This is a genomic window from Caulobacter sp. Root1455, from assembly GCF_001426905.1.
GTDB lineage: Bacteria > Pseudomonadota > Alphaproteobacteria > Caulobacterales > Caulobacteraceae > Caulobacter.
Map to the genome: position 1 here is coordinate 225,767 of NZ_LMFQ01000022.1, position 45,912 is coordinate 271,678.

The 45,912-nt window shown below is 69.3% G+C and carries 44 protein-coding genes and 2 pseudogenes (1 of these 46 running past the window's edge); 25 read left to right on the top strand and 21 right to left on the bottom strand.

The features are described 5' to 3' along the window. On the top strand, positions 1-184 hold the end of the coding sequence (locus ASD21_RS15565) for a cob(I)yrinic acid a,c-diamide adenosyltransferase (protein ID WP_056443050.1). It extends 395 nt beyond the left edge of the window; only the last 184 of its 579 coding nucleotides appear in the window; its start codon lies off the left edge, out of view; it ends in the stop codon at positions 182-184. 49 nt (positions 185-233) lie between these two features. Here the strand turns inward: ASD21_RS15565 and ASD21_RS15570 are convergent, their stop codons facing one another. After that, on the bottom strand, positions 234-3,212 hold the full coding sequence (locus ASD21_RS15570) for a VIT domain-containing protein (RefSeq protein ID WP_056443054.1): 2,979 nt from the start codon (positions 3,210-3,212) through the stop codon (positions 234-236). Positions 3,213-3,285: 73 nt separating this feature from the next. Continuing rightward, positions 3,286-3,549 (bottom strand): hypothetical protein, encoded by a 264-nt coding sequence (locus tag ASD21_RS15575; protein WP_056443056.1) that lies wholly within the window; start codon positions 3,547-3,549, stop codon positions 3,286-3,288. Between the two features lie 245 nt (positions 3,550-3,794). On the opposite strand from ASD21_RS15575, the gene ASD21_RS15580 reads away from it, so the two are divergent. Further along, positions 3,795-4,541: an electron transfer flavoprotein subunit beta/FixA family protein gene (locus ASD21_RS15580; RefSeq protein ID WP_056443059.1), complete on the top strand. Its 747-nt coding sequence runs from the start codon at positions 3,795-3,797 to the stop codon at positions 4,539-4,541. Then, positions 4,541-5,482 carry an electron transfer flavoprotein subunit alpha/FixB family protein gene (locus ASD21_RS15585; RefSeq protein WP_056443063.1) on the top strand — a complete coding sequence of 314 codons (942 nt, stop codon included), beginning with the start codon at positions 4,541-4,543 and terminating at the stop codon, positions 5,480-5,482. Before ASD21_RS15580 ends, ASD21_RS15585 begins: the two co-directional genes overlap by 1 nt. 200 nt (positions 5,483-5,682) lie before the next feature. On the opposite strand, the gene ASD21_RS25070 is transcribed toward ASD21_RS15585, so the two are convergent. Then, positions 5,683-5,814, bottom strand: coding sequence for a hypothetical protein (locus ASD21_RS25070; RefSeq protein ID WP_268761030.1), 132 nt, complete (start codon positions 5,812-5,814; stop codon positions 5,683-5,685). Between the two features lie 128 nt (positions 5,815-5,942). On the opposite strand from ASD21_RS25070, the gene ASD21_RS15590 reads away from it, so the two are divergent. Further along, positions 5,943-6,824, top strand: a complete 882-nt coding sequence (locus tag ASD21_RS15590; RefSeq protein WP_056443066.1) for a LysR substrate-binding domain-containing protein — start codon at positions 5,943-5,945, stop codon at positions 6,822-6,824. Positions 6,825-6,990: 166 nt separating this feature from the next. Here the strand turns inward: ASD21_RS15590 and ASD21_RS15595 are convergent, their stop codons facing one another. Together ASD21_RS15595 and ASD21_RS15600 are read right to left on the bottom strand one after the other, a co-directional pair. Further along, positions 6,991-9,963 carry a hypothetical protein gene (locus tag ASD21_RS15595; RefSeq protein WP_056443069.1) on the bottom strand — a complete coding sequence of 991 codons (2,973 nt, stop codon included), beginning with the start codon at positions 9,961-9,963 and terminating at the stop codon, positions 6,991-6,993. A gap of 134 nt (positions 9,964-10,097) precedes the next feature. Next, positions 10,098-11,486, bottom strand: coding sequence for a glycoside hydrolase family 47 protein (locus ASD21_RS15600; RefSeq protein WP_056443071.1), 1,389 nt, complete (start codon positions 11,484-11,486; stop codon positions 10,098-10,100). A gap of 294 nt (positions 11,487-11,780) precedes the next feature. On the opposite strand from ASD21_RS15600, the gene ASD21_RS15605 reads away from it, so the two are divergent. After that, on the top strand, positions 11,781-12,659 hold the full coding sequence (locus ASD21_RS15605) for a 3-hydroxybutyryl-CoA dehydrogenase (RefSeq protein WP_056443075.1): 879 nt from the start codon (positions 11,781-11,783) through the stop codon (positions 12,657-12,659). A gap of 6 nt (positions 12,660-12,665) precedes the next feature. Here the strand turns inward: ASD21_RS15605 and ASD21_RS15610 are convergent, their stop codons facing one another. The 4 genes from ASD21_RS15610 to ASD21_RS15625 are packed head-to-tail and all read right to left on the bottom strand — an operon-like array spanning position 12,666 to position 15,627. Then, positions 12,666-13,058, bottom strand: coding sequence for a type II toxin-antitoxin system VapC family toxin (locus tag ASD21_RS15610; RefSeq protein WP_056443078.1), 393 nt, complete (start codon positions 13,056-13,058; stop codon positions 12,666-12,668). Further along, positions 13,055-13,342 carry a hypothetical protein gene (locus tag ASD21_RS15615; RefSeq protein WP_056443081.1) on the bottom strand — a complete coding sequence of 96 codons (288 nt, stop codon included), beginning with the start codon at positions 13,340-13,342 and terminating at the stop codon, positions 13,055-13,057. The genes ASD21_RS15610 and ASD21_RS15615 overlap by 4 nt, the downstream gene beginning before the upstream one ends. A 37-nt stretch (positions 13,343-13,379) precedes the next feature. Beyond that, complete coding sequence (feoB, locus tag ASD21_RS15620) at positions 13,380-15,287, bottom strand: ferrous iron transport protein B (protein WP_056443083.1); 1,908 nt, start codon at positions 15,285-15,287, stop codon at positions 13,380-13,382. 4 nt (positions 15,288-15,291) lie between these two features. Next, the gene (locus ASD21_RS15625; RefSeq protein WP_082554799.1) at positions 15,292-15,627 is read right to left on the bottom strand and encodes a FeoA family protein; all 336 of its coding nucleotides are present in this window, start codon (positions 15,625-15,627) and stop codon (positions 15,292-15,294) included. A 417-nt stretch (positions 15,628-16,044) separates the two neighbouring features. Between ASD21_RS15625 and tipF the strand changes: the two genes are divergently transcribed. Beyond that, positions 16,045-17,304 (top strand): flagella assembly cyclic-di-GMP phosphodiesterase TipF, encoded by a 1,260-nt coding sequence (tipF, locus tag ASD21_RS15630; RefSeq protein ID WP_056443086.1) that lies wholly within the window; start codon positions 16,045-16,047, stop codon positions 17,302-17,304. A 12-nt stretch (positions 17,305-17,316) separates the two neighbouring features. Here tipF and ASD21_RS15635 read toward each other — a convergent pair whose 3' ends face one another. Continuing rightward, positions 17,317-17,712, bottom strand: a complete 396-nt coding sequence (locus ASD21_RS15635; RefSeq protein ID WP_156398397.1) for a hypothetical protein — start codon at positions 17,710-17,712, stop codon at positions 17,317-17,319. 65 nt (positions 17,713-17,777) lie between these two features. Next, positions 17,778-19,409, bottom strand: coding sequence for a hypothetical protein (locus tag ASD21_RS15640; protein ID WP_156398398.1), 1,632 nt, complete (start codon positions 19,407-19,409; stop codon positions 17,778-17,780). A 303-nt stretch (positions 19,410-19,712) separates the two neighbouring features. On the opposite strand from ASD21_RS15640, the gene ASD21_RS15645 reads away from it, so the two are divergent. Both ASD21_RS15645 and ASD21_RS15650 read left to right on the top strand, forming a co-directional pair. Next, on the top strand, positions 19,713-20,111 hold the full coding sequence (locus ASD21_RS15645) for a hypothetical protein (protein WP_056443094.1): 399 nt from the start codon (positions 19,713-19,715) through the stop codon (positions 20,109-20,111). 49 nt (positions 20,112-20,160) lie between these two features. Continuing rightward, on the top strand, positions 20,161-20,628 hold the full coding sequence (locus ASD21_RS15650; protein ID WP_056443097.1) for a GNAT family N-acetyltransferase: 468 nt from the start codon (positions 20,161-20,163) through the stop codon (positions 20,626-20,628). Positions 20,629-20,868: 240 nt separating this feature from the next. Here ASD21_RS15650 and ASD21_RS15655 read toward each other — a convergent pair whose 3' ends face one another. Continuing rightward, entirely contained in the window at positions 20,869-21,210 is a 342-nt protein-coding gene (locus ASD21_RS15655) for a CC_3452 family protein (protein ID WP_056443099.1), read from the bottom strand. A 119-nt stretch (positions 21,211-21,329) separates the two neighbouring features. After that, positions 21,330-21,953 (bottom strand): glutathione S-transferase C-terminal domain-containing protein, encoded by a 624-nt coding sequence (locus ASD21_RS15660; RefSeq protein ID WP_056443216.1) that lies wholly within the window; start codon positions 21,951-21,953, stop codon positions 21,330-21,332. Between the two features lie 118 nt (positions 21,954-22,071). Here ASD21_RS15660 and ASD21_RS15665 point away from each other — a divergent pair, with 118 nt between their 5' ends. The 3 genes from ASD21_RS15665 (at position 22,072) to ASD21_RS15675 (ending at position 24,343) form a co-directional block, all read left to right on the top strand. After that, positions 22,072-22,689, top strand: coding sequence for a TetR/AcrR family transcriptional regulator (locus ASD21_RS15665; protein WP_056443102.1), 618 nt, complete (start codon positions 22,072-22,074; stop codon positions 22,687-22,689). Between the two features lie 245 nt (positions 22,690-22,934). Further along, positions 22,935-23,660: a methylated-DNA--[protein]-cysteine S-methyltransferase gene (locus ASD21_RS15670; protein ID WP_056443106.1), complete on the top strand. Its 726-nt coding sequence runs from the start codon at positions 22,935-22,937 to the stop codon at positions 23,658-23,660. Beyond that, the gene (locus ASD21_RS15675) at positions 23,657-24,343 is read left to right on the top strand and encodes a 2OG-Fe(II) oxygenase (RefSeq protein ID WP_056443111.1); all 687 of its coding nucleotides are present in this window, start codon (positions 23,657-23,659) and stop codon (positions 24,341-24,343) included. The genes ASD21_RS15670 and ASD21_RS15675 overlap by 4 nt, the downstream gene beginning before the upstream one ends. 147 nt (positions 24,344-24,490) lie before the next feature. Here ASD21_RS15675 and ASD21_RS15680 read toward each other — a convergent pair whose 3' ends face one another. Beyond that, positions 24,491-24,961, bottom strand: a complete 471-nt coding sequence (locus ASD21_RS15680) for a hypothetical protein (RefSeq protein WP_056443114.1) — start codon at positions 24,959-24,961, stop codon at positions 24,491-24,493. 213 nt (positions 24,962-25,174) lie between these two features. Between ASD21_RS15680 and ASD21_RS15685 the strand changes: the two genes are divergently transcribed. Together ASD21_RS15685 and ASD21_RS15690 are read left to right on the top strand one after the other, a co-directional pair. Beyond that, positions 25,175-26,029, top strand: a complete 855-nt coding sequence (locus ASD21_RS15685; protein ID WP_056443117.1) for a trypsin-like serine peptidase — start codon at positions 25,175-25,177, stop codon at positions 26,027-26,029. A 25-nt stretch (positions 26,030-26,054) separates the two neighbouring features. After that, positions 26,055-27,569, top strand: coding sequence for a hypothetical protein (locus ASD21_RS15690; RefSeq protein ID WP_056443122.1), 1,515 nt, complete (start codon positions 26,055-26,057; stop codon positions 27,567-27,569). Between the two features lie 63 nt (positions 27,570-27,632). Here the strand turns inward: ASD21_RS15690 and ASD21_RS15695 are convergent, their stop codons facing one another. Then, on the bottom strand, positions 27,633-28,205 hold the full coding sequence (locus ASD21_RS15695; protein ID WP_056443124.1) for a TetR/AcrR family transcriptional regulator: 573 nt from the start codon (positions 28,203-28,205) through the stop codon (positions 27,633-27,635). A gap of 143 nt (positions 28,206-28,348) precedes the next feature. On the opposite strand from ASD21_RS15695, the gene ASD21_RS15700 reads away from it, so the two are divergent. From ASD21_RS15700 to ASD21_RS15730, 7 genes are all read left to right on the top strand, one after another. Further along, positions 28,349-29,272, top strand: coding sequence for a class I SAM-dependent methyltransferase (locus ASD21_RS15700; protein WP_056443126.1), 924 nt, complete (start codon positions 28,349-28,351; stop codon positions 29,270-29,272). A gap of 154 nt (positions 29,273-29,426) precedes the next feature. After that, entirely contained in the window at positions 29,427-30,287 is an 861-nt protein-coding gene (locus ASD21_RS15705) for a TIGR01459 family HAD-type hydrolase (RefSeq protein WP_056443129.1), read from the top strand. A 53-nt stretch (positions 30,288-30,340) separates the two neighbouring features. Further along, a complete protein-coding gene (locus ASD21_RS15710; RefSeq protein ID WP_056443131.1) occupies positions 30,341-30,766 on the top strand; it encodes a MaoC family dehydratase in 426 nt (141 codons plus the stop codon). A 10-nt stretch (positions 30,767-30,776) separates the two neighbouring features. Next, positions 30,777-31,718: a bifunctional riboflavin kinase/FAD synthetase gene (locus ASD21_RS15715; RefSeq protein ID WP_056443133.1), complete on the top strand. Its 942-nt coding sequence runs from the start codon at positions 30,777-30,779 to the stop codon at positions 31,716-31,718. Positions 31,719-31,807: 89 nt separating this feature from the next. Continuing rightward, complete coding sequence (locus ASD21_RS15720; protein ID WP_235523897.1) at positions 31,808-31,972, top strand: hypothetical protein; 165 nt, start codon at positions 31,808-31,810, stop codon at positions 31,970-31,972. Positions 31,973-32,271: 299 nt separating this feature from the next. After that, positions 32,272-33,366, top strand: a complete 1,095-nt coding sequence (locus tag ASD21_RS15725; protein ID WP_056443139.1) for a S1C family serine protease — start codon at positions 32,272-32,274, stop codon at positions 33,364-33,366. 151 nt (positions 33,367-33,517) lie between these two features. Beyond that, positions 33,518-33,751, top strand: a complete 234-nt coding sequence (locus tag ASD21_RS15730) for a hypothetical protein (RefSeq protein WP_235523896.1) — start codon at positions 33,518-33,520, stop codon at positions 33,749-33,751. A 5-nt stretch (positions 33,752-33,756) separates the two neighbouring features. Here the strand turns inward: ASD21_RS15730 and ASD21_RS24815 are convergent. Further along, positions 33,757-33,843: pseudogene (locus ASD21_RS24815) on the bottom strand (hypothetical protein); the annotation flags it as partial. A 271-nt stretch (positions 33,844-34,114) separates the two neighbouring features. Between ASD21_RS24815 and ileS the strand changes: the two are divergent. The 3 genes from ileS to ASD21_RS15745 all read left to right on the top strand — a co-directional run bounded on the left by ileS (position 34,115) and on the right by ASD21_RS15745 (position 38,657). Next, complete coding sequence (gene ileS / locus ASD21_RS15735) at positions 34,115-37,102, top strand: isoleucine--tRNA ligase (protein WP_056443144.1); 2,988 nt, start codon at positions 34,115-34,117, stop codon at positions 37,100-37,102. A gap of 184 nt (positions 37,103-37,286) precedes the next feature. Continuing rightward, positions 37,287-37,796: a signal peptidase II gene (gene lspA / locus ASD21_RS15740; RefSeq protein ID WP_056443147.1), complete on the top strand. Its 510-nt coding sequence runs from the start codon at positions 37,287-37,289 to the stop codon at positions 37,794-37,796. Between the two features lie 294 nt (positions 37,797-38,090). After that, entirely contained in the window at positions 38,091-38,657 is a 567-nt protein-coding gene (locus ASD21_RS15745) for a DUF3035 domain-containing protein (RefSeq protein WP_056443152.1), read from the top strand. Between the two features lie 202 nt (positions 38,658-38,859). Here ASD21_RS15745 and ASD21_RS15750 read toward each other — a convergent pair whose 3' ends face one another. Then, on the bottom strand, positions 38,860-39,807 hold the full coding sequence (locus tag ASD21_RS15750) for a TraB/GumN family protein (RefSeq protein ID WP_056443154.1): 948 nt from the start codon (positions 39,805-39,807) through the stop codon (positions 38,860-38,862). A 189-nt stretch (positions 39,808-39,996) separates the two neighbouring features. Then, entirely contained in the window at positions 39,997-40,968 is a 972-nt protein-coding gene (locus ASD21_RS15755) for a TraB/GumN family protein (RefSeq protein WP_082554803.1), read from the bottom strand. 293 nt (positions 40,969-41,261) lie between these two features. Here ASD21_RS15755 and mutL point away from each other — a divergent pair, with 293 nt between their 5' ends. Beyond that, on the top strand, positions 41,262-43,178 hold the full coding sequence (gene mutL, locus ASD21_RS15760) for a DNA mismatch repair endonuclease MutL (protein WP_056443221.1): 1,917 nt from the start codon (positions 41,262-41,264) through the stop codon (positions 43,176-43,178). Positions 43,179-43,315: 137 nt separating this feature from the next. On the opposite strand, the gene ASD21_RS15765 is transcribed toward mutL, so the two are convergent. Then, the gene (locus ASD21_RS15765) at positions 43,316-43,594 is read right to left on the bottom strand and encodes a type II toxin-antitoxin system RelE/ParE family toxin (protein ID WP_056443158.1); all 279 of its coding nucleotides are present in this window, start codon (positions 43,592-43,594) and stop codon (positions 43,316-43,318) included. Beyond that, positions 43,594-44,241 (bottom strand): hypothetical protein, encoded by a 648-nt coding sequence (locus ASD21_RS15770; RefSeq protein ID WP_200941446.1) that lies wholly within the window; start codon positions 44,239-44,241, stop codon positions 43,594-43,596. The genes ASD21_RS15765 and ASD21_RS15770 overlap by 1 nt, the downstream gene beginning before the upstream one ends. Positions 44,242-44,656: 415 nt before the next feature. Here ASD21_RS15770 and ASD21_RS15775 point away from each other — a divergent pair, with 415 nt between their 5' ends. Continuing rightward, positions 44,657-44,914 carry a type II toxin-antitoxin system RelB/DinJ family antitoxin gene (locus tag ASD21_RS15775; protein WP_056443161.1) on the top strand — a complete coding sequence of 86 codons (258 nt, stop codon included), beginning with the start codon at positions 44,657-44,659 and terminating at the stop codon, positions 44,912-44,914. Between the two features lie 670 nt (positions 44,915-45,584). On the opposite strand, the pseudogene ASD21_RS24820 reads toward ASD21_RS15775, so the two are convergent. After that, positions 45,585-45,698 (bottom strand): annotated as a pseudogene (locus ASD21_RS24820) (hypothetical protein); the annotation flags it as partial. Positions 45,699-45,912 lie beyond the last annotated feature (214 nt).

The following is a 45,912-nucleotide window of genomic DNA, read 5'->3' on the forward strand; positions in this document are numbered from 1 at the left end:
CCGCACGGTCTGCCGCCGCGCCGAGCGCAAGGTCGTCGAGCTGATGGCCGTCGACGGCGAGATCGTCGGCGAACCGGCCCTGCGCTACCTCAACCGCCTGTCGGACCTGCTGTTCGTCGCCGCCCGCCGGGCCAATGACGACGGCGCGGCGGACGTGCTGTGGAAGCCGGGGGCGACGCGGTAGTTCCGAAAACCCTCTCCCAGAGGGAGAGGGTTTCAAGTGTCTAAGAGCCCTACTTCCCCTTCCCGATCACGAACCGGCCGACCTTGATCGCACCGTTGTCGCCCTTCTTCAGCTCGATGGTGAAGGACTCCTGCTTTTCGCCGGGACGGCCCCAGTCGCGGAACAGGCGCACGCGCACGGTGCTGGGGCCGTTGGGGTCCAGCACGTCCGAGGCGTAGACATTGACCCGCAGCACGTATTCGCCGTCCGGCGCGCGATGCAGCAGGTACTCCTCGGGCCCGAAGCCGGCGGTCATGTCGTTGGACAGCCGCCCGCCGGCCGTGGTGGCGGGGTGGCTGTAGATCGCCCGCTCGCCGGTGGCCTCGTCGACCCACAGGTCCATGTCGGTCTTGTCGGTGTTCCAGTCCAGCACCGCGCGGATGTCGACGTCGAGCAGGGCGACCAGGCGCGGGTCGAGCACCGACTGGTCCAGGCCCACCGCCTTCATCCGGGCGATCAGGTGGTTGACCTCCATCAGGGCGATGACCTCGACCCCGTCATAGGCGCGGTCCCAGGGGCGGACGATCACCTCGTTCAGCAGGTCCAGCGCCCGGCGGTAGTCGGCCTCGCGGGCCTTGCCCTTCGCGCCGTCGCCGCGGGCGATCAGCACCAGGGCCAGGTCGCGGCGGGGCTGGGGACGGTCGGGCTCGAGGAACAGGATCCGCTCGCGCAGCCACACCGCCCGGTCCAGGGCGCCGTAGGCCTGCAGCCGGTCGGCGACGATGATCATCGTCTTGCCGTTGGCGCCCGGCACGTCCAGGGCGCTGAGCACGACCTGGGCGGCGTCGGCCTTGCGCCCCGACCGGGCCAGCTGCTCGGCGACGTCGAAATAGAAGGCCGGGGCGGCGCCGTACTGCATTTCCAGCTCGACATAGCGGTCATGCCAGCCCTGGGGCGAGGCGGCGGCCAGGGCCTTCAGATAAGGCCGGTCGGGGTTCCATTCGGCGGCTTCCACCGTGATGCTTCTGTCCGGCGCCGCCTCGGCGGCTGGCGGCGGCGGCGGCGGCGGGGGCGGGGGCGGCGCGTTCGCGGCCGGCGCCCTTCGCATAGCCTGATCGCTGAAGCCTTGGCTTCGCGCGCCCGTGACCGCCACTTCATCGACGCTCTCCCCGGGCGCGGAGGCGTACGCCGCCGGCGGCGGGGGCGTCGGGGCCGGAATCTGAAGCGGGGGCGCGCCCGTCGGCATGGGCTGGCCTTCCTCGCGGTCCCGACGCGAAATCTCTTGCGGCTTGTGGACCGTGGTCCACCACGTCTTCTGCTTGGCCCAGGCCTCGACGATCGTGTCCAGGCGGGCCGCCCGGAGCTGGGCCTCCTGGCTCTTCTGGGCGATCACCGCCCGGCGATAGCCGTCGGCCATCGCCTCGCCGGCCGAGGGCGGCGGCGCGACGCCGGCCTCGACATAGTCGGAGACGTTTTCCAGCACCACGAAGCTGGCGTCCTCGGTGGCGACATTGTAGCGCCGCGCCAGGGCCAGGGCCTCGTCGCCGTCGGGACGGTCGGTGGCCAGCAGGGCGGCGACGGCCTCGCGGCCCCACAGCACGCCGACCCCGTCGAAGGCCTGGACCGTTCCATCGAGCGGCAGGGTCTGGGTCACGCCAGGGCTCGCGAACTTCAGGGCGCGAGCGGCCGGGGTCTTGCCGATGATCCACCAGCGGCCGCTGGGCCCGGCCACCAGGCGATGCTCGACGGCCTGGCCGTCGTCGGCGGTCAGGGTGAAGGGCGGCGGCCCGACCGAGGTCAGGCGCGCCAGGGCGGCCTCGGCGTCGATCGCCGACAGGTCGACATGCGTCCCGCCGCCGCGCTCGGCCAGGACCGACAGGAAATTGCGGTCTGCGTCCTTGGCGCTGGACAGGGCCAGGGTCCGGCAGGGCGGCGGCTTGGGATCCCAGCCGTCCACGGTCATCCGGCCGTCGGAGACCAGGATGCAGGTGTCGGCCTTACCGCTTCCCGCCTCGAACACGCCCTTCAGCGAACTGGCGCCGCCATAGAGCAGGCCGCGCAGCGCCGCCTCCAGGGCCTCGCCGGTGGGGGTCGACAGGGTGACGGCGCGGGGCGCGTCGTCGGCGAAGGTCACCACCTCGATCGACCGGGGCTTTGCCGCCTCGACATAGCGGCGCAGCACGGCGATCTCGCCCTTCAGGTCGTCGTCCGAGCGCGAGCGCGAGCGGTCCCAGTAGACGCGCAAGCGGCCCGCCGCGGCGGCGTGGACGTCGAACGGCAGGCGCAGCTCGAAGAACCGCTCGCCGTTGGCGTGGCGGCTCAGCGCCAGCGGCCCGGCCGACCGCCACGGACCGATCTTCAGCCCCTCCGACAGGGCCGCGTCCTTGGCCTCCATCGTCGCCGTCACGCCATCGCCCTGGCCATCGGGGGTCTTGGACCAGGTTTGTGGGAAACCGTTCGCCGTGACAACCGGCGGGGCGGCGGCGCCCAGCACGGTGACGGTCGCCCGGTAGTCGCTCACGGCCGCCTCGCTGGACAGCGGCAGCGCGAAGCTCCCGTCGGCGGCCAGGGGGCTGACATAGCGCAGGCGGATCGTGCGGCCCTGCCCCGGCAGGATCGGATAGACCTGGGTGTGGAAGTTGTTGTCGGCGGTCACCTCGGCCAGGCCCGGGTCGATCCCGGCCCGCACGCGACTCTCATAGACCAGCCGCGCCTGGCGCTTGCCGGTCAGCACCCCGTCGACCATGCGGCCGCCGACGTCCAGGGCGTAGCCGTTGACCACCGCTCCGGCCGGCAGGACCAGGGTGAAGTCGCCTTCCATGACCGTCTGGGTCGGGTTTTCGAAGCGGGCCTCGATCGTGGTCTGGGCCAGGCCGCCGGCCAGGGTCGTGCCGACCTCGAGTCGGGCGATCTTCAGGGCCTTGGTCTGCTTGCCTTCCGTCCCCGCGACGCCGCGAGGCTTGGCGATCAGCACCGGATTGGCGGTCTCCGCCGCCCAGGCGCCGACGCTGGACAGGGCCAGAACAGCCGCGACCAAGACAAGCTTCATGACCTACGCCTCCCTTATTAGGGAGAGCCTAGGACGAAATTACATGTGTAGACAATAGGCTTGGCCGTAGAGCCTATTTCGGCGCGTGTTCGGCCCGGGGGCCTTTCATCTTGTTCGGATCGGTGTTGATCGGCGGCACGTTCAGCGGCCGGCGGGTCAGGGTCTCGATCGGATAGATGGTGCCGCACTTCATCCAGCGGCCGGCCCACGCCCCGCCCCGCGCTTCGCAGCGCGCCTTGGGCCAGACCCACAACGAGTGATAGGCGAAAACGCCGACGCAGGACGCCAGGAAGATGGCGAAGAAGGTCCATTGCAGGCGGGTGATGTTGCTTCTCATGAGCCGCCTCATACTGGCCCGCCGCGAGGCTGGCCAGAGGCTAAAGCGCGCGGCGACGCTTCCGGCCGATCGACCGCTTAAGTGTGCAGCGCAGCAGACGCAGGCAGCGAAGTATCGTACAACTGTTTGAACGTAGCGGACGCTAACGCATTACGCTTACGTCAGGGGAAACTTGCAAACCTGCGCGGACACGCTAATCCCGTCGGCGCAGGCAGGAAAAACTAGCCAGGAGGCGGCGTAGACCGATGAAGGTTCTGGTCCCGGTCAAACGGGTTATTGATTACAACGTGAAGGTCCGGGTGAAGCCCGATCAGACCGGCGTCGACCTGGCGAACGTCAAGATGTCGATGAACCCCTTCTGCGAGATCGCGGTCGAAGAGGCCGTGCGTCTGAAGGAAAAGGGCGTCGCCACCGAGGTGGTCATCGTCTCCATCGGCCCGCAACAGGCGCAGGAAACCATCCGCACGGCCCTGGCCATGGGCGGCGACCGCGGGATCCTGATCGTCACCGACGCCGATCCCGAGCCGCTGGCCGTGGCCAAGCTGCTGGCGGCCGTCGTGGCCGAGGAAAATCCGAACCTGGTCCTGATGGGCAAGCAGGCGATCGACGGCGACAACAACGCCGTGGGCCAGATGCTGTCGGCTCTGCTGGGCTGGCCGCAGGCCACCTACGCCTCGGCTGTTGAAGTGTCGGGCTCGACCGCCAAGGTCACCCGCGAGGTCGACGGCGGCCTCCAGACCCTGGATGTCGACCTGCCGGCCATCGTCACCGCCGACCTGCGCCTGAACGAGCCGCGCTACGCGTCCCTGCCCAACATCATGAAGGCCAAGAAGAAGGAGATCGTCAGCAAGACGGTCGCCGACTACGGCGTCGACATCACGCCGCGCCTCAAGGTCGTCAAGGTCGCCGAACCCGCCAAACGCTCGGCCGGCATCAAGGTGGAAACCGCCGCCGACCTCGTCTCCAAGCTCAAAACCGCGGGGGTGCTCTAATGGCCGTTCTCGTCGTCGCCGATAACGACAACGCGCACCTGCGCGATGGCACCCACAAGACCGTCACCGCCGCCCTGAAGCTGTCGGGCGACGTGGACGTGCTGGTGCTGGGCAAGGGCGCCAAGGGCGTCGCCGACGCCGCCGCCAAGATCACCGGCGTGCGCAAGGTGCTGCTGGCCGAGAGCGACGCTCTGGGTCATGGCGTGGCCGAGGCGGAAGCCGACGCCGTGCTGGCCCTGGCCGGCAACTACGACGCGATCCTGGTTCCGGCCACCTCGGGCGGCAAGAACTTCGCCCCCCGCGTCGCCGCCAAGCTGGACGTCGCCCCGATCAGCGAGATCGTCGAGGTCGTCTCGGCCGACACCTTCGTTCGTCCGATCTATGCCGGCAACGCGCTGGAGACCGTCCAGACCTCGGACGCCAAGAAGGTGATCACCGTTCGCCCCACCGCCTTCGCGGCGGCGGCGGAAGGCGGCTCCGCTCCCGTGGAAACGGTCGGCGGCGCCGACGCGGCCAAGACCCGCTTCGTCAGCGAAGAGATGGTCAAGTCCGACCGTCCGGAACTGGCCGCGGCCAAGATCGTCGTCTCGGGCGGCCGCGCCATGGGCTCGGCCGAGGAGTTCCAGAAGGTGATCGAGCCCCTGGCCGATAAGCTGGGCGCCGCCGTCGGCGCCTCGCGCGCGGCGGTCGACGCGGGCTACGCCCCCAACGACTACCAGGTCGGCCAGACCGGCAAGGTCGTCGCCCCGGCGCTGTACATCGCCATCGGCATCTCGGGGGCCATCCAGCACCTGGCCGGCATGAAGGACTCCAAGATCATCGTCGCGATCAACAAGGACAGCGACGCCCCGATCTTCCAGATCGCCGACTACGGCCTGGTGGCCGACTACAAGTCCGCCGTGCCGGAACTGATGGACGCCCTGACGGCGGCCGGGAAGTAAGGCTTTCGCGGTTTGCGAATAGAGAAGGCCCGGGAGCGATCCCGGGCCTTTTTCTTTGGGTCTCCTCACCCGCATCGCGGGGGAGGTGGCGCGATGCGAGTACGCATCGTGACGGAGGGGGCGCGGCCGCCGCCGAACGCCCCCTCCGTCTCGTCGCTGCGCGCCGAGCCACCTCCCCCGTTTCACGGGTGAGGAGAAGATCACCGCGGGCTGTGGATCGGCGCGCTGGCGTCCCAGGGGACTTCGGCGTTGGGCACGGGCGGCCCCAGCTTGTCGACCGAGGCGAACAGGAAGGTCAACACGGCGAGGCCGGAGATCAGAAGCAGTTTCATCGGAGCACCTGTGAGCATGGGTCGCGGCCGAAGCCGCTTTGCACAGCTAAAATGCCCCCGAGAGACACGCTTTACGAACGATGGTATCTGCGCGAACTTGTCAGCCTGCCTAACAAGCCGTGAGCCCCATGCGCCTGCCGCCGTTCCTGACCCTGACCGCCCTGGAGGCCGCCGCCCGCCATCGCAGCTACAGCCGCGCGGCCCGCGAGCTCCACGTCACCCACGGCGCGGTCAGCCAGCAGATCCGCAAGCTGGAGGACGAGCTGGGGACCAAGCTGTTCGTCCGCCAGGGCAACGCCATGGTCCCCACCGCCACCGGCCAGCGCCTGGCCGACCAGGTGACCACCGCGCTGGCCGCCCTGCACGCCGGGGTCGACGAGGCCCGGCTGGCGGCGCGCGGCCCGCTGGTGATCAGCAGCAGCGCCGCCTTCGCCAGCCGCTGGCTGGTCACCCGCCTGGAACGGCTGGCGCGCGAGACCGACGAGCCCGACCTGATCGTCCGCGCCGAGGACCGGGTCGCCGACCTGACCACCGACGGCGTCGACATCGCCCTGCGCTTCGGCTGCGGCGTATGGCCCGGCGTCGAGGCCGCCACCCTGATGATCGAGCGGATCTTCCCGGTCTGCAGCCCCGACTTCCTGGTCCGCCACCCGATCCGCGAGCCGCGCGACCTGCTGGACGCGCCGCTGCTGCGCCATGTGGGCCTGCCCTGGTCGATGTGGCTGACGGCCATGGGCGTGGACGAGGCGCCGCGCCAGCAGGGCCTGGGCTTCGAGGACACCGCCCTGATGCTGGACACCGCCGCCCACGGGGTGGGCGTGGCCCTGGCCCGCAGCGGCCTGGCCGAACGCGACCTGCGCGAGGGCCGCCTGGTCCGCCCCTTCGCCGGCGAGGTCAGCGTCGAGACCGGCAACCACTTCGTCTGGCGGGCCGACAGTCCGAAACTGGCGCGGATCCTGAAGCTGCGCGACTGGTTCCTCGCCGAGACGGCGGATTTGCGGGCGAGTTGAGACTGTCATCCCGGACAAGCGCGCAGCGCGCCGATCCGGGACCGACGCCTGAGCTCAGCGCTTCCTGCGGTCCCGGATCTTCACCCCGGCTGCGCCGGGGCTCGTCCGGGATGACAAGGGCGCGGGCGGCGTGGAGCTCGCCCTTTCCGCCGTCACACGCCCGCGCCTAGCCGCCCCGTTCGCACCCCAGCACGGCCCCGACCACCAGGGCCAGCGCGCCCACGGTCAGCAGGACCCACTTGGCCAGGGTGGCGATCCGCGCCGCGCGCGCCGCGCCGTCCCGGGCGCCCTTGGCGATCATCCAGGCCTCGAGCCCGTCCTCGACCAGGTCGGCGATCGCCGCCAGCAGCACCAGGCCGGCCGCGGACCGGAAGACCGGCGTCAGATAGGCGTGGACCGGGACTCCGGCGCCGGAGACCGGCTGGTTGGCGATCAGCAGCAGGGCCAGCACCACGGCGAAGCCCGCATAGCCGGCGATCAGCAACAGGTCGAAACCGAACGCGGCCCAGACATAGGCGAAGACCTTGGATTGGTCGGCCGACGCGGCCCGCCAGCGCGCGACCGCCCGGTCGAAGGCCCCGGCCGTCCGACACCGTTGCAGGCCCAGCGTGGCCGGCAGCTTCATCTTGCGCAGCTTCCTGTCGGCCCAGCCGACGGCGAGGGCGCCGACCAGGGCCGCCAGGCCCGTCGCCGCCAACCACGCCCACAGGTCCAGGCGCTTCATCTGGCCCGGCGCGGGGCGGGTCTGGCCGCCGCCGACGACGGCGGTCGGATCGACGTCGAGCAGAATGTCCCGCACCCGGGTCTCGGCCAGGCAGGCGCTCTTCATCTTCAGGTCCTGCGCGATGAGCAGCTGGCCCCCTTTCGGCGTCGGCCGGATGCCCAGGGCCTCGTCCGCGTGCTGCATGGCGCTCTTGGACAGCGCCCAGTCCATCGGCACCTGGCCGCTGCTGGGCTTGCACAGATGCACCAGGCGGTAGGTCGGCGAGACGCCCCACTCGCCGGCCTCCTCGGGACCCGCCGTCGCCGCGGCCTCGCCCGGCGCGGGGCGGTCGTCCGGGGCGATGTCGCCGCCGTGGTTGCGCACGGTCTGGGCCAGGGCCATGGCCGCCGCCGTGTCATGGGAGCCGCGCGACGCGGCCAGGCCGAGCAGCGGCCCCAGCAGGTCGGGCGCGAAGTTCTGCGGCTTGGCCCTGAACAGCGGGTTGGGCTCGCATCCGGGCGGCGTCTCGCCGTCGGACGGGGCCTCGCAGACCTCGGCGCCCGCCCGGATCAGGTCGGCGGCCGTGTCGTCCGTGTTGGTGGCGTTGTTCAGCTCGATGAAGACCGGCTTGAGCTTGAAGTTCCCGGCGTTGGCGAGGCGCAGGGCGGCCGCGGCCACGTCGCCCATCGTCGTCACCCCGCCGCCGTCGAAATAGCCGCCGTCCAGCAGATGGCCTTGGCGTTCGCGCTTCGCGTCGATCAGGGTCCCGCCGGGGCTGACCAGCGGGAAGCGCGCGCCGTTGTGGATGGCCGTGGAGATCCGCACGTCGCGGCCGGCCAGGGCGTGGAAGTCGACCGCGTTGGGAAAGTCCTCGGGCGTGATGGCGACGTCGGCGGTGATGATGCGCCGGCCGTCCTCCTGCCGCGCGCCGTTGATCATCACGATGGGCAGCCAGGACGGGGCGGGCGAACCGGCCGCCGGGCGCCACAGCGACAGGAACGGCTTGGTCCAGAGATCGGCGTCGCGGCACCGCGCAAGGCCGGGCCCAGGGTCGATATCGGCGTCGTCCGGATGCAGGCAGTGCTGCCGCCACCCGGCTTCGAAGCCCGTCTCCAGGGTCTCGGCGCGGTCGGGCAGAAGGGGCACGGCCACGGGCAGGAAGCGCTGCGCCAGGTCGGGAAACAGCAGGCCCGACACGGCCGGGCTGAGATAGTCGATCCCGGCCACCTCGGCCAGGCTGTCGGCGAACGGCGCGCCGGACAGGTCGGGCCGGTCGGCCAGGGTCGAGACATAGGCCATCACGCCCACCGAACCGCCCGAAACGCTGCTGATGGCGAACACCCGGTCGCTGAAGGGCTTGGGGCCCTGGGTTTCGTACTGCAGCTTGCCCAGGACGTCGGCGGCCCAGTAGCCGGCGCGCGACGCCCCGCCTTGCGCGGCCACGAAGACGATCGGCGTCTCCGGGCCGTTCGGTTGACACGCCTGGGGCCCCTGGGCCGCGCACCAGGCCTTCAGCCGCATGGCGATCGTGTCCTTGCCGGTCCGCGGGTCGGGGCGCTCGGCCGCGTCCGGGGCAACCGGGCGGGCGGGCGGCAGCGGCATGGCCCGATCGGCGTCCGCCCGGCGCTGCAAGGTGCGGCGTCCGATCGCGTGGTTGTCGTTGACGAGGCTGAACGCCAGGGCCAGGAACACCAGCCCGGTCAGCACCGGCAGGCGGGTCGCGCGGCTGGCGTGCAGCATGGCGGCCAGGGCGGCGGTGATGAAGGCCAGGCCCAGGAAGACGATGCTGATGGCGCCCAGGAACTGGGACGGCCCCACCGGCCAGACGCACAGAAGCGCCATCGACCCCAGCCCCAGGACAAAGGTGGCCCAGCGGGTCAGTCGGCTGAGCTGGCGATGGTCCAGTCGAAAATAGACCGTGACGCGGCGCCGGGCCCAGAGCACGAACACAGCGACCAGGCCCAGCGCGAAGAAGATGTAAGGCAGGGCCCAGAGGTCGACCTCGGCCCGCAAGGTCGCCACCCCGGCGATGAAGAACGGCCCGCCGCCCAGGAGGCGCGGCGTCCACTCGCGCAGCCAGGCGATCAGCCTCGACTCCCGCTGCTGCCGGGCGAACGCCTGGGGCGCGCGCCGCCTGTGCTGTTCGATGATGTAGCGGGTCCAGAACCAGCACTGGAATCCGTAGAACGCGGTGGCCAGCACCATCCAGCTGGCCTTGCAGGTGTCCGACCCGGCGGTCACCGCCAGGTCCGCGCCCTGCTCCATGAACATCAGCGCCGCGCAGACGACCAGCAGGGCGGCGACCGCCGGCGCGCCGCGAATGGCCTCCAGGTCGGTGACGAGCGAGGCCCAGAGCGCCTGGATCGGCGCGAGCAGGTGCGCGACGCGGCCGCGGACGGCCGTCAGGGCCGACGCCCTCTTCGGTGGTTTGGCCATCGCCCCAGCCCCCCAGGTCGGCGACCCGTCGCGCCGCGGCGATCAACCTAGCGTGGCCCCGGAAGTTTTCAATCTATGAGAACGGTCGAGCCGACGCTCTCGCCAAGGCGGCGCCGCGCGCGCCGATCCCGGCCCTACCCTTTCCGAAACCCCCGCAGCACGTTGGCCTCGGTGCTCAGCTGCAGCTTTCCGTAGTCGATGCGCGGCGTGTCGGAGAACAGCAGGTAGTAATATTTCATCTGCTCGGACCACCAGTAGCCGGGGCAGTTGTCGCCCTGGGTCATCGGCTGGGTGGTGATGTCCTTCAGGGCCGTGTAGCCGAAGGCCGCGCGGCTGGTGGCCTTCATCTCCCGATAGTGGATCGCGGCCAGCTTGCGGTAGCGCACGTCGCGGCCCTCCAGCCACAGGTTCAGGCAGGCGTCGGGATATTCCGGGCGCAGGCCGGTGTGCTTGCGGCGCGGCTGGCGGGTGGTCACGTCGATCGATTCCGGGATCACCCCGAACGTCGCCTGCAGTTCCGTGAACGAGGCCAGGTAGTCGTCGCCCTGGGCCTTGCGGCCGACCTGGCCCAGCAGGCCGGCATAGTAGGCGGCCAGCTCGCTCTGGGCCGTGGAGGTCACCGCCCCGGTCTCGAAATCGACCATCGGGAACCACAGCCGGCCGTCATAGCGCTTGGCCTGGTGGGCCAGCTGGGCGTCGACGCACTCGACCGCCCAGCGCTTGCAGTCCTTGTCGCCGAACAGTTCCCAGGCGTCCCACAGGTACTCGTAGAAACTGTCGGCATAGACGTCGATGCTGGCGTTGCGGCTGGTGAACTCGCCGGTCGTCGCGTGGATGTTGGCGGCCATCAGGCCGATCTTCGAGCGGCGGTCCAGGGCGTGGCGCATGGCCCGCTTGGCCATGTCGAAATACTTGCGCTCGCCGGTCAGCTGGGAGAGCACCCCGAACTCGCTGATATAGGTGCCGATCTCGGCCAGGTTGGTCTCCGGGTCGCTGACCGCCCCGGTGCGCAGGTTCACATAGCGCCAGGGCAGACCGTGCGGCGAGGCCTCGAAGGCCTTGGCCAGGCGGTCGGCCAGGTCGCGGGCCTTGGCCAGCAGGACCGGATCGCCGCTGGCCAGGTGGGCCGACAGCAGGCCGCCGACCAGGCGGATGTTGGTCTCGAAGACCTGGGCGTTGCCGTCGACGTCGAAGTCGAGATGGGCCTTCACCCAGTCGACCCCGGCCTGGAACTCGGCGTCCAGCCCCATGATCCACAGGGTGTCCAGCGCCTCGACCAGCGACAGGCCCAGGTCGTGGCCCTCGACGAAGAACGACGACGACGTGCCGCTGACCGGATTGATCTCGTCCTTGCCCCAGGCCTTGGCGACATAGCCGCGCCAGGCCCACTGGAACTCGGACCGGACGTCGGCGGCCAGGACCTTCCAGTCCTCGTCGGGGGTGTCGGCGGCGAAGGCCGGGACGGCGGCGGCCGAGGCGACCAGGGCCAGGGCGTGACGGCGGGAGGGGCGAAGAGCGTTCATGGGGCGACCTTAAGCGTTCCCCTCAAAATCTGTCATCCCGGACGAACGCGCGGCGCGAAGATCCGGGACCGGGGTGTGAACACATGCGCTTCCGGCGGTCCCGGATCCGCCCGGCTTTCGCCGGTTTGTCCGGGATGACGGCACTTTTGGATCTTCGGCGCCCCGCCGCTGCGACGTTTCCGCTGCGTCGCAGCAAAGCCTTGGCGACCACGGGGTTGCTCGTGCTAGAAAAGCGCGCATGAACTCGGGCCGGGCGCGCGACGCCTTGCGCCGCCTCGAACAAGGCTAGTCTGAATGACGGATATCAAGACGGTCGGCGTGATCGGCGCGGGCCAGATGGGGTCGGGGATCGCCCATGTCGTCGCCCTTGGCGGCTATGACGTGCGCCTGCACGACGTCTCGCGCGAGCGCATCGACGCCGGCCTGGCCCTGATCGAAAAGAACATGGCCCGCCAGGTGCATCGCGGGATCATCGACGAGGCGGCCATGAGCGCGGCCCTGGCGCGGATCACCGCCGCCGAGGACCTGGCCCTGGTCGGCGCCACCGACCTGGCGATCGAAGCGGCGACCGAGAACGAGGAGCTCAAGAAGTCGATCTTCAAGAACCTCCAGCCCCACCTGGGCGCCGACACCCTGCTGGCCTCCAACACCTCGTCGATCTCGATCACCCGCCTGGCCTCGTCGACCGACCGTCCCGAGCGGTTCATCGGCCTGCACTTCATGAACCCCGTCCCAGCGATGAAGCTGGTCGAGATCATTCGCGGCATCGCCACCGACGTGCCGACCTACGAGCGGGCCGTGGCCTTCGCCAAGTCGCTGGGCAAGATCACCAGCAACGCCGAGGACTTCCCCGCCTTCATCGTCAACCGCGTGCTGGTGCCGATGATCAACGAGGCGATCTACACGCTGTACGAAGGCGTGGGCACGGTCGACGCCATCGACACCGCCATGAAGCTGGGCGCCAACCATCCGATGGGCCCGCTGGAGCTGGGCGACTTCATCGGCCTGGACACCGTGCTGAGCATCATGAACGTGCTGCACGAGGGCCTGGCCGACAGCAAGTACCGCCCCTGCCCGCTGCTGGTGAAATATGTCGAGGCCGGCTGGCTGGGCAAGAAGGCCGGCCGCGGCTTCTACGACTATCGCGGCGAGCACCCGGTCCCGACGCGGTAGGCCAAGTCACCATACCGTCTGGACCCGCCAGTTCAGACAGGCTTCGGTCAGAGGGCCGTCGGACGTGATCAGGCTTAGATTCCGGCGGGCCGCCTGCGCCGCGATAATCCGATCCCACGGATCCTTGTGAGACTTTTCGAGGCGGGCCGCCTGAAACCCGTCATCGACGTCTATGGGCAACCATTCCACCCCCAGGCGCGGGACGACACGCGGCAGCGCCGGAGGGAGCCGGTAGAGCGACAGATCTCGATCGCGTTTGTACTCAATCTCGTAGGCGCTGGCGGCGCTTACGAAGAGAGGATGATCGCGCCCCTCGACGCAAGCGCGCGCCTTGCTGGACAAGCGCCTCGGATCGATCATCCACCAAATCAAGGCGTGGGTATCAAGCAGGAAGCTCATTTCCCTGGCGGCAACGGCCGATAGAAATCGTCTTCGTCGCGTGACTCGGCGAGCTCTTCCAATTCCGGATCGGGCCGAGAGAAGATGTAGGGATCGTCCATTGGGCCGAGATGAGACCATACGCCGGGGACGCGATCACCCAACTTGACGGGCGGCTCAACCTTATTGACGACGGCGACCGTCTCACCGCCGCGCGTCAGAAACACGATATCCTCGCCGGCCTTGAGATGAGCCATGAGCTCCGCAAGCGCGTCCTCAGCAGTTATGTCGACCTGGATCGTCATTCCGCGAGCTTAACACGGAACACAACCAGAACAATCCCTACCCCGCCCCCATCGCCACGGCGACGTGGTAGGTGACGAACGAGGCCAGATAGGCCAGGCCGGCCATGTACAGGAACATCACCGTCGGCCAGGTCCAGCCGTTGGTCTCGCGCTTGACCACGCCCAGGGTCGCCGCGCACTGCGGGGCGAAAACGTACCAGGCCAGGAACGACAGGGCGGTGGCCAGCGACCACTGGTGCGACAGCAGGGCGCCCAGATTGGTGCCGGCCTCGTCGTCGCCGCCGACCGCGTAGACGGTGCCCAGGGCGGCCACCGCCACCTCGCGCGCCGCGAAGCCGGGGACCAGGGCCACGGTCATCTGCCAATTAAACCCAATGGGTTGCATGACCGGCGCGATCAGATGCCCGATCCGCCCGGCGAAGCTGTAGTCGATGGCCGGCCCCGTCGCGCCCTCGGGCGGATAGGGGAAGGTCGACAGCACCCAGACCAGCACCATCAGCGGCAGGATGATGCGGCCGGCCCGCTCGATGAAGATCCGGGCCCGGGTCCACAGGTTCATCGCCACGTTGCGCGGCTCGGGCCAGCGATAGGTCGGCAGCTCCATCATGAACGGCTCGACCGTGCCGCGCCAAAAGATCTTGCGGATCACGAACGACACCACCAGGGCGCTGACGATGCCCGAGGCGTAGAGGCCGAACATCACCAGGCCCGGCAGGCTGAACACGCCCCAGACCTTGGTGTGGGGAATGAAGGCGGCGATGATCAGGGTGTAGACCGGGATCCGCGCCGAGCAGGTCATCAGCGGGGCGACCAGGATGGTGGTCAGCCGGTCGTGCTTGTTGTCGATCACCCGCGTCGACATGATCCCGGGGATAGCGCAGGCGAAGCTGGAGAGCAGCGGGATGAACGCCCGGCCGTGCAGGCCCGCCCCGCCCATGATCTTGTCCATCAGGAAGGCCGCGCGGGTCATGTAGCCGCTGTCTTCCAGCACCAGGATGAAGAAGAACAGGATCACGATCTGCGGCAGGAAGACCAGCACGCTGCCCACCCCGGCGATCAGGCCGTCGGTGATCAGGCTCTGGAGCAGGCCGTCGGGCAGCACGGCGGCCACGCCGGTGCTCAGGCCCGCGAAGCCCGCCTCGATCAGGCCCATCAACGGCTCGGCCCAGGTGAACACCGCCTGGAACATCACGAACAGCAGCAGGGCCAGGATCAGCAGGCCGCCGACCGGGTTCAGCAGCACCGCGTCGACCTTGCCGGTCACGGTGTCGGGACGCTCGGGCGGGCGGACGCATTCCTTGACGATCCGCTGGGCCTCGCGGTGCGCGGCGCGGATCTCGGCGGCGTTCGGCTCGCGCCAGACGTTCTCGTGGGCGCCCCCTTCTTCAAGTAATTTGGCATGGGAAACCGCCAGGGCGTCGGCCTTGGCGACCAGCTCCTCCAGGCCGCGCTTGCGGGTGGCCACGGTGGTGACGATCGGCGCGCCGATCTCGGCCGACAGCCGCTCCAGGTCGATGCGCAGGCCCTGGCGCTGGGCGATGTCGAACATGTTCAGCGCCAGCACGAACGGCCGGCCGACCTGCTTGAGCTCCAGCACCAGCCGCAGCACCAGCCGCAGGTTGGTGGCGTCGGCCACGCAGATCACCACGTCGGGCGGCTGTTCGCCCGACAAGCGGCCCAGCACCGCGTCGCGGGTCACCACCTCGTCCGGGCTGCGGGCCCGCAGGGAATAGGTGCCGGGCAGGTCCAGCACATGGGCGCCGCGGCCGCCGGGCAGGGTCAGCACGCCCTCCTTCCGCTCGACGGTGACGCCGGCGTAGTTGGCGACCTTCTGGCGGCTGCCGGTCAGGGCGTTGAACAGGGCGGTCTTGCCGGAATTGGGATTGCCGACCAGCGCCAGGCGCGCGGGCCCCAATTGCGTTTTACTCAGGGCGGCGTCGGTCAAGGCCTTAGATCTCTTCGTACTGAACGGTGACGGCGGCGGCCTCGCGGCGGCGCAGGGCCACGCGCATGTCGTCGATGCGCAAGGCGATCGGATCGCGGCCGAACAGGCCCTCGTGCAGCACCTCGAACAGGGCGCCCTCGACGAAGCCCATCTCCAGCAGGCGGCGCTCCAGCTCCTCGGGATCGATCGACTCCGAGCGCCCGGTCTGGCCTCCGACCCGCACGATCACTCCGCGCTGGCCCTTGCGGGCCTTGCTCAGCAAGCTTTCGGCGCCCCGATCGGCTTGGGGATCGGCGAGGAGGTCGGTGATTTCGGGGGCAAGGCTGAGAGCGTCGGACATGGTCGCACCGGAAAAACTTGCGAACGATTATCAGTCTAAGGCCGCGCTGTCGATGCGGCGAATAGTGCGGTCGGCGGCCGCGGACCCTTACGGGTCGGCGCCGTCCATCGCCCGCCCCTCATTTCGTCATCCTCGGACTTGTTCCGAGGACCCCTAGGTCCGCCGCGATGTCAGCGGACGGCGGGCCGCGATCTCGGCGCTCCACGGATCGCCCTTCTTCGCGGTTGAAGCAGGGGTCCTCGGAACAAGTCCGAGGATGACCGGCGTGGGGGGGTGAGATGAAAGCGTGAGGCGCCCCCGTTCACGAGAACCTGATTTGTGGTTAAGGCGCGGCGTAATGGCTCACGGGCGTTAATCTGTTCGACTCACGGCCAGCGCGACTCGCATACTGAGCTTGACGATTCGTAGGGACCTCGAATGCGAAGGCTGATGCTGGCGCTGCTGACCGGCGCCTATCTCTGTCTGGCCTTGGTTGTCTCCCTCGCCCTGTGGCGGATGGGAGCGGCGCCGGCTGTCGGCCTGGCCGCCTTCATCGGCGCCATGGGCCTGTGCTTCGCCGTGCATGGCGTGATCGCCAATGTCCTGCAGGGCGCGGCCCTGCGCGTCGACATCGAGACCATCCGCGAGGCCCACGGCATCCTGCTGGAGCAGGTCGAGAAGGTCGACGCCCGCATCACCGGCCTGCTGGAGACCGTCGCCGACGACGCCCAGCGCCGTTCCGCCGAACTGACCAGCGAGGTCCACCAGCTGGAGGACCTGGTCGTGCGGATGAGCGACCGCCTCGAGCACCAGCTGCACTATCAGGTCGAGGTCGCCCGCGCCGAGCCGCGCGGCCGCTCGCCCCAGTCCAGCGCCCTGATCGACGTGGTGCAGGACGCCCTGGCCGACAACCGCGTCGACCTCTACCTGCAGCCGGTCGTCAGCCTGCCCCAGCGCCGGACCGTCTTCTACGAAAGCTTCTCGCGCCTGCGCGACGACACCGGCCGCATCATGATGCCGGCCGAGTACCTGGCCGTGGCCGAGCCCGAGGGCCTGACCGCCGCGATCGACAACCTGCTGCTGTTCCGCTGCGTGCAGATCGTCCGCCGCCTGGCCAAGCAGGACCGCAAGGTCGGGATCTTCTGCAACATCTCGCTGGCCAGCCTGGCCGACGAGGCGTTCTTCGCCCAGTTCCTGGAGTTCCTGCAGGTCAACAAGGACCTGCACGGCGCCCTGATCTTCGAACTGGGCCAGGCCGCCTTCAACGACCGCGGCCCGGTCGAGGCCCGCCACATGGCCCGTCTGGCCAGCCTGGGCTTCCGCTTCAGCCTCGACAAGATCACCGACCTGGACCTGGACTTCCAGGACCTGGCCCGCGCCGACGTCAAGTTCCTGAAGATCGGCGCCCAGATGATGCTGGACCAGCTGGAAGAGCAGGACGGCAAGCTGGTCATCGCCTCGCTGCCCGACCTGAACGCCGAGGACTTCGCGGGCCTGACCCGCCGCTACGGCATCGAGGTGATCGCCGAGAAGGTCGAGCACGAGCGCCAGGTCGCCGAGGTGCTGGAGCTCGACATCGGCTACGGCCAGGGCCACCTGTTCGGCGAGCCCCGCGCCATCCGCGACTCGATCATCGCCGAGGCCGATCCCCCCCAGGACTTCATGCGCGGCGCCCTGCGCCGGCGGGCGGGGCGGTAGGCTCGAGCCCGTCTAGACGACAGGCCCTCCGGTTCGCGCCGGAGGGCTTTTTTGTGGGTCGCCGGCGGAGCCGATCGACACGCCGCTCTGTCGCGTCGTGGAGAACTCGAAGCTGACCCCGGCCTTGGCGGCCGCCTTGCCCAGATCGAGCAGCTCGCCGGCCGGCATGCCCTTGGCCTTGTTGAAGGTGGCGCGCTCGCGGCCGTCGGGAAGCGTCTCGACGTGGCTCTGGACCGGCGCCGCCAGCAGCTTGTGCTGGGCGATCAGGGCCTCGACCTTGTCAGGCGGACCGGTCAGCACGACGCTGGTCGAACTGGAGCCCTGACCGCACGCGGCCAGCAGGGTCGCGGCGGCGAGCGCCAGGGCGGCCAGGCCGGGACGGGCGCGGTTCGTACCGGATCTGGTCATCATAGGCCCCTGAAGCTTGCGCGCCGACCTTGGTGCGTCAGCGCAATCGTCGCAACCCTCCGCGATCAATGCGCGTCGGCATGACTCTGGCGCCAGGTTTCCACGTTCCAGGCCAACGGCCGTGGTCCCAGTGGAACTTTGCAGGCCACCGTAGCGACCAACTTGCCTTGATAGGTGAAGGTCACCTCGCCCCTGGCCGCGCAAATCTCGACCACGGCGTCGCGCGCGGCCAAGACGTCGGTCAACACGTCATGTCCGGCCACCGTGTCGACCATCGGATCACCGTTCAGCGGCCCGCAACGGTCGCCGGTGTCGAGCTTCACGCCCTTTGGATAGCCGCCGTAGAAGCCGATGCTGCCATTGCAGACCAGACGCTCCAGGTGGAATAGAAGATCCGCCTGCTCCGCGTCGACCGACCGGGTTCCGACAATCCGCGCGCCCAGTCCGTTCAGCGCCGCCGTCAGCCGCCCCCAGCGATCTTCGACATCCGGCGCCATCAGCAGGCGCAACGGCTCCTCGGCCGCATCCGTCTGTCCGGCCAGGGCCAGGAAACCCTGGGCGTCATAGATCCCGTCGTGGGTGCGGCTCGCGGCGAACAGGGCGCGCCAGACATCGAAGACGTCGCGGCGGCCGGCCGAGGCCGCGCGCGCCTTCAGGTCGGCGCTCCATTGAGCGACCACGCCACAATCGTAGACTGCCTTGCCCTGCCTGGGAGGATCGCCGGCCAGGCCCTTGGAGCGGAGCGCGGCGACGCAGCTGTTCAGGCGGTCGGCCAGCTCTTGCCCCACCTCGGCCTCGCTCAGTTCGCCCTGCTCACGACCGGCCAGCAGGGCTGCGTATTCGGCCATGCCCTCGTGCAGCCAGGCCTCGTTGTCGCCGTCGCGCGAGTGGAAGACGCGGTTGTTCCAGAGATGGAAGAATTCGTGGTCGACGAACTTGGCGGTCTGGCCGCTGGCTTCCGACGCTGCCTTGTCGGGACCAAAGAACCGCAGCGAGACGACCGGGCCGCTGACGTCGCCCTGCCAGCCCGCGTTGAAGGTCGGCACGCGGGTGGCGATCACGGTGGGCGCCATCTCCAGGCGAACGTCCAACCGGCGGCCGTAGAATTCGGCGGCCCCATCCGCCGCCTTGGCGATCCGCGCCGCCAGGTCGGCCTCGATGGCGGGCGACGCGATCAGCGTCGCCGCCGCCCTCGTCGCGTAGGCGCCGGGGCCGACGAACGCCCAGCCGTCCAGGGAAATCCGGTTCCCGGCCTTCGTCTCGGAGGGCGTGACGATCCAACCTCGCGGCGGGATCACGCGCGCCACGACCGGGGGCTTGTCATCGACGGGTCGGAAGTAAGGGCCGTAGACCTGCCAGCCGGCGCCCACCCGGGTCAGGGCTGGATAGCTGCGGTCGCGCGGCGCGGTGTCTGGGACGACCTGGATCTGGAACGCCTCGAAAGGCTTGCCATCCTTGCGGCGCAGGACCCCGTGCGCCAGCATCATGTCGTCGGGCGCGCGCCAGGTGTCCTGGCGGATGACCTCGACCTTCTGGTCGAATTCGAACCGCTCGACAGGACGGGGTAGGCTGTAGGCGACGCGCAAACCGTCGGTCTCGGGCGTGATCCGGATGTCGACCCTGCCCTGGGCGAGCCCCGCCGTGGCCGATGCGAGCGCCGCGACGAACGCCAAACCCCCCAAAGCCCCGCCCGTCATTTTCGCCTCGCCGCAACCTTGAGGCGTAGGAGATACGGCCAAGGCTGAACTCCAGGTGAACGCCCAGCCTTGCCCCGGGGGCTTCGCCGACCGCCTATCAAACCGTCATGCTGATCGCCGGGGAATCTCCGGACTGCCTGGCCGTCGCCGAGGGCGGCGTCGAGACGTCGGAGGTGCTGGCCGCCTCCCTGCTGGTCGTGTCGCCCGTTCGGTGGGGGAACAGCAGACGCCCCCGGATTGAGTCGCGTCCAGATTGCCGCCTTAAGGTTGGAGCGTATGCTGCCCGGTGTACAAGGGGGGGCCATGACCATGCACGATCTGAAACGGTCGACAGCCGTGCTGCTGGGCGCGGCGCTCCTGGGCGTTGGGGTCGGCGCCGGGGCTGCGCCGACTGACGGCGGCCTGCTGGCCGGGATGGATCGGATGCGAGAGGAAGACGCCAATCGGCTGTTGCACGAGCGAATCGAGGTGCGGGCTTCCGTCGGCGCGGCTGGCGCGCCTCTTGCCGACTGGCTGGTCTCGGAAGGCTTCAAGATCAAGCGCCTGCCCATCGCCTTGCCCCCGGCGGTCGAGTACGCCGAGGCCTTCAAGACCACCGGATCGCCCGTCTGTCGCCGCCAGGCGCTGGTGAGGTGGCGCACCGCGGCCGATGGGACCATCACCTGGCTGTCTACCCACTACGGCATCAGCGCCTGTCTCTGAGCCGCGGACCCTCTGGACATAGAGACCGAAACACACCTTCGTCGCGTCCATGCTGATCGAAGCCACCGACGCTCATTTCGCCGCCCTGATCGCCGGGCAGTCTCCAGAAGGCCTGACCGTCGCCGAGGGCGGGATCGAGACGCCGGAGGTGCTGGCCATGCTGCGCGGCCTGTCGGCCGAGGTCGGCGAGAGCTTCGAGCCCAACGCCTGGCTGATCGTCGAGGGCGGCGAGGTGGTGGGCCTGACCTCGCTGGTGCGCACGCCCTATGTCGGCGACACGGTGATGATCGGCTACGGCGTGGCCGCCTCGCGCCGCCGGCGCGGGATCGCGACGCGGGCCGTGGCCGAGGTGCTGGCCTGGGCGCGGGCCGATTTCCGGGTGTCGACCGTCACCGCCGAGACCGCGGTCGACAACGCCGCCTCCCAGCGGGTGCTGGAAGCCAACGGCTTCGAGCGCGCCGGCGAGCGGACCGACGAGGAGGACGGCGCGCTGTTCTGCTGGCGGGCGGGGGTTTAGGCCTTCCGCCGCCACCCCACCGCCCGTCATCCTCAACGCCCGTCATCCTCGGACTTGTTCCGAGGACCCCTAGGTCCGCCGCGCTGTCGCCGAGCGTTGGGTCGCGACCTCACCGCCCCACGGATCTTCCTTCTTCGCGGTTGAAGCAGGGGTCCTCGGAACAAGTCCGAGGATGACGGTTCAAAAAAGCTGGGGACGCGCGCGGGCGCCCGTCCCCAAGTTCCTCCTCCGAGGTTGGGTTCAGCGCGCCGCCGCCATTTCGGACGCCGGGGTCTTGGCGATCCGCGCCGGGTTGCACTGGGCCAGTTCGGCGTCCGACAGGCTCACGCCGCGATAGCCGAAGCCCGTGATCGTCCCCAGCTCGTGGGCCAGGCGCTTGCAGCTGCGCAGGGGCGGCAGCGACTTGACCTTGGTCGAGCGGCAGACGTCGGCCTTGCAGCGCCAGACCGCCCCGTCGAACACGATGTGGTCCTGGGTGGTGGGGGCGCTGAGGGTCAGCCAGCCGTTCTGAGGTTTGGTTTCGGCCATGGCGGGGCCGCCCGTCGCGGCCAGGGCCGCGACGGCGATGATGAAGCTACGCATGGGTCTATCTCCTGGGGAGGTGGAGCGGTTGAAGGAGGGGACGCACACTCACGGCGGGGATAGGGCCGTCTGGATCACGGCCGTGCCGTGAGTGTGCGTCCCCTATTCAGGTCACGGCTCTAGGCCGCGGCCTTGAACAGGGTGAATTCCTCGTCGAAAGCCCGCGCCACCGAGGGCCGGGTCTGCAGGCGGTCGCGATAGGCGGCCAAGGCCGGATAGGGTCCGAAATCCAGCGCCAGGTAGCGGGCCCAGACCAGCATCACGAACAGATAGGCGTCGGCGACGCTGAACCGGCCTTGCAGGAACTCGCGGCCCTTCAGGTGGGCGTCGAGAAACGCCAGGCGCTCGGTCAGCCGCTCGCGGGCGAAGGCCTTGGCGCCGTCCGGGGCGGTCTTGCTCAGCAGGGTGACGAACACCCCGACGTGCAGCTCCGAGCCGATGAAGCCGAGCCAGCTCTGCACCTTGCGGCGTTCGGGCCCGTCGGCGGGGATCAGGCCGGCGGCCGGGAAGCGGTCGGCGAGATACTGCAGGACCACCGCGTTCTCGACGATCAGCTCGCCGTCGTCGGTGCGCAGCACCGGCACCTGGCCCATGGGGTTGATGGCCAGGAACGCGGTCCCGTCCTCCACCCGCTTGGGCCGGGACAGGGGGTCGACCCGCAGGAAGTTGAGGTCCGCGCCCGCCTCGCAGGCCGCGATCCGCGTCGCCAGCGAGCAGGCCATCGGGAAGAAGTAGAGATCCATCGAACCCTCCATTGCATTTCCGTACTGTTTCGCATAAAAATAACGTCGGTCAAGGAATAAAATGCGAAACGGTACAAAAAGCCCGGAAGGGCGCGCAGAGCCTGGCCAGGAGAGTCAGATGTCCGAAACCCCCGTAAAGCGCCGGGGACGCCCCCGCGCCTATGATCCCGACGTCGCCCTGGCCAAGGCCATCGAGACCTTCTGGGCCCAGGGCTTCGCCGGCTCGTCGCTGGACGACCTGAGCGCCGCCACCGGCATGAACCGGCCCAGCCTGTACGGGGCGTTCGGCGACAAGCAGGCGCTCTTCAAGACGGCGCTGGACGCCTACATGGAGCGGTCGCGCGCCGCGATGACCGAGGCGTTCCGGGGCGGCGGCTCGCTGCGCGAGGTCCTGACCCGGATCTACCGCACGGCCCTGGGCTTCTACCTGTCGGACGACATGGGCGGCCGGGGCTGCTTCCTGGTCAGCGCCGGCCTGGGCCAGGCCGTCGTCGATTCCGACGTGCGCCGGACCGTGGCCGACGGCCTGCACGAACTGGACCGGGCGGTCCAGGGGCTGCTGCAACGCCGCCAGGCCAGAGGCGAGCTGCCCGCCGCCGCCGACCCCATCGCCCTGGGCCGCGTGGCCTGCATGATGATGAACGCCCTGTCGGTCCGCGCCCGGGCCGGCGAGACGCGCGAACAGCTGGAGGCCACCATCCCGATCATGGTCGACCTGATCTGCGGACCGGCTTAGGGACCGCTGACGGTCAAGGGGCGAGCGCCCATGAGCCGCCCTCGTCCTTCGACAAGCTCAGGATGAGGGTTACTTTTGCCCTCGGGACGAGGGCTGCTTTTGCCGCCCTGGCCTTCGAATTCCTCATCCTGAGCTTGTCGATGGACGGGGAACTCGCGCCGTGGCGCCGAGCGTCCATAGCAAGCATCGGAATGACGTAGGCCCGAGCGGCGCGCATGCTCCTTCCCACGAAAGGAGACCGACCCATGACCGCTTCTCAATATCTCACCGACGACGCGCGCTGGGAGGCCATGCGCCGCCGCGACCGCGACCTCGACGGCGACTTCTTCATCGCCGTGCGCACCACCGGCGTCTACTGCCTGGCCAGTTGCGCCGGGCGGCCGCTGCGCAAGAACGTCGAATTCCACGACACCCGGGAAAGCGCCCGCGCCGCCGGCTTCCGGGCCTGCCTGCGCTGCAAGCCCGACCAGCCGCGCGAGACCCTGCGCTACGCGACGGTCCCCACCGGCCTGGGCCTGGCCCTGGTCGCCCGCTCGCACGCCGGCCTGCGGCTGGTGACCCTGGGCGACGACCCGGCCGCCCTGGTCCGCGACCTGGAGCGCCGCTTCCGCTCGGCCCGGCTGACGCCCGATCCGGACGGCCTGGCCGCCGACCTCAAGGCCGTGGCCGCCCAGGTCGATCACCCCGCCGCCAAGCTGGACCTGCCGCTCGACGCCCAGGGCACGGACCTGCAGAAGGCCGTCTGGGCGGCGCTGCGGGCCATACCGGCCGGGACCACCGCGTCCTATGCCGAGGTGGCGCGCCGCATCGGCCGGCCGACCGCCGCCCGGGCCGTGGCCCAGGCCTGCGGGGCCAATCCGCTGGCGGTGATCACCCCCTGCCACCGCGTGGTGCGGGCCGACGGCGGGCTGTCGGGCTATCGCTGGGGCGTCGAGCGCAAGCGCGCGCTGCTGGCGCGCGAGGCCGCATGAGCCTGGACTGGTCCCGCATCGCCGCCGACCTCGACGCCCAGGGCTGGGCCCTGACCGGACCTCTGCTCAAGTCCGAGACCTGCCAGCGGATCGCCGGCCTCTACGACCAGGAGGCCGGCTTTCGCAGCCGGGTGGTGATGGCCCGCCACGGCTACGGCCAGGGCGAGTACCGGTACTTCAGCTATCCCCTGCCCGAGCCGGTGCAGCGGCTGCGCCAGGGGCTGTACGGCCCGTTGGCCGGCGTCGCCAACCGCTGGTCCGAAACGTTGAGCGAGGACCGGCGTTTTCCCGACGACCTGGACGACATGCTGGCCCGCTGCCACGCGGCGGGCCAGGTCCGGCCCACGCCCCTGCTGCTGACCTACGGCCCGGGCGACTACAACTGCCTGCACCAGGACCTGTACGGCGAGCACGTCTTTCCGCTGCAGGCCGCCTTCCTGCTGGACGAGCCCGGCCGCGACTTCGAGGGCGGCGAGTTCGTGCTGGTCGAGCAGCGGCCCCGCCAGCAGTCGCGGCCCCAGGTCGTGCCGCTGAAGCAGGGCGAGGGCGTGATCTTCGCGGTCCGCGAACGCCCGGCGACCGGGACCCGCGGCGTCCACCGCCGCGTGCTGCGCCACGGGGTCAGCACCGTGCGCTCGGGGCGACGGCGGGTGCTGGGGGTGATCTTCCACGACGCGACGTGAGTTGCGGGCGACGCCCCCTCCGTCACGATGCGTATTCGCATCGCGCCACCTCCCCCGCTGCGCGGGTGAGGAGAAAAGCGACCTCTCCTCCCCCGTGCAACGGGGGAGGTGGCCGCGAAGCGGACGGAGGGGGCGTCCGCCGTGTCCCTACTTCGCCAGCTCGACCTTCACGCCCTTCGGCGCCGCCGTGAACTGCAGGCCTCGGCTGGTGGCGTGCATCTTGATGACCACGCCCTTGTCGTTCTTCATCGTCGTGACGCCGCCGCCGCCCGCCACCGTCGCGCCCAGCTGGCCGGCGGTGTAGTTGCCCTCGATGTCGGAGAGCTGCTTGAGGTTCTCCACCGTGCCGGTGGCGGTGTAGCCGCTGGCCCCGATGTCGACCGCCGACAGGCCGTTGGTCTTCAGCTTATAGGTCTGGCCGCGATAGGTCAGCGTGCCCTTGCCCCAGCTGACGCCGACGCCGAACGCCACGCCGCCGCCGGACAGCTCGATGGTGCCGGTGGCCGCGTTCTTGGCGTGGGGATCGGCCGGCCCGCCGCCGGCCAGGGCGGGCGCCGAGGCGGCCAGGAGCAGGGTCGCCAGGAGAGGCGCCGCGAAGGCGCGAACGGTGGACTTCATCGGAAGGACCTCGACCAGGTTAAGTTGCCGCCAAGGTGCGCCGTCCGGCCGGGCAACACACTCAGGGCGTTCCCTCGATCCGGTCGGGGGAAGCCCGTAGCCGCGCCTCGCTCAACCCAGGGCCGGAGCGGAAATCCGCCGCTCTTGGAAGTTGAATTGCGCCGCGATACCTGTTTTGACTGAGCTTCGACGCACGCAGCAGGCGGGGGCGCCATGAACGGTTCGCGTTCCAACTTCACGCCGGCCGACCGCTCTTCGTCCGGGCCGGAAACCCCTCTGGCGTCGGGCTCGGAGGGGATGCTCGCGCCCTTGCTGGCCCCCGAACCGCCGTCGCGGCCGGCCACGGGCGGCCCGGCGCGGCTGTTCAGCATCCTGGGGCCGGTCGACCACCGCCGGATCGAGCTGCGCAACACCGCCGCGCCCTGGCGGATGGTCTGCGCCCTGCGGATCGACACCGCCAACGGCCCGTTCAACGGCACCGGCTGGCTGGCGGGACCCCGGACGGTGATCACCGCCGGTCATTGCCTGCACAACAGCGCGTTCGCGTCGGGTGGGGGCGGCGGCTGGGCCCGCCGGGTCACGGTGATCCCGGGCCAATCCTGGAACAAGCAGCCGTTCGGGGCGGTCGTCTCGACGACCTTCTCCTGCGCAGATCCCTGGCTCCAGACCCGCGACCGGGCCCACGACATCGGCGCCGTCCACCTGGACGATCCGGTCGGCGAGCGGGTGGGCTGGATGAAGTACGACGCCCTCGATCCCTCCGCCCTGACCCGGGCCGCCGCCGTGGTCTCGGGCTATCCGGAATACGCCGGCAGCTACGAGCACCTGCTGGTGGCCAAGGGGCCGGTGCGCGCCAGCCTGGACGGCCGGCTCTACTACGAGATCGACACCACCGACGGTCAGAGCGGCGGTCCGGTCTGGATCGGCGACGTCGCCGCCCCGACCGTGGTCGCCGTCCACGGCTACGAGGCCGACGCCACGCCGGCCGGCGTCGGTCCGGGCGTCAATTCGGGCGCCCTGCTGACCCCCGACCACCTGCGACTGATCCAAACCTGGCAAGGCGGCTGACCCGCCCCATTCGAGGAGACGCCCCATGTTTTCAGCGTCGAGAGGCTTCGTTCCCCTGCTGGCCGCCGCGGCCCTGACCGGCGTCCTGCTGGGGGCCTGCCAGCCGCAGGGCGCCGAGGCCCCGCCCGCCGCGACGGCCGGCGGCCCCGTGCGGATCCTGTCGGCCAAGGGCCTGAACCCGCAGGCCGGCGAGGCCTCGCCGCAAGGGCGCCTGCTGATCGGGCGCGGCAAGGACTACACGCCCCTCAACGAGGATCCGAAGGCCCTGTTCGACAAGCTGGAAGGCTCGATGGCCGAGCGCCGCAAGACCGGCTGGGCCATCGTCGAGGCCCTGCTGGAGCCCCAGAAGCTGACCCTGGACGGCAAGACCTACGACGTGCCCCTCTGGCACACCTGGTACGAAGGCATGAGCGCCAATCCCGAGGTCGACCAGAAGATCAAGCTGTTCATCGCCCAGCTGGCGGCCTGCAAGGCCGACGCCGACTGCCACAAGTCCCGCGCCGAGATCGCCCACGAGGTGATGGCCCAGAGCGGAACCGACAAGAACCTGGTCCGCAGCCTGGTCTCGGCCAACCTGACCCAGGTGCTCAAGCAGTCCGAGGGCTTCGACCGCGGCAATCCCGAGGACGAGCTGGGCCAGGGCTTCACCCTGTTCAGCCCGTCGTTCGTCGAGCACGTCCTGGCCCAGGCCCAGGGCATCGAGACCTGCTCCAACAAGATCCCGTGGAACCAGGCCCCGCCCAGCGCCGGCCAGTTCTCGCCCTGCGTCGAGGAGTTCCCGCGCAGCGCGGTGATGGTCAAGACAAATTGGGACCAGATCGACGGGGCCAGTCCCAAGGTCAGCGCCCACGCCACCGACGCCGCCGCGGTCACCGCCGTGCTGAAGGGCGGGACCTGGCCCAAGCCGACCCTGGAGCCGGTCGATCCCAGCGGCATCTACACGGTGCAGACCACCGACGGGAAACTGTTCGGCCTGAAGTCGATCCACATCTCGACCAAGGACACCCGCGAATGGATCTGGATCACGCTGTGGTGGAGCCCCAAGCCCGACGAGGACTTCGGCCAGGACCGCCCGGCCTCGCTGGCCAGGTTCAACGGCGGGGTCTGGTCGCACTACAAGATGTGCGTCACCACCGCCTTCAACGAGACCGATCCCAAGCCCTGGGGGTCCTACGAGACGGCCCAGCCGGCCCTGGCCGCCGCGATCAAGGCCTCGTACGACGGCGCCGTCGAGCAGCGGAACCCCGCGCCCTACGACAAGGTCACCACCTGGTGCAGCAATCCCAACCTCGAGCACCATACCGGCAACGGCCGCACCAACTGCATCGGCTGCCACCAGTATTCGCTGACCTGGAACGAACTGAAGGAGCGCCCGGCCTATTTCAGCGACACCTACGCCGCCTCGATGGCCGCCGAATATCCGCAGTACGGCCGCGCCCGGCGCCGGGCCAACTTCCCGGCCGAGTTCGCCTGGTCGTTCGGCATGGAGTTCCAGGAGCAGATCAAGACGGCCCGGGAGGACCAGGGGTTCAGTTGGTGAGGCTGGAAAGGGAGGATACGTGATGTCTCCCGAGCAACGACCATGCCGTCCACGCCAGGCGACCTAGCCGGGCTGCTCGGCGCTGTCGTCGCTCAAACCCTGAAGCACCAATCGGCGGAACATGACGTCGAGTTCCGCCGGCGGCAGGCGCGCGCCCCCGTCCAGCCACCAGGTCAGAAGCGACATGAACCCGCCCACGACGAACGACGTGACCACGTCCGGCCGTAGCTCGCTCCGGATCGGCCTGAGGGCCAGCTCGTTGCGCACCAACTCGGTCACGATCTGGCGGAGCATCGCCGTCGTGGTGGCCACGCCGCCCTTGCTGACGAGCGCGCGATAGAGGTCCAGCTGCTCGCGCGCGTGCTCGAGGAACGGCAGCACGAACCCGAATCCGCCATCCAAGGGCCCGAGCGCGGCGGCCCGCTGGTGCTCCAGCAACATGCTGCGAAGGTTGTCGTCCAATCCGCTGCGCTTGAGGTGATCCTTGCCGGTGAAGTGCGCGTAGAAGGTCGAGCGGCCAATATCGGCCTCTTCGCAGACCTCCTCGACGGTGATGGCGTCGTACCCCTTGCGGGTCATCAGCGAAATCAGCGCGCCCTGCAGCATTGAGCGGGTCCGCGCGATGCGGCGGTCCATGCATGCCTCCTCACGACGGCTTTTTCCGGACACGCCGGCGAGTTGTGTGCGGAATGGGACATCTCGCCCGGCCTGTTCGTTGCCGGCTTCCGCGCAGGAAGTCAGGTTTCGGACACCCTGTCCATGCCGCCGCGAGAAAGCCCATGCCCCACTCCGCCCACGGCCCCGCCGCCCACGACGAAGTGGGCCTCACCATCCACGACGCCGCGCGCTACGACCTGCTCGTCGGCCTGCTCACCCTCGGGGGCGAACGCCGGCTGCGCGAAAGGATCCTGAACCTGGCCGGCCTTCGTCCGGGCGAGTTGGTCCTGGACATGGGTTGCGGCACCGGCTCCCTGGCCATGCTCGCCAAGCGGCGCGTCGGGCCTTCCGGTTCGGTCCACGGCCTGGATCCTTCGCCGGAGATGCTCGAACGCGCCGCGGCCAAGGCCAGCCGCGCCGGGATTACTCTGTCCCTGTCCAAAGGGGCGGTGCAGGCGATGCCCTACCCCGACGCCAGCTTCGACGTCGTGATCTCCACCTTCGTGCTGCATCACGTCCCGGCGTCCGTCCGGCGGACGATGGCGCATGAGATCCGGCGCGTCCTCAAGCCAGACGGCCGCGCCTTGCTGGTGGACTTCGGTCCGCCCAAGGCCTCCGAGCGCGGCGCGATCGACCATTTCCATCGCCACGGCTTCGTCCGGATCGACGAGGTCGTCGCCGATCTGGAGGACGCCGGCTTCAGGACCGCCTCGGGCCCGGTCGGCGCCAAGGGTCTCGATTTCGTGCGGGCCGGGACGGAGCAATTCATCGCCGCCCAGCAGATCGCCAGCCCGCGACGGAAAGGTCATGGCCACGCCGCGCTCGCCGCGGGCGTCGGCCTGCTGGCGCTGGCGGTCCCGATCGCCCTTCACGTCGGCGCGGCGATGTCGCTGTGGCGCATGCCCCACGCGCCGCCGCTTTCGCTGACAGGGACGGTCGTCGGCGCGATCGTCCTGGTGGTCGTCGTCAAGCTGACCCTGTTCCGTGTCGCCCATCGCTTCGCGGGAAGGCTGATGGCGCGGTGGGTTCGCGTCGGGCACGACTAGGGCGTCGGCCGACAGATCGGCAGCCGGCCTCGACGCGGAATGAGTCGGCCACCGTTAGCGGACCCTAAGAGCGGCGGAACTGGCCCTTCCGCCCTCGCGTCCCTACATCCCCCACCGTTGACGCATCCGTCCGCGCCCGGTACCGCCCCTGTCCATGACCGATCTGCCCACTGGCCTCTCCGCCCTCGCCGACCGCTATGACGTTTTGCTGTGCGACGTCTGGGGGGTCATCCACAACGGGGTCGAGAGCTTCCCGGAGGCCTGCCGGGCCCTGGTCGAGTGGCGGACCCACCACGGGCCGGTGATCCTGATCTCCAATTCGCCGCGCCCGTCGCAGGCCGTGGTCGAGCAGCTGGACCGGCTGGGCGTGCCGCGCGAGGCCTGGAGCGCCTTCGTCACCTCGGGCGACGCCACCCGCACCCTGCTGGCCGCCCGCGCGCCCGGCCCGGCCTGGATCGTCGGCCCCGAGCGCGACTTCACGCTCTATGAGGGCCTGGGCCTGGAGACCGCCGGCCCCGAGGACGCGGCCTTCGTCGCCGTCACCGGCATGGTCGACGACGAGAACGAGGCGCCCGCCGACTACGCCGATCGTCTGGCGATCGCCGCCGAACGCGGCCTGACCCTGATCTGCGCCAATCCCGACCGGGTGGTGCAGCGCGGCGCGCGGCTGATCTATTGCGGCGGCGCCCTGGCCGACCTCTACGAGACCCTGGGCGGGCAGGTGCTGATGGCCGGCAAGCCCTACAAGCCGATCTACGACCTGGCCCTGGCGGAAGCCGAAGCCCTGAAGGGCGGCCCGGTCGACCGCGCGCGGGTGCTGTGCATCGGCGACGGCGTGGTCACCGACGTCAAGGGCGCCCACGACGAGGGCCTGGCCTGCCTGTTCATCGCCAAGGGCATCCACGGCGAGGCCGCCGTCGGCCCCGACGGCAAGCTGGATCCGACCCGGGTCGCGGGCCTGCTGGCCGCCGAACGGGTGGGCGCGACCCACGCCATGAGCGATCTGGTCTGGTAGAGCCCGCCCTGATCGCTAAGATTGGTGCAACGCACAAAAAAATGAGGGGCGCTATGCAGGGACTGTTTCTCGAGGACATCAGCGTCGGCCAGTCGGCCGAGCTGGTCCGCACCGTGGGCGAGGCCGACATCGTCGCCTTCGCCGCCGTGACCGGCGACAACAATCCGGTCCACCTGGACGCCGAATACGCGGCCGGCACCAGCTTCGGCGAGCGCATCGCCCACGGCATGCTGTCGGCCGGCTACATCTCGGCGGTGCTGGGCACCACCCTGCCCGGTCCCGGCGCGATCTATCTGTCCCAGTCCCTGGCCTTCAAGCGTCCGGTCAAGATCGGCGACGAGGTCACCGCCCGCGTCACGGTGACGGCGATCGACGACGCCAAGGCCCGGGTGACGTTCGCCACCACCTGCCTGGTGCGCGGCAACGCCGTGGTCGACGGCGAGGCCGTGGTCATGGTCCCGCGCAGAGCCGCCGCGTAAGGAAATCCGCATGCGCCTGAAGACGATCCACGGCTGGAAGGACGTGCCGCCGGCCGAACGGGGCGCCTGCGTGGCCCTGGGCAATTTCGACGGCGTGCATCGCGGCCACCAGCAGGTGATCGCCCAGGCGGCGAAAGCCTCGCTGGCCGACAAGCTGCCGCTGGGCGTGGTCACCTTCGACCCGCACCCGCGCCGGCTGTTTCGCCCCACCGAGCCGGCCTTCAAGCTGATGACCCACCCCCAGCAGGCCCGCGCGCTGGAGGCCCTGGGCGTGGACCTGCTGTACCTGCTGCCGTTCGACTTCGAGATGGCCAGCTTCAACGACCGCGAGTTCGTCGAGAAGGTGCTGGTGGGAGGCCTCGGCGTTAAGCACGTCGCCGTCGGCTTCGACATCTCGTTCGGCCGAGGCCGCACCGGCAGCGCCGACCTGATGAAGGCCTATGGCCAGGAGTACGGCTTCTCGGTCTCGGTGGCCGAACCGGTGGCCAACCGCGAGGGCGAGAAGTTCTCGTCGACCGGGGTGCGCGACGCCCTGCGCGACGGACACCCCGAGGGCGCCGCGCGCATCCTGGGCCGGCCGTTCGCCATCGAGGGCGTCGTGCGGCGCGGCCAGCAGCTGGGCCGCCAGCTGGGCTTCCCCACGGCCAATGTCGAGGTCGAGGACTATGTGGTGCCCAAGCTGGGCGTCTACGCCACCCGCACCCGCCTGCCGGACGGCCGCGAGGTGCCCGGCGTGGCCAATCTGGGCAACAACCCCACCACCGGCGAGGTCGAGACCCGGCTGGAGACCTGGCTGTTCGACTTCGACGAGGACCTCTACGGCCAGGTCATCGAGACCGACCTGATCGCCTTCCTGCGCCCCGAACTGAAGTTCGACAGCATCCCGCTGCTGGTCGAGCAGATCCGGCGCGACGAGGTCGCCGCCCGGGCGATCGTGGCCCCGGCGTTCTGAGGCGTTTGATCAAGCGCTTGGCGTGAAGGCCGGGCGGGGTCTAACGTGGTCGCATGGCAACGCACCTGAACGCTGACGACCGCCTCCTCATGGACCGCTATTTCGATTGCGTGCTCCTGCGCTATTCGGAGGGCGTCTACAATCTCGACACCGCCCGGGCCGAACTGGCCGAGGCCTTCCTGCAGATGACCCGGGAGGAGCCCGGCTTCCGCACCCACATGCAGGCCGTGGTCGACGCGCGCGACGACGCCTAGATCTTGTCGCCATTCGTGGGTGATCCCCCACTTTTCAGTCGTCATTCCCGCCCTTGTGGCGGGAACCCCTTTGTCCGTAGCAAGTGCGCGTGTGTGGCGCGCTGGCGCGCCAAAGCGCTTCACCGTCGGCTGAACCAGGGGTTCCCGCCACAAGGGCGGGAATGACGGACAAAGGGAAGGGTTCGGAGACCGGCTGAACGGTCCAAACGCTGAATGTCGATAGGCCCTAGGACGACACGCGCCGACTCGCCAACCTCCGTTCTTCCCGTTAACCTTTGCCGTTCACGGGCGGGGGCCGGATGTTGAAAGCGCGCAAGTACGAGATCTTCGCCAAGGCCCGGCGGCCCAAGGGGCCGCGGCGGCATGAGATCCTCTCCTATCCCGACCACGAGGCCGAGGGCGCGGTGTTCGTGCTCGACCCCGGCGGGCCGGCGCCGTTCTGCGTGGTCCCCCCGACCGACGACGGCCTGCTGGACGCCTATTCCAACGCCGTGGTCCGCGCCGTCGAGGTGGTCGGACCCAGCGTCGTGCGCATCCATCCGATGCTGGAGGACCCGCGCATGCAGGGCGTCGGCTCGGGCTTCGCCATCGCGCCGAACGGCCTGATCCTGACCAACAGCCACGTGGTCCAGGGCGCCAACCGCTTCATCGTCATCACCGCCGAGGGCCGCAGCGTGACGGCCCGTTGCGTCGGCGACGATCCCGACACCGACCTGGCCCTGCTGCAGCTGGACCAGCGTCTGGACCTGCCGGTCGCCAAGCTGGGCAACTCCAAGGCTTTGCGGCGCGGCCAGCTGGTGATCGCCATCGGCGCCCCGCTGGGCTTCGAGGCGACGGTGACCACCGGCGTGGTCTCGGCGATGGGCCGGTCCCTGCGCGGCGAGCGCGGCCGGCTGATCGAGGACCTGATCCAGACCGACGCCGCCCTCAATCCCGGCAACAGCGGCGGCCCGCTGGTCAGCTCGTCCGGCGAGGTGGTGGGCATCGCCACCGCCGTGATCGCCGGCTATCCGGGCCTGTGCTTCGCCGTGGCCTCCAACACCGCCAGCTTCGTGATCGCCGAGCTGATCGACCACGGCCACGTGCGGCGCGGCTCGATCGGCCTGGTCGCCCAGCAGGCCCCGATCCCGCCGGGCCTGGCCCGGGCGACGGGCGTGACCCAGGGCTATGCGGTGTTCGTGGCCCAGGTCGACGCCGGCGGTCCCGCCGCCAAGGCCGGGGTGCGCGAGGGCGACCTGCTGATCAGCGCCGGCGGCGCGCCGCTGACCGGCCTGGACGACCTGCTGCGCGCCCTGGACCACCACAGCATCGACAAGCCCGCCCCGTTCGTCCTGATCCGCCAGGGCAAGCTGATGACGGTGATGATTACCCCCCGGGCGCGCAAGCGCGGTTAAGATCGTCGGATACCCGACAGGCTTAAGCAAAGCCGTGTCCGAATCTTGAGAAAATACGGATAACGTTGATTTTTCACCATAGACGCAACCCACGGCCACCCCTACACTTTTGGCGTCAGTGGAGGAAATTCACGTGGGGTCTGAGGTTCGGGTGAGACGCTTGTGGCGGAAGACTTGGCGCGCGGCGCGGCTCCTCCTGCCCCCCAAACCGATCCTGACCTCGCTGGAAGGCAAGATCCTGGCCTCCGCCTGGGCCCTGGCCGCCCTGACCACCCTCAGCGTCGCCCTGGCCCAGGGCCTGCGGATGTTCCTGCTCTCGGCCCTGGCCGTCCTGTTCGGCACCCTGGCGGCGTTGTGGATGCTGGACGGCCTGGCGCGGCGGTAGGGCCCTCTCCTCACCCGTGAAACGGGGGAGGTGGCGCGATGCGGATACGCATCGTGACGGAGGGGGCGCTCCACAGGTTCAACAAAACCCAGCCGACTAGAGGCGGCTCGACGCCCCCTCCGTCACGGCGCCGATGGCGCCGCGCCACCTCCCCCGCTTTGCGGGTGAGGAGAAGCATCCCCGTTTGCCCCTCCCCTCCGCCTCTGCTATCCCCCGCCCCATGCCTTTCGTTCGGAAAACCCCGCGAATTAACCGCCCGGCGTGACGCCGCCGGACGAGCGCTCCAGCGCGCGCCGGCCCATCACGCCGGGAATGACCACCCCGCACCTTCCTTCCGAACATTCCAAGCTGGATAGCTCTCCCATGGCCGACGACGCCACGACGACCGCCCGCGACTACCGCGAAACCGTCTTCCTTCCCGACACCCCGTTCCCGATGCGCGGCGGCCTGCCCAAGAAGGAGCCCGAGATCCTGGAAGGCTGGGCGGCGCTGTCCGACAAGGGCCTGTACGGCGCGGTGCGCGCCGCGCGGCAGGCCGCCGGCGCCCCGCTGTTCGTGCTGCACGACGGCCCGCCCTACGCCAACGGCGCGATCCACATCGGCCACGCCCTGAACAAGACGCTGAAGGACTTCGTGGTCCGCTCGCGCTTCGCCCTGGGCTACGACGTCGACTACGTGCCCGGCTGGGACTGCCACGGCCTGCCGATCGAGTGGAAGATCGAGGAAGAGTTCCGCGCCAAGGGCCGCCGCAAGGACGAGGTGCCGGCCGCCGAGTTCCGCAAGCGCTGCCGCGAATACGCCGCCGGCTGGATCGAGGCCCAGAAGGTCGAGTTCCAGCGTCTGGGCGTGCTGGGCGACTGGTGGAACCGCTACGCCACCATGGACTACGGCAGCGAGGCGACCATCGTCGCCGAGTTCCACAAGTTCGCCACCAGCGGCCAGCTCTATCGCGGCTCCAAGCCCGTGATGTGGAGCCCGGTCGAGCGCACGGCCCTGGCCGACGCCGAGATCGAGTATCACGATCACACGAGCCCGACCGTGTGGGTGAAGTTCCCGGTCAAGGCCTATGACGAGGACCGCTACGCCCTGTCGGGCAACGACGCCGGCGACAACGTCTTCCGCCTGCCGCCCAACGACGCCTCGGTCGTGATCTGGACCACCACCCCGTGGACCATCCCGGCCAACCGGGCGATCTCGTTCGGGCCCAAGGTCGAGTATGGTCTCTACGAGGTCGAGGCCCTGGAGGAGAACCTGGAGTTCGCCCCGTGGTCCAAGGTCGGCGACCGCCTGATCGTCGCCGACAAGCTGGCCGAGGACGTGCGCAAGGCCGCCAAGGTCGCCCAATGGCGCCGCGCCGAGCCGGTCGACCCGACGGGCCTGATCTGCGCCCACCCGCTGGCCCAGTTCGCGCCCGATCCCGCAACGGGCTACGGCTTCGACGTGCCGCTGCTGGCCGGCGAGCACGTGACCGACGACGCCGGCACAGGCTTCGTCCACACCGCCCCGGGCCACGGCGCCGACGACTATCTGGTCTGGCTGAAGAGCGGCTACGCCCTGGACTCGATCCCCGACACCGTCGATCCCGACGGCGCCTATTTCCCGCACGTGCCGCTGTTCGGCGGCCTGAAGGTCATCGAGACCGAGGGCAAGAAGGCCGGCAAGTTCGGTCCGGCCAACCCGGCCGTGATGGACAAGCTGATCGAGGCCGGGAACCTGCTGGCCCGCGGCCGCGTCGAGCACAGCTATCCGCACAGCTGGCGCTCCAAGGCCCCGGTGATCTTCCGCAACACCCCGCAGTGGTTCATCCGCATGGACCAGCCGGTGCCGACCCTGGGCGGCAAGACCCTGCGCGAGACGGCCGTCCAGGCCATCGCCGACACCGCCTTCCACCCCGACGCCGGCCGCAACCGCATCGGCTCGATGGTCGAGACCCGGCCCGACTGGCTGATCAGCCGCCAGCGCGCCTGGGGCACGCCCCTGGCCATGTTCGTCGACAAGGACACCGGCGTCCCGCTGATGGACGAGGCGGTCAACCGCCGCATCCTCGACGCCATCCAGGACGGCGGCAGCGACGCCTGGTTCGAGCTGCCCGACAGCCACTTCCTGGGCGACCGCGACCCGGCCCAGTACGAAAAGGTCGTCGACATCCTCGACGTCTGGTTCGACAGCGGCTCGACCCACGCCTTCACGCTGGAAGGCCGCAACGACAGCCGCTCGCCGGCCGACCTCTATCTGGAAGGCTCGGACCAGCACCGCGGCTGGTTCCAGTCGTCGCTTCTGGAGAGCTGCGGCACGCGCGGCCGCGCGCCGTACAAGGGCGTTCTGACCCACGGGTTCACCCAGGACGAGAACGGCGAGAAGATGTCCAAGTCCAAGGGCAACACCGTCGAGCCCCAGACCATCACCAAGGAAAGCGGCGCCGAGATCCTGCGGCTGTGGGCGGCGATGGTCGACTATTCGGAGGACCAGCGGATCGGCAAGACGATCCTGGCCACCACCACCGACGCCTATCGCAAGCTGCGCAACACCACCCGCTACCTGCTGGGCGCCCTGGCCGGCTTCGACGAGGCCGAGCGGGTCACCGACTACGCCGACTTCCCGCCGCTGGAGAAGTACATCCTGCACCGCCTGTGGGAGCTCGACGCCCACGTGAAGGCGTCCTACGAGGCCTACCGCTTCAGCGACGTGATCCGGCCGCTGATCGACTTCTGCCAGGGCGACCTGTCCAGCCTGTTCTTCGACATCCGCAAGGACAGCCTCTATTGCGACGCGCCGACCGCGTTGCGCCGCCGGGCCTATCGCACGGTGCTGGATTACGTGTTCGAGCGCCTGACCGTGTGGCTGTCGCCCCTGACCAGCTTCACCATGGAAGAGGCCTGGACGACGCGCTTCCCCGACGCCGGTTCGAACGTGCTGCGGGTGATGCCCGAGACCCCGGCCGCCTGGCGCAACGACGCCGAGGCCGCCCGCTGGGCCAAGGTCGAGACCGTGACCTCGGTGGTCACCTCGGCCCTGGAGGTCGAGCGCCGCGACAAGCGGATCGGTTCGGCCCTGGAGGCCGCGCCGGTGGTGCACATCGCCCAGCCCGACCTGCTGGCCGCCTTCGACGGCCTGGACGCCGCCGAGGTGTTCCGCACCAGCGCCGCGACCCTGGTGGCCGGGACGTCGGCCGGGGCCTTCGCCCTGGACGAGGTCAAGGGCGTGGCCGTCGAGGTCAAGCTGGCCGAAGGCAAGAAGTGCGCCCGCTCGTGGCGCATCCTGCCGGAGGTGGGAACCGATCCGCGCTATCCGGAGCTCAGCCTACGTGACGCCGAAGCTGTGGCGTGGTGGGATGCGCGGCACGCGGTTTAAGATCACCCTCTCCCAGAGGGAGAGGGAGGGAACCGCGCCGCCAGGCGTGGGAGGGTGAGGGGGTAAGACGCCCGACGGCGTGCCGGCACGCCGGCAAACGGTGTAACCCCTCACCTTCCCACCGCTGCGCGGCGGGCCCCTTCCTCTCCCTCTGGGAGAGGATCAAAGGAAAAGCGGACGAAGAATGCTCAAGATCACACGCCTCGGCTGGACCGCCTACGCCATCGCGATCGTCACGGTCGTGCTGGACCAGATCAGCAAGGCCTGGATCCTGGCCACGCTGGGAACCGTGCCCGGCGCCAGCCAGCCGGTGGCCGGCCCGTTCTACCTGACCCTGGTCCACAATTTCGGCATGAGCTTTGGCCTGTTCCGCGGCTCGGAGCTCAGCCGCTGGCTGCTGACGATCTTCTCGGCCGTCGTGGTGGTGGGCCTGGCGGTCTGGGCGCGCAAGGCGGTCAAGCCGCTGATGGCGGGGGGGATCGGCCTGATCATCGGCGGGGCGTTCGGCAACAACCTGATCGACCGCATCCGCTACGGCTATGTCGTCGACTTCATCGACGTCTCGCGGATGCATTTCCCCTGGGTGTTCAACGTCGCCGACTCGGCCATCACCGTCGGGGTCTGCCTGCTGCTGCTGGACAGCTTCCTGGCCGAGGAAAAAAAGCTGGCCAATCCCGACGGTCACGGGCTGTAGGGCGTATCGACGTTCAACGGCGGGGGCGAAAACCTCGTCCTTCGACAAACTCAGGATGAGGTTTTTCCGATGCTCAGGATGAGGTTTTCCTGATGCTCAGCGCCAAAAAATGGTCCTCATCCTGAGCTTGTCGAAGGACGAGAGCCACGCGCCGAGCTTGAAGACTGATCTGCTTCGACGCGACAGATGCGCCCTAACGAAGCCACGATCTCAAGGAAGATTGGCGCCCGGCCTCGGATGTCGTATCGAGAGCGTCCGAAAATGTCGGCCCGGGGGGCCGCTGGAGCAGGTTTCATGAGTTTCTATCGGGTCGCGACCCTGGGCGTTCTGGCCTCCGTGGCCGCCATGGGCCTCGCCGGTTGCCAGTCCACGTCCAAGGCTCTGGGCATGAGCAAGGTCGTTCCGGACGAATTCCGCGTCGTCACCAAGGCCCCGCTGGTGGTGCCGCCCGACTACAGCCTGCGCCCGCCGGCCCCCGGCGAGCCGCGCCCGCAGGAACTGCAGCCCGAGAGCGCCGCGCGCATGGCCCTGGTCGGCCAGAGCAACGCCGCCAGCCGCTCGGACGGCGAAAAGCTGCTGGTCTCCAAGGCCGGCGTCGAAAAGGCCGACCCGCTGATCCGCTTCGTCGTCGACGACGAGAACGGCGACCTGGCGCACAAGGACGAGAGCTTCTCGCAGAAGGTCATGTTCTGGAAGAAGGGCGACAAGACCGCCGCCCCGACCGCGGCCGAGACCGGCGCCACCCAGGCCGCCCCGATCGACGCCGCCACCGAGGAGGCCCGCCTCAAGAGCCTGACCGGCAACGGCACGATCGTCATCGCCCGCGAAAAGGAAAGCAAGATCAAGCTTCCGGGCCTGTAGGGCCGGACTTGATCCGCTGAGATTTGCAGAGGCCCGGAGGCGACAGCTTCCGGGCCTTTTTGCGGCGAACACTTGCCCCCTACGGACCGCTTCGCGGTCGTCTTCCCCCACAGGGGGAAGAGGACGCCGCGCTTTCGTCCTCCGCCCCCTATGGGGGCGGACAGACCGCGCAGCGGTCAGGTGGGGGCAAGTGGGTGAGCCACTATTCCCCCGGCGTCGACACCTCGAACCCTCGGCTGCGCATCTGGTCCAGCACCCCGCCCCGCGCCACCAGGCTTCGGATGCCGAACACCGCCACCGCGTGTCCCGGGGTGTTCATCGCCGCGCTCAGGGCCTCGACCTCGTCGTGCGTGCCCTTGCGCTCCAGATCGGCCATGCCCGGCAGGGCCAGCAGGCAGCGCTGGAAGTTGCGGGGACCGGCGATCGCGCCGCGCACGTCGCCCCGCGCCCAGGCCCGGGCGGCGGCGCGGGCGGCCTCGGGTCCGGCGTTGACCTCGTCGAGCACGCCCTCCAGGCAGATCAGCCCGGCCTCGCGCGAGTGCTCGCGCACCGCCGTCTTGACCAGCGGCATGACGTTGTAGGTCGCGGCCGGCCGCGTCTTGACCCGATGCTTGCGGGCCAGGCGGGCGATCGCGCGCTCCGGCTCGGCCGGCTCCAGCCGCACCGTCTTGCGATAGTCGCCGGCCATCATGATCCCCGCCCCCAGCGGGCTCCAGCCGTTGTAGGCGTCGGCGCCCTTGCCCAGGACGACGCGGGCCCGCGCCAGCTTGGGCGCCAGCTCACCGACCGAGGCGTCCAGCGGGGCGGCCGACTTCAGCCTGCCGCGCAGGGCCAGGGCGGCCGGCAGGTCGCCGAGCCCGGCCTTGCCCTCCGGCGGCAGGATCACCGCGAAGGCCCCCTCCAGCCGATGGTCCAGCACGCTCGTGTCCCAGGCCTGGCCGCGCGGCAGGGCCTGCAGCACGCCCAGCATGTAGATCGTGGTGTCGCCGTCCGAGATCCGCCACCAGGCCGGGCCGGGCAGCTTGGCGGCGACCACCAGGGCCTCCACGACATTGGCCTCGGGATCGTCGAGGGCGGGCGGGTTCTGGGCGCGGGCGGGGGTGGTGGTGAGAAGCCCAGCGGCCATCGCCAGAATCGCTAGTCGCCGCATGCGGGCCTCCGAACCTCGAGATCGAACTCTCGCACTTCGCCTCCGCCGCTGTCCCTCCCCTTTATGGGGAGGGGGGACCAGCGAAGCTGGTGGGTGGGGCTTCACCGCCGCAACGGCGCCCTGCACCGATCCCCCACCCGACCCGCTACGCGGGCCCCCCTCCCCGCAAGGGGGAGGGAAGGACAACTGTCACTCCCCCGGCGTCGTCACCGTGAAGCCCTTGGCCCGCAGCTGCTCCAGCACCCCGCCCTCGGCCAGCAGCGAACGCAGCTCGATCACCGCCACCGCCTTGCCGGGGGTGTTCAACGCCGCCGTAACCGCCTTGACCGCGTCGGTCTGGCCGGACCGCAGCGTCCGGGCGATGGCCGGGGTCGAGGCCAGGCAGCGCGAGAAGCCGCGATCGGCCGAGACCACCGCGCGCACCTCGCCGCGCGCCCAGCGCTCGGCCGTGATCGCGACCCCGCCCTCGCCGTTCTCGGCCTGGCGCAGGCCGGCGTCCAGGCACAGCTCCTGCAGCGGCTGCGGCGCCGCGCCCAGGGATTTCACGGCGTCGACCAGGCTGTAGCCGGGCAGGCTCTGGATGCGTGGGCGCTTTTCGAGGTCCTTGCCCTTGGCGATCTCGCGGATCCGGTCGGTGACCCCGCCCAGGTGGATCGACACGTCGCCGCCCTCCCCCGCATTGGCCACCAGGAAGCCGGCGAAGGCGGGCTTCACGTCATCCATGGCGTCGGGCTTTTCCTTCATGATCGCCAGCCGCGCCTCCAACCGAGCCCGCAGCTCGGGCGGCAGGGTCTGGCGCATCGGCTTGTCGGTGATGAAGAAGCGCTTGCCGCCCAGGGCCAGGCCGACGATCCGCACCACGCTGATGTCGGCCTCCTGGCCCATGATCAGCACGTTGGCCCCGTCCACCCGCCGCTTGAACACCGACTCGTCGACCTCCAGCTTCGACGGCGTCATGGCCGGCACGCCCAGCACATAGACCGTGGTGTCGGCGTCGCTGACCTTCCACCAGGCCGGGCCGGGCAGCCGGGCGTTGACCACCAGCGCCTCGACGAGGTTGGCCTCGGGGTCGACCACCCGCAGGTCGATCGGGCCGGAGGCGTCGACGGCCTGCTGGGCGAAGGCGGCGGGGCCGCAAAACAGCAACCCCAGCGCTGTCATCCCGGCCGCGGCGCAGCGAAGAGCCGGGACCGCCGGAAGCGCGGCGCTCAGGCGTCGGTCCCGGATCCTAGCGCCGCGCGCTTCGTCCGGGATGACAGGGGAAAGGATGCGGGCCTTCTTGCCGAAAGCTCCTGCGAAACCGATGCGCGTCACTATCTGTGATCCTCCAGACCGAGCGGAATCGATCTAGGATGATCGGTCTTCCGCACTTGGACGGGCCCAGGCCGGGCCGGTCAAATTACCATGCCGCAATGCGGGCCTTTTCCGGGGTCCGCGCCGAAAGCCCGCCCACCATGCCGATCCGCCGCCTGCCGCCCGAGACCGTCAACCGCATCGCCGCCGGCGAGGTGGTCGAGCGGCCGGCCAGCGCCATCAAGGAGCTGGTCGACAACGCCATCGACGCCGGCGCCACGCGGATCGAGGTCGAGGCCCACGGCGGCGGCCTGACCCGCATCCTGGTGGCCGACGACGGCTGCGGCCTCAGCGCCGAGGAGCTGCCGGTGGCCATCGAGCGCCACGCCACCTCCAAGTTGGCCCCCGACGCCGAGGGCCTGTGGGACCTGCTGGCCATCCACACCATGGGCTTCCGGGGCGAGGCCCTGCCGTCGATCGGCTCGGTGGCCCGGCTGTCGATCTCGTCGCGCGCCAAGGGCCAATCCGACGCCTGGTCGATCCTGGTCGAGGGCGGGGCCGTCGGCGACGTCGCCCCCGCCGCCTTCGCCGGCGACCACGGGGCGCGGATCGAGGTGCGCGACCTGTTCTACGCCACCCCCGCGCGCCTGAAGTTCATGAAGTCGGAACGCGCCGAGGCCCTGGCGATCACCGAGGAGATCAAGCGCCAGGCCATGGCCAACGAGAGCGTCGGCTTCTCGCTGGACATCGACGGCCGCCGCGTCATCCGCCTGCCGCCCGAGCATCCGGGACCGCAGGGCCGCCTGGCCCGCCTGTCGGCCGTGCTGGGCCGCGACTTCCAGGACAACGCCATCGAGATCGACCAGACCCGCGACGGCGTGCGCCTGACCGGCTTCGCGGGCCTGCCCACCTACAACCGCGGCAACGCCGCCCACCAGTACCTGTTCGTCAACGGCCGTCCCGTGCGCGACCGGCTGCTGCAGGGCGCCCTGCGCGCCGCCTACGCCGACTTCCTGGCGAGAGACCGCCACCCGACGGCCGCCCTCTACATCAGCCTCGACACCAGCGAGGTCGACGTCAACGTCCACCCGGCCAAGGCCGAGGTGCGGTTCCGCGACCCGGCCCTGGTGCGCGGCCTGATCGTCGGGGCCCTGCGCCACGCCCTGGCCGGAGCCGGCCACCGCGCCTCGACCACCACGGCGGCGTCGGCGCTGGACGCCATCCGAGCGCAGACCATGGCCGGGCCCGGCGGTTACTCCAGCTACCAGCCCGGCCCTTCGCCCGCCGGCTTCTCGGCCTGGCGGTCGGGCGGCTGGACGCGGCCCGCGCCGCAGGTGCTGCCGGGGATGTCGGACGTCTCGGCCCGGGTCGAGCCGGGCGGTTTTGGGGTCGCCGAGGCGGTGCGCGAGGCGGCCTATGGCGACTATGACGCCCCGCCTTCCATCGCCTATCCAGGGGGCATGAGCGAAGGCCCCGCCCCCGTCTTCGATCCCGTCGACTTCCCGCTGGGCGCGGCCCGGGCCCAGGTGCACGAGACCTATATCGTCGCCCAGACCCGCGACGGCGTGGTCATCGTCGACCAGCACGCCGCCCACGAGCGCCTGGTCTATGAGCGGATGAAGGGCGAGATGGCGGCCGGCGGCGTCGCCCGCCAGGCCTTGCTGCTGCCCGAGGTGGTCGAGCTGGACCCCGCCGAGGCCGAGCGCGTCGTCGCCCGCGCCGACGAGCTGGCGGCCCTGGGCCTGGTGATCGAGAGCTTCGGCCCCGGCGCGGTGCTGGTGCGCGAGACCCCGGCCCTGCTGGGCAAGACCGACGCCGCCGGCCTGGTCCGCGACATCGCCGACGACCTGGCCGAGAACGGCCAGGCCCTGGCCCTGAAAGAGCGCCTGGAGGAGGTCTGCTCCACCATGGCCTGCCACGGCAGCGTGCGGGCGGGACGGCGGCTGAACGGGGCGGAGATGAACGCCCTGCTGCGGGAGATGGAGGCGACGCCCCACTCGGGCCAGTGCAACCACGGGCGGCCGACTTATGTGGAGCTGAAGCTGGCGGATATTGAGCGGCTGTTTGGGAGGAGGTAGAGGCGGTTAGTGTCTGCTTTCGCCCTGGTCAGACATTCGCAAAGTCTGATCCGGCACCGAGCATAGCCGACCCTCACTAGGGCGTTGAGCTTCTCTTGACTCAATTGCCAACAGAGCTTGTGCGCCTCTCTCAGCGGCTAGCCGAACACCTCGCTATGTGAGCCCACGCGGACAAGCTCAATCGCCGTTTCCGTCTGTCGGTAAATCAGCACCAAGTCGGGCTTGAGGTGACAGTCCCGCGATCCCGTCCACTTGCCCTTGAGCGCGTGGTCATTGTTCGCCGCCGGCAGCTTCGTACCTCCGCACAGCAGTTCCGTGACCGCCTTCAGAAGCTCGTCGAGGTCTTCAGAGTGATGGCCTTTCTTCTCTCGCTTGTAGTCACGCTTGAACCTACGGGTATAGGCAAGATCCAACATCACGCGGCCCCTTCGTCAGTCGGCGCGGGATCCGGAGTCGGAGGAACCGTGGGCGGCATTCCGAAAACTTCGGCGGCGGTCATCGGAGGCGGCGGCGGCGGGACCAGGGAGGAAGCCGGAGCAGGAGAAGGCGTCGGCGTGGGGAACATGTCCATCGCCCCCACTTCCAAAGCCAGTCCGATCAGCGCGTTATAGCTCGCGTCCACGAGTCCGGGCGTCTTCTGCTCATGATGCCAGTGCAGGGCGAGATGCGGATTGTAGATCAAGGCATGCGTCATCGGCCCTGCCTTACCCGCCTTGAGGCTGATGAACTGCAACTCTTCGAGTTTCTTCATGCGGGCCGCCCAGGTATGTTCCCCGCGCTGGCCGCCAAAACCCGACGCAAAGGCCATTTCGCTGGGCTTGATCACCTGGACAAACCCGTTATCCCAGGTCGAACACCAGAGGGTCATGTAGGTGGACGACACGGGGGCGCCCTTTGTCATCTCGTCCATAATCCGCATGATTAGCGGCATGGTCTTAGGGATGGTCGTAAAACCCTTATGGGCCTTTCGATCCCACAGATAAGGAGCCATTCCCGGCCACAGGTGGTCACGCAGCGCCAGTTGCTTCTTCGCAATCACCCCACCTTCTCGAACCGAAACCATCGGCGTTTTCCTCAGCAAAGAGCGCGATCTCAACCCCGCACGATGCGAGAAGGGTCGTTTGAACTCGAAAACATGATATTATAAAAAGCGAATAAAAACAATGACTTATGCACTTACTGATGCAACATGAGTTGCAGGGTTATGCATATTCGAGGTACTGAGTTTTCCTAGTATATTTCATCTCAATTATGGTTTTGCAATATATGCTGCACATAGATTATGTAACACATTGATTTTATTGGCATTATAGGATTTCTAGCTGTGCTGACCATGTGCTCGATGTGCTGACACATGCTGGTCGTGCTGCCGGTGCTGCCGGATGGTCTGGAAGGGTAGGGCCAAAAAATTTGACCCTTAAAGTTTTGTAGCTACATCGTAGTTACAGGCTCTCAGAAGAGCTCACAAAGGAATAGATATGGCTTCGTTGGAAATGGTGCGAGCGCGGATCGATTCTGACCTTAAGCGGGCCGCTACTGTCGCCCTTGCCGACATGGGACTGACCGTCTCGGACGCTATCCGCATGTTGCTCGTACGGGTGGCCACCGAGAAAGCATTGCCCTTCGACGTGCGGATCCCGAACGCGACTACCCGGGCCGCCCTTGATGCTGCGGAGCGTGGCGAAGTTACGAAAGTCGATAGTTTCGGCGCGCTGCTGGCCAATTTGAACGACTAGCGGGGCAGGCTGCCCGGCGCGGTCTACTCCAGCGTAGCGGCGAAAGTTGCCCTTCAAGCGCTGCGTCGAAGACCGCCATCCACACATCACTGACTTCGGAAGGTCAGGTCCCAACTGCCCTATTTCGCCGCCCCAGATGCGGCCACGCCTTAAAGCCTTGGTGGATCGGAGCTCTGGGGACTGACCGAGTCAAGGACTGGCCTCCGGCCAGCCGCGTCGCGGCGGCGCGGCGCGCCGTCCTTGACTCGGTCAGTCCCCAGAGCATGCTGGCAGCCAAGGTTTCAAGGCGCGGCCTCGCCGCCGCGGGCGGTCTTTCAACACCCCTCACGTCCGTCATCCTCGGACTTGTTCCGAGGACCCCTGCCTCCGCCGCGAAGGCCGTGGGGTGGCGGGCCGGCCCGCCATGGAGCCGACAGCGCGGCTGAACGCGGGGTCCTCGGAACAAGTCCGAGGATGACGGTGGCGGAGAGCGGGGCGCGGTCTTGAACCCTCTCCCAGAGGGTTTTGGCGTTTACACTCGGCGGATAGCCGACAAACCCCCACGATTTCAACGTCCTGAACTTTCTCGACCCGATTTGGTCCTCACCCTCCAAACCGCCCGTATCCTTGTCCCACCTCGTCGCAGGGAAAGGGCGCATGGCCAGCGACCGATGCGGCGGCGGGGGGCGANCTCGACCCGATTTGGTCCTCACCCTCCAAACCGCCCGTATCCTTGTCCCACCTCGTCGCAGGGAAAGGGCGCATGGCCAGCGACCGATGCGGCGGCGGGGGGCGACCGAGCGGGAAGCTCTGTCGGCGGCGGGATCCGCGTGCGTAGGGACCTCGTCAAACCTCACGTCTCCAGGGCCGGCCGGGCATGGAACACTAAAACGGCGTGKCGTGAGGGCTGACCTAGCAGCAGGCGGRCGGTGACRCGYTCGCGGTCCGGGACCGGGTGTCGTTGACCTGGCCCGCCCGTCGGAGGCTTCAAGGCGGCGAGGCCCTAACAGGGCTCAGCG

Bases quoted from the DNA above. Each gene is read 5' to 3' on its own strand.
- ASD21_RS15570 (WP_056443054.1), bottom strand. From the start codon at position 3,212: ATGAAGCTTGTCTTGGTCGCGGCTGTTCTGGCCCTGTCCAGCGTCGGC.
- ASD21_RS15575 (WP_056443056.1), bottom strand. From the start codon at position 3,549: ATGAGAAGCAACATCACCCGCCTGCAATGGACCTTCTTCGCCATCTTC.
- ASD21_RS15580 (WP_056443059.1), top strand. From the start codon at position 3,795: ATGAAGGTTCTGGTCCCGGTCAAACGGGTTATTGATTACAACGTGAAG.
- ASD21_RS15585 (WP_056443063.1), top strand. From the start codon at position 4,541: ATGGCCGTTCTCGTCGTCGCCGATAACGACAACGCGCACCTGCGCGAT.
- ASD21_RS25070 (WP_268761030.1), bottom strand. From the start codon at position 5,814: ATGAAACTGCTTCTGATCTCCGGCCTCGCCGTGTTGACCTTCCTGTTC.
- ASD21_RS15590 (WP_056443066.1), top strand. From the start codon at position 5,943: ATGCGCCTGCCGCCGTTCCTGACCCTGACCGCCCTGGAGGCCGCCGCC.
- ASD21_RS15595 (WP_056443069.1), bottom strand. From the start codon at position 9,963: ATGGCCAAACCACCGAAGAGGGCGTCGGCCCTGACGGCCGTCCGCGGC.
- ASD21_RS15600 (WP_056443071.1), bottom strand. From the start codon at position 11,486: ATGAACGCTCTTCGCCCCTCCCGCCGTCACGCCCTGGCCCTGGTCGCC.
- ASD21_RS15605 (WP_056443075.1), top strand. From the start codon at position 11,781: ATGACGGATATCAAGACGGTCGGCGTGATCGGCGCGGGCCAGATGGGG.
- ASD21_RS15610 (WP_056443078.1), bottom strand. From the start codon at position 13,058: ATGAGCTTCCTGCTTGATACCCACGCCTTGATTTGGTGGATGATCGAT.
- ASD21_RS15615 (WP_056443081.1), bottom strand. From the start codon at position 13,342: ATGACGATCCAGGTCGACATAACTGCTGAGGACGCGCTTGCGGAGCTC.
- ASD21_RS15625 (WP_082554799.1), bottom strand. From the start codon at position 15,627: ATGTCCGACGCTCTCAGCCTTGCCCCCGAAATCACCGACCTCCTCGCC.
- tipF (WP_056443086.1), top strand. From the start codon at position 16,045: ATGCGAAGGCTGATGCTGGCGCTGCTGACCGGCGCCTATCTCTGTCTG.
- ASD21_RS15635 (WP_156398397.1), bottom strand. From the start codon at position 17,712: ATGACCAGATCCGGTACGAACCGCGCCCGTCCCGGCCTGGCCGCCCTG.
- ASD21_RS15640 (WP_156398398.1), bottom strand. From the start codon at position 19,409: ATGACGGGCGGGGCTTTGGGGGGTTTGGCGTTCGTCGCGGCGCTCGCA.
- ASD21_RS15645 (WP_056443094.1), top strand. From the start codon at position 19,713: ATGACCATGCACGATCTGAAACGGTCGACAGCCGTGCTGCTGGGCGCG.
- ASD21_RS15650 (WP_056443097.1), top strand. From the start codon at position 20,161: ATGCTGATCGAAGCCACCGACGCTCATTTCGCCGCCCTGATCGCCGGG.
- ASD21_RS15655 (WP_056443099.1), bottom strand. From the start codon at position 21,210: ATGCGTAGCTTCATCATCGCCGTCGCGGCCCTGGCCGCGACGGGCGGC.
- ASD21_RS15660 (WP_056443216.1), bottom strand. From the start codon at position 21,953: ATGGATCTCTACTTCTTCCCGATGGCCTGCTCGCTGGCGACGCGGATC.
- ASD21_RS15665 (WP_056443102.1), top strand. From the start codon at position 22,072: ATGTCCGAAACCCCCGTAAAGCGCCGGGGACGCCCCCGCGCCTATGAT.
- ASD21_RS15670 (WP_056443106.1), top strand. From the start codon at position 22,935: ATGACCGCTTCTCAATATCTCACCGACGACGCGCGCTGGGAGGCCATG.
- ASD21_RS15675 (WP_056443111.1), top strand. From the start codon at position 23,657: ATGAGCCTGGACTGGTCCCGCATCGCCGCCGACCTCGACGCCCAGGGC.
- ASD21_RS15680 (WP_056443114.1), bottom strand. From the start codon at position 24,961: ATGAAGTCCACCGTTCGCGCCTTCGCGGCGCCTCTCCTGGCGACCCTG.
- ASD21_RS15685 (WP_056443117.1), top strand. From the start codon at position 25,175: ATGAACGGTTCGCGTTCCAACTTCACGCCGGCCGACCGCTCTTCGTCC.
- ASD21_RS15690 (WP_056443122.1), top strand. From the start codon at position 26,055: ATGTTTTCAGCGTCGAGAGGCTTCGTTCCCCTGCTGGCCGCCGCGGCC.
- ASD21_RS15695 (WP_056443124.1), bottom strand. From the start codon at position 28,205: ATGGACCGCCGCATCGCGCGGACCCGCTCAATGCTGCAGGGCGCGCTG.
- ASD21_RS15700 (WP_056443126.1), top strand. From the start codon at position 28,349: ATGCCCCACTCCGCCCACGGCCCCGCCGCCCACGACGAAGTGGGCCTC.
- ASD21_RS15705 (WP_056443129.1), top strand. From the start codon at position 29,427: ATGACCGATCTGCCCACTGGCCTCTCCGCCCTCGCCGACCGCTATGAC.
- ASD21_RS15710 (WP_056443131.1), top strand. From the start codon at position 30,341: ATGCAGGGACTGTTTCTCGAGGACATCAGCGTCGGCCAGTCGGCCGAG.
- ASD21_RS15715 (WP_056443133.1), top strand. From the start codon at position 30,777: ATGCGCCTGAAGACGATCCACGGCTGGAAGGACGTGCCGCCGGCCGAA.
- ASD21_RS15720 (WP_235523897.1), top strand. From the start codon at position 31,808: ATGGACCGCTATTTCGATTGCGTGCTCCTGCGCTATTCGGAGGGCGTC.
- ASD21_RS15725 (WP_056443139.1), top strand. From the start codon at position 32,272: ATGTTGAAAGCGCGCAAGTACGAGATCTTCGCCAAGGCCCGGCGGCCC.
- ileS (WP_056443144.1), top strand. From the start codon at position 34,115: ATGGCCGACGACGCCACGACGACCGCCCGCGACTACCGCGAAACCGTC.
- lspA (WP_056443147.1), top strand. From the start codon at position 37,287: ATGCTCAAGATCACACGCCTCGGCTGGACCGCCTACGCCATCGCGATC.
- ASD21_RS15745 (WP_056443152.1), top strand. From the start codon at position 38,091: ATGAGTTTCTATCGGGTCGCGACCCTGGGCGTTCTGGCCTCCGTGGCC.
- ASD21_RS15750 (WP_056443154.1), bottom strand. From the start codon at position 39,807: ATGCGGCGACTAGCGATTCTGGCGATGGCCGCTGGGCTTCTCACCACC.
- ASD21_RS15755 (WP_082554803.1), bottom strand. From the start codon at position 40,968: ATGACAGCGCTGGGGTTGCTGTTTTGCGGCCCCGCCGCCTTCGCCCAG.
- mutL (WP_056443221.1), top strand. From the start codon at position 41,262: ATGCCGATCCGCCGCCTGCCGCCCGAGACCGTCAACCGCATCGCCGCC.
- ASD21_RS15765 (WP_056443158.1), bottom strand. From the start codon at position 43,594: ATGTTGGATCTTGCCTATACCCGTAGGTTCAAGCGTGACTACAAGCGA.
- ASD21_RS15770 (WP_200941446.1), bottom strand. From the start codon at position 44,241: ATGGTTTCGGTTCGAGAAGGTGGGGTGATTGCGAAGAAGCAACTGGCG.
- ASD21_RS15775 (WP_056443161.1), top strand. From the start codon at position 44,657: ATGGCTTCGTTGGAAATGGTGCGAGCGCGGATCGATTCTGACCTTAAG.